This is a genomic window from Sphingopyxis sp. Root154, from assembly GCF_001427105.1.
Taxonomy (GTDB): Bacteria; Pseudomonadota; Alphaproteobacteria; order Sphingomonadales; family Sphingomonadaceae; genus Sphingopyxis.
Genome location: NZ_LMGI01000002.1, coordinates 1,103,064 through 1,157,706, shown reverse-complemented (window position 1 = coordinate 1,157,706; position 54,643 = coordinate 1,103,064). Strand labels below are relative to the sequence as shown.

57 protein-coding genes (2 of these 57 only partly in view) are annotated in these 54,643 nt (G+C 65.8%); 35 read left to right on the top strand and 22 right to left on the bottom strand.

Features of this window, described 5'->3' with window-relative positions:
• Window positions 1–97, bottom strand: the 5' portion of a protein-coding gene (gene msrA, locus ASD73_RS11210) for a peptide-methionine (S)-S-oxide reductase MsrA (RefSeq protein WP_056372330.1). Its footprint begins 440 nt before the window's first position; the window shows 97 of its 537 coding nt (coding positions 1–97); its start codon is at window positions 95–97; the stop codon falls past the left edge of the window.
• Window positions 98–153: 56 nt separating this feature from the next.
• On the bottom strand, window positions 154–1,146 hold the full coding sequence (locus ASD73_RS11205) for a M48 family metallopeptidase (protein ID WP_056373533.1): 993 nt from the start codon (window positions 1,144–1,146) through the stop codon (window positions 154–156).
• A 104-nt stretch (window positions 1,147–1,250) separates the two neighbouring features.
• On the opposite strand from ASD73_RS11205, the gene ASD73_RS11200 reads away from it, so the two are divergent.
• The 4 genes from ASD73_RS11200 (at window position 1,251) to rpsI (ending at window position 4,260) form a co-directional block, all read left to right on the top strand.
• Window positions 1,251–2,300 (top strand): COX15/CtaA family protein, encoded by a 1,050-nt coding sequence (locus ASD73_RS11200; protein WP_056372327.1) that lies wholly within the window; start codon window positions 1,251–1,253, stop codon window positions 2,298–2,300.
• Window positions 2,297–3,103, top strand: coding sequence for a hypothetical protein (locus ASD73_RS11195; protein ID WP_056372325.1), 807 nt, complete (start codon window positions 2,297–2,299; stop codon window positions 3,101–3,103). Before ASD73_RS11200 ends, ASD73_RS11195 begins: the two co-directional genes overlap by 4 nt.
• 180 nt (window positions 3,104–3,283) lie before the next feature.
• The gene (gene rplM, locus ASD73_RS11190) at window positions 3,284–3,763 is read left to right on the top strand and encodes a 50S ribosomal protein L13 (RefSeq protein WP_056373531.1); all 480 of its coding nucleotides are present in this window, start codon (window positions 3,284–3,286) and stop codon (window positions 3,761–3,763) included.
• Window positions 3,763–4,260 (top strand): 30S ribosomal protein S9, encoded by a 498-nt coding sequence (gene rpsI / locus ASD73_RS11185; protein WP_037517835.1) that lies wholly within the window; start codon window positions 3,763–3,765, stop codon window positions 4,258–4,260. The genes rplM and rpsI overlap by 1 nt, the downstream gene beginning before the upstream one ends.
• A 71-nt stretch (window positions 4,261–4,331) precedes the next feature.
• Here rpsI and ASD73_RS11180 read toward each other — a convergent pair whose 3' ends face one another.
• From ASD73_RS11180 to ASD73_RS11165, 4 genes are read right to left on the bottom strand one after another with little or no spacing between them, the layout of a single operon-like run.
• Window positions 4,332–5,375: a phosphotransferase family protein gene (locus tag ASD73_RS11180; RefSeq protein ID WP_056372323.1), complete on the bottom strand. Its 1,044-nt coding sequence runs from the start codon at window positions 5,373–5,375 to the stop codon at window positions 4,332–4,334.
• Window positions 5,372–6,472, bottom strand: coding sequence for a hypothetical protein (locus ASD73_RS11175; protein WP_056372321.1), 1,101 nt, complete (start codon window positions 6,470–6,472; stop codon window positions 5,372–5,374). Before ASD73_RS11175 ends, ASD73_RS11180 begins: the two co-directional genes overlap by 4 nt.
• Before the next feature lie 56 nt (window positions 6,473–6,528).
• Complete coding sequence (locus tag ASD73_RS11170; RefSeq protein WP_056372318.1) at window positions 6,529–7,377, bottom strand: metallophosphoesterase family protein; 849 nt, start codon at window positions 7,375–7,377, stop codon at window positions 6,529–6,531.
• Window positions 7,374–8,216, bottom strand: coding sequence for a diacylglycerol/lipid kinase family protein (locus ASD73_RS11165; RefSeq protein ID WP_056372316.1), 843 nt, complete (start codon window positions 8,214–8,216; stop codon window positions 7,374–7,376). Before ASD73_RS11165 ends, ASD73_RS11170 begins: the two co-directional genes overlap by 4 nt.
• Before the next feature lie 121 nt (window positions 8,217–8,337).
• Here ASD73_RS11165 and ASD73_RS11160 point away from each other — a divergent pair, with 121 nt between their 5' ends.
• Genes ASD73_RS11160 through ASD73_RS11150 form a run of 3 tightly spaced genes read left to right on the top strand, consistent with a single transcriptional unit; the run spans window position 8,338 to window position 10,816 of the window.
• Complete coding sequence (locus tag ASD73_RS11160) at window positions 8,338–9,264, top strand: alpha/beta hydrolase (RefSeq protein WP_056372314.1); 927 nt, start codon at window positions 8,338–8,340, stop codon at window positions 9,262–9,264.
• A complete protein-coding gene (locus ASD73_RS11155) occupies window positions 9,261–10,055 on the top strand; it encodes a nucleotidyltransferase family protein (RefSeq protein WP_056372312.1) in 795 nt (264 codons plus the stop codon). Before ASD73_RS11160 ends, ASD73_RS11155 begins: the two co-directional genes overlap by 4 nt.
• The gene (locus tag ASD73_RS11150; protein ID WP_056372310.1) at window positions 10,052–10,816 is read left to right on the top strand and encodes a phosphocholine cytidylyltransferase family protein; all 765 of its coding nucleotides are present in this window, start codon (window positions 10,052–10,054) and stop codon (window positions 10,814–10,816) included. Before ASD73_RS11155 ends, ASD73_RS11150 begins: the two co-directional genes overlap by 4 nt.
• Here ASD73_RS11150 and ASD73_RS11145 read toward each other — a convergent pair.
• The 5 genes from ASD73_RS11145 to ASD73_RS11125 are packed head-to-tail and all read right to left on the bottom strand — an operon-like array spanning window position 10,804 to window position 15,648.
• Window positions 10,804–11,232 (bottom strand): HIT family protein, encoded by a 429-nt coding sequence (locus tag ASD73_RS11145; protein ID WP_056372308.1) that lies wholly within the window; start codon window positions 11,230–11,232, stop codon window positions 10,804–10,806. The genes ASD73_RS11150 and ASD73_RS11145 overlap by 13 nt on opposite strands.
• Complete coding sequence (locus tag ASD73_RS11140) at window positions 11,229–12,287, bottom strand: CDP-alcohol phosphatidyltransferase family protein (RefSeq protein ID WP_056372305.1); 1,059 nt, start codon at window positions 12,285–12,287, stop codon at window positions 11,229–11,231. The genes ASD73_RS11145 and ASD73_RS11140 overlap by 4 nt, the downstream gene beginning before the upstream one ends.
• Window positions 12,284–13,360, bottom strand: coding sequence for a hypothetical protein (locus tag ASD73_RS11135; protein WP_056372303.1), 1,077 nt, complete (start codon window positions 13,358–13,360; stop codon window positions 12,284–12,286). The genes ASD73_RS11140 and ASD73_RS11135 overlap by 4 nt, the downstream gene beginning before the upstream one ends.
• Before the next feature lie 45 nt (window positions 13,361–13,405).
• Entirely contained in the window at window positions 13,406–14,107 is a 702-nt protein-coding gene (locus ASD73_RS11130; RefSeq protein ID WP_056372301.1) for an HAD-IB family phosphatase, read from the bottom strand.
• A complete protein-coding gene (locus ASD73_RS11125; RefSeq protein ID WP_056373529.1) occupies window positions 14,104–15,648 on the bottom strand; it encodes a lipopolysaccharide biosynthesis protein in 1,545 nt (514 codons plus the stop codon). Before ASD73_RS11125 ends, ASD73_RS11130 begins: the two co-directional genes overlap by 4 nt.
• Before the next feature lie 128 nt (window positions 15,649–15,776).
• On the opposite strand from ASD73_RS11125, the gene ASD73_RS11120 reads away from it, so the two are divergent.
• The 3 genes from ASD73_RS11120 to zapE are packed head-to-tail and all read left to right on the top strand — an operon-like array spanning window position 15,777 to window position 18,183.
• Window positions 15,777–16,559: a succinate dehydrogenase iron-sulfur subunit gene (locus ASD73_RS11120; RefSeq protein WP_056372300.1), complete on the top strand. Its 783-nt coding sequence runs from the start codon at window positions 15,777–15,779 to the stop codon at window positions 16,557–16,559.
• A complete protein-coding gene (locus ASD73_RS11115) occupies window positions 16,556–17,047 on the top strand; it encodes a PaaI family thioesterase (protein ID WP_156377359.1) in 492 nt (163 codons plus the stop codon). Before ASD73_RS11120 ends, ASD73_RS11115 begins: the two co-directional genes overlap by 4 nt.
• The gene (zapE, locus tag ASD73_RS11110; protein WP_056372297.1) at window positions 17,044–18,183 is read left to right on the top strand and encodes a cell division protein ZapE; all 1,140 of its coding nucleotides are present in this window, start codon (window positions 17,044–17,046) and stop codon (window positions 18,181–18,183) included. Before ASD73_RS11115 ends, zapE begins: the two co-directional genes overlap by 4 nt.
• On the opposite strand, the gene ASD73_RS11105 is transcribed toward zapE, so the two are convergent.
• Entirely contained in the window at window positions 18,136–19,179 is a 1,044-nt protein-coding gene (locus tag ASD73_RS11105; protein ID WP_056372295.1) for a polysaccharide deacetylase family protein, read from the bottom strand. The genes zapE and ASD73_RS11105 overlap by 48 nt on opposite strands.
• 320 nt (window positions 19,180–19,499) lie before the next feature.
• Between ASD73_RS11105 and mdh the strand changes: the two genes are divergently transcribed.
• The 8 genes from mdh (at window position 19,500) to ASD73_RS23205 (ending at window position 28,731) form a co-directional block, all read left to right on the top strand.
• The gene (gene mdh, locus ASD73_RS11100) at window positions 19,500–20,462 is read left to right on the top strand and encodes a malate dehydrogenase (RefSeq protein WP_056372293.1); all 963 of its coding nucleotides are present in this window, start codon (window positions 19,500–19,502) and stop codon (window positions 20,460–20,462) included.
• 64 nt (window positions 20,463–20,526) lie between these two features.
• Window positions 20,527–21,417: a succinate--CoA ligase subunit alpha gene (gene sucD / locus ASD73_RS11095; protein WP_037517798.1), complete on the top strand. Its 891-nt coding sequence runs from the start codon at window positions 20,527–20,529 to the stop codon at window positions 21,415–21,417.
• A gap of 82 nt (window positions 21,418–21,499) precedes the next feature.
• Window positions 21,500–24,322: a 2-oxoglutarate dehydrogenase E1 component gene (locus tag ASD73_RS11090; RefSeq protein ID WP_056373526.1), complete on the top strand. Its 2,823-nt coding sequence runs from the start codon at window positions 21,500–21,502 to the stop codon at window positions 24,320–24,322.
• Window positions 24,323–24,341: 19 nt separating this feature from the next.
• Window positions 24,342–25,601, top strand: coding sequence for a 2-oxoglutarate dehydrogenase complex dihydrolipoyllysine-residue succinyltransferase (odhB, locus tag ASD73_RS11085; protein ID WP_056372292.1), 1,260 nt, complete (start codon window positions 24,342–24,344; stop codon window positions 25,599–25,601).
• A gap of 85 nt (window positions 25,602–25,686) precedes the next feature.
• Window positions 25,687–25,923: a hypothetical protein gene (locus tag ASD73_RS11080; protein WP_056376035.1), complete on the top strand. Its 237-nt coding sequence runs from the start codon at window positions 25,687–25,689 to the stop codon at window positions 25,921–25,923.
• Between the two features lie 50 nt (window positions 25,924–25,973).
• Window positions 25,974–27,371 (top strand): dihydrolipoyl dehydrogenase, encoded by a 1,398-nt coding sequence (gene lpdA, locus ASD73_RS11075; RefSeq protein WP_056372288.1) that lies wholly within the window; start codon window positions 25,974–25,976, stop codon window positions 27,369–27,371.
• Window positions 27,372–27,394: 23 nt separating this feature from the next.
• Window positions 27,395–28,171 (top strand): amidohydrolase, encoded by a 777-nt coding sequence (locus tag ASD73_RS23210; RefSeq protein WP_235534341.1) that lies wholly within the window; start codon window positions 27,395–27,397, stop codon window positions 28,169–28,171.
• On the top strand, window positions 28,114–28,731 hold the full coding sequence (locus ASD73_RS23205; RefSeq protein ID WP_235534337.1) for a peptidase dimerization domain-containing protein: 618 nt from the start codon (window positions 28,114–28,116) through the stop codon (window positions 28,729–28,731). The genes ASD73_RS23210 and ASD73_RS23205 overlap by 58 nt, the downstream gene beginning before the upstream one ends.
• A gap of 5 nt (window positions 28,732–28,736) precedes the next feature.
• On the opposite strand, the gene ASD73_RS11065 is transcribed toward ASD73_RS23205, so the two are convergent.
• Window positions 28,737–29,198: a GFA family protein gene (locus ASD73_RS11065; protein WP_056372286.1), complete on the bottom strand. Its 462-nt coding sequence runs from the start codon at window positions 29,196–29,198 to the stop codon at window positions 28,737–28,739.
• A gap of 53 nt (window positions 29,199–29,251) precedes the next feature.
• On the opposite strand from ASD73_RS11065, the gene ASD73_RS11060 reads away from it, so the two are divergent.
• From ASD73_RS11060 to ASD73_RS11050, 3 genes are read left to right on the top strand one after another with little or no spacing between them, the layout of a single operon-like run.
• Entirely contained in the window at window positions 29,252–29,872 is a 621-nt protein-coding gene (locus ASD73_RS11060) for a trimeric intracellular cation channel family protein (protein ID WP_056372285.1), read from the top strand.
• Between the two features lie 36 nt (window positions 29,873–29,908).
• Window positions 29,909–31,237: an oxygenase MpaB family protein gene (locus tag ASD73_RS11055; protein WP_056372283.1), complete on the top strand. Its 1,329-nt coding sequence runs from the start codon at window positions 29,909–29,911 to the stop codon at window positions 31,235–31,237.
• A 25-nt stretch (window positions 31,238–31,262) separates the two neighbouring features.
• Complete coding sequence (locus ASD73_RS11050) at window positions 31,263–32,165, top strand: alpha/beta fold hydrolase (RefSeq protein WP_056372280.1); 903 nt, start codon at window positions 31,263–31,265, stop codon at window positions 32,163–32,165.
• A gap of 33 nt (window positions 32,166–32,198) precedes the next feature.
• Here ASD73_RS11050 and sppA read toward each other — a convergent pair whose 3' ends face one another.
• The 6 genes from sppA to ASD73_RS11020 all read right to left on the bottom strand — a co-directional run bounded on the left by sppA (window position 32,199) and on the right by ASD73_RS11020 (window position 38,992).
• The gene (gene sppA, locus ASD73_RS11045) at window positions 32,199–34,181 is read right to left on the bottom strand and encodes a signal peptide peptidase SppA (RefSeq protein ID WP_082521490.1); all 1,983 of its coding nucleotides are present in this window, start codon (window positions 34,179–34,181) and stop codon (window positions 32,199–32,201) included.
• A gap of 78 nt (window positions 34,182–34,259) precedes the next feature.
• Window positions 34,260–35,156, bottom strand: a complete 897-nt coding sequence (locus tag ASD73_RS11040; RefSeq protein WP_056373522.1) for an NAD-dependent epimerase/dehydratase family protein — start codon at window positions 35,154–35,156, stop codon at window positions 34,260–34,262.
• A 17-nt stretch (window positions 35,157–35,173) separates the two neighbouring features.
• Window positions 35,174–36,277 (bottom strand): glutamate 5-kinase, encoded by a 1,104-nt coding sequence (proB, locus tag ASD73_RS11035; RefSeq protein WP_056372278.1) that lies wholly within the window; start codon window positions 36,275–36,277, stop codon window positions 35,174–35,176.
• Window positions 36,278–36,323: 46 nt separating this feature from the next.
• On the bottom strand, window positions 36,324–37,118 hold the full coding sequence (locus ASD73_RS11030; protein ID WP_056372276.1) for a MipA/OmpV family protein: 795 nt from the start codon (window positions 37,116–37,118) through the stop codon (window positions 36,324–36,326).
• A 50-nt stretch (window positions 37,119–37,168) separates the two neighbouring features.
• Window positions 37,169–38,209: a GTPase ObgE gene (obgE, locus tag ASD73_RS11025; protein WP_056372274.1), complete on the bottom strand. Its 1,041-nt coding sequence runs from the start codon at window positions 38,207–38,209 to the stop codon at window positions 37,169–37,171.
• 174 nt (window positions 38,210–38,383) lie between these two features.
• Window positions 38,384–38,992 carry a TetR/AcrR family transcriptional regulator gene (locus ASD73_RS11020; protein ID WP_056372273.1) on the bottom strand — a complete coding sequence of 203 codons (609 nt, stop codon included), beginning with the start codon at window positions 38,990–38,992 and terminating at the stop codon, window positions 38,384–38,386.
• A 56-nt stretch (window positions 38,993–39,048) separates the two neighbouring features.
• On the opposite strand from ASD73_RS11020, the gene ASD73_RS11015 reads away from it, so the two are divergent.
• From ASD73_RS11015 to ASD73_RS11005, 3 genes are all read left to right on the top strand, one after another.
• Window positions 39,049–39,936 carry a metal-dependent hydrolase gene (locus ASD73_RS11015; protein WP_056373520.1) on the top strand — a complete coding sequence of 296 codons (888 nt, stop codon included), beginning with the start codon at window positions 39,049–39,051 and terminating at the stop codon, window positions 39,934–39,936.
• Window positions 39,937–40,073: 137 nt separating this feature from the next.
• On the top strand, window positions 40,074–40,634 hold the full coding sequence (locus tag ASD73_RS11010) for a hypothetical protein (protein ID WP_056372269.1): 561 nt from the start codon (window positions 40,074–40,076) through the stop codon (window positions 40,632–40,634).
• 32 nt (window positions 40,635–40,666) lie between these two features.
• Entirely contained in the window at window positions 40,667–41,209 is a 543-nt protein-coding gene (locus ASD73_RS11005; protein ID WP_056373519.1) for a GNAT family N-acetyltransferase, read from the top strand.
• Here the strand turns inward: ASD73_RS11005 and ASD73_RS11000 are convergent.
• Together ASD73_RS11000 and ASD73_RS10995 are read right to left on the bottom strand one after the other, a co-directional pair.
• A complete protein-coding gene (locus tag ASD73_RS11000) occupies window positions 41,206–41,652 on the bottom strand; it encodes an NfeD family protein (protein ID WP_056372267.1) in 447 nt (148 codons plus the stop codon). The genes ASD73_RS11005 and ASD73_RS11000 overlap by 4 nt on opposite strands.
• A 1-nt stretch (window position 41,653) precedes the next feature.
• Complete coding sequence (locus tag ASD73_RS10995) at window positions 41,654–42,568, bottom strand: SPFH domain-containing protein (RefSeq protein WP_056372266.1); 915 nt, start codon at window positions 42,566–42,568, stop codon at window positions 41,654–41,656.
• A gap of 79 nt (window positions 42,569–42,647) precedes the next feature.
• Between ASD73_RS10995 and ASD73_RS10990 the strand changes: the two genes are divergently transcribed.
• Together ASD73_RS10990 and ASD73_RS10985 are read left to right on the top strand one after the other, a co-directional pair.
• The gene (locus ASD73_RS10990) at window positions 42,648–43,457 is read left to right on the top strand and encodes an HpcH/HpaI aldolase/citrate lyase family protein (RefSeq protein ID WP_056372265.1); all 810 of its coding nucleotides are present in this window, start codon (window positions 42,648–42,650) and stop codon (window positions 43,455–43,457) included.
• A 102-nt stretch (window positions 43,458–43,559) separates the two neighbouring features.
• On the top strand, window positions 43,560–45,062 hold the full coding sequence (locus ASD73_RS10985; RefSeq protein WP_235534334.1) for a M28 family peptidase: 1,503 nt from the start codon (window positions 43,560–43,562) through the stop codon (window positions 45,060–45,062).
• 64 nt (window positions 45,063–45,126) lie between these two features.
• Here the strand turns inward: ASD73_RS10985 and ASD73_RS10980 are convergent, their stop codons facing one another.
• Complete coding sequence (locus ASD73_RS10980; RefSeq protein ID WP_056372258.1) at window positions 45,127–46,500, bottom strand: class II 3-deoxy-7-phosphoheptulonate synthase; 1,374 nt, start codon at window positions 46,498–46,500, stop codon at window positions 45,127–45,129.
• A gap of 258 nt (window positions 46,501–46,758) precedes the next feature.
• On the opposite strand from ASD73_RS10980, the gene ASD73_RS10975 reads away from it, so the two are divergent.
• From ASD73_RS10975 to ASD73_RS10935, 9 genes are all read left to right on the top strand, one after another.
• On the top strand, window positions 46,759–47,436 hold the full coding sequence (locus ASD73_RS10975) for a Crp/Fnr family transcriptional regulator (RefSeq protein WP_056372256.1): 678 nt from the start codon (window positions 46,759–46,761) through the stop codon (window positions 47,434–47,436).
• Window positions 47,437–47,508: 72 nt separating this feature from the next.
• A complete protein-coding gene (locus ASD73_RS10970; RefSeq protein WP_200934933.1) occupies window positions 47,509–47,859 on the top strand; it encodes an ArsC family reductase in 351 nt (116 codons plus the stop codon).
• The gene (locus ASD73_RS10965) at window positions 47,856–48,932 is read left to right on the top strand and encodes a glycerophosphodiester phosphodiesterase (protein ID WP_056372255.1); all 1,077 of its coding nucleotides are present in this window, start codon (window positions 47,856–47,858) and stop codon (window positions 48,930–48,932) included. Before ASD73_RS10970 ends, ASD73_RS10965 begins: the two co-directional genes overlap by 4 nt.
• A complete protein-coding gene (locus tag ASD73_RS10960; protein ID WP_056372250.1) occupies window positions 48,929–49,858 on the top strand; it encodes an aldo/keto reductase in 930 nt (309 codons plus the stop codon). The genes ASD73_RS10965 and ASD73_RS10960 overlap by 4 nt, the downstream gene beginning before the upstream one ends.
• 86 nt (window positions 49,859–49,944) lie before the next feature.
• Window positions 49,945–50,808: a 3-methyl-2-oxobutanoate hydroxymethyltransferase gene (gene panB, locus ASD73_RS10955; protein WP_056372249.1), complete on the top strand. Its 864-nt coding sequence runs from the start codon at window positions 49,945–49,947 to the stop codon at window positions 50,806–50,808.
• Window positions 50,809–50,922: 114 nt separating this feature from the next.
• Entirely contained in the window at window positions 50,923–51,732 is an 810-nt protein-coding gene (locus ASD73_RS10950; protein ID WP_056372248.1) for a tetratricopeptide repeat protein, read from the top strand.
• A gap of 1 nt (window position 51,733) precedes the next feature.
• On the top strand, window positions 51,734–53,068 hold the full coding sequence (locus tag ASD73_RS10945) for an outer membrane protein assembly factor BamB family protein (protein WP_082521487.1): 1,335 nt from the start codon (window positions 51,734–51,736) through the stop codon (window positions 53,066–53,068).
• A gap of 46 nt (window positions 53,069–53,114) precedes the next feature.
• Window positions 53,115–54,506 carry a ribosome biogenesis GTPase Der gene (gene der / locus ASD73_RS10940; protein ID WP_056372245.1) on the top strand — a complete coding sequence of 464 codons (1,392 nt, stop codon included), beginning with the start codon at window positions 53,115–53,117 and terminating at the stop codon, window positions 54,504–54,506.
• Window positions 54,503–54,643: the 5' portion of a sulfurtransferase TusA family protein gene (locus ASD73_RS10935; RefSeq protein WP_056372243.1), read on the top strand. Its footprint extends 90 nt past the window's final position; 141 of the gene's 231 nt are visible here — the first part of the coding sequence; it begins with the start codon at window positions 54,503–54,505; its stop codon lies off the right edge, out of view. Before der ends, ASD73_RS10935 begins: the two co-directional genes overlap by 4 nt.

Here is a 54,643-nt window from a genome sequence, read left to right as displayed (position 1 = left end):
AGCCGCTCTCGACGCCCTCGACTCCGCTGAGCGACTGGAACACGGCTTCGGTGCACCAGAAGCAGCCTCCGGCGAAAATGGCGGTCTCACGGGTCATGGCGTCGATCCTTGCTGGGGGAAATGGAATGCTCCCAAAATAGGATGCGTGCCAGGCTATTCCAAGGGCGGCGGGGCGTCGACCAGCGGCGGGTGCAGCGGCCGGCCGGCCCTCTGCAGCGAAGCGATCGCCGCCGCCTCTGCTTCGAGCGACGCAACGCGGTCGCGCCAGTTCGGATGCGTGCTGGCCTGGAACATCGGCCGCCCCTGTCGCTGGCCGAAGCGCGACCAGAAGCGCGCCGCCACGGCCGGATCATAGCCCGCCCCGGCGAGCAGCCACACCGACAGCCGATCGGCTTCGACCTCGGTCTGCTTGAACAGGCGCGCGTTGCGGCCGAATTGTTTGCCGACGCCGCGATCGACCCCAGCGGCGTCGAGCCGCGCGCGGTGACGCAGGATATTATGCGCCAGCTCGTGCGCGATCGCGGCCGCCAGTTCCTCGTCATCGGCGGCGAAATCGCCAAGGCCCTGATTGACGAGGACCATCCGCCCGTCCGCGACGGCGCCCGGCTTTTCGTTGGCCTCGACCCGAAAGTCGCTGACGCAACCAGCCACCGGCGTCAGGGTGACGACATGTCCGGCGCCGATATGCAATGCAATCGCGGTGTCGACCGGCCGTGCCGCCATGTTGCCTTCGATCGCGGTGATGCGTGCAAAGGGATGGTCCCCGGTTCCGTCGGGGACGGGCGCGCCGGCTATCGCTGTGACGGGTGTGCCGACCCTCATCCCCGTCGATGCGGCGGGTGAGTGCGGGGCCAGCGCCGCGATGAAGGCGTGCACCTGGTCCTCGGCGCCATAAGCCGCGAGCGCCTCTGTGCGCCGGTCGGCGGTGTAGAGACGCGGGTCGCCCCATATCCACCCGAATTGCGCCTGGCGCACTGGACACCAGGCGGCGTTGGCGGTCGTCAACCGGAAGCCGATGGTCGCGACGCGCGCCTCGGTCAACGCCAATGCGGCATAGGGCGATTGTCCGGTGGGCGCCGCCGCCAGGGCGGGCGCTGCCATCGACGCCAGCAGAGCGGCAAGGATCATCGGGGCGCGGCGCGGCATCGGCACCTCCTAACAAGTCGCACCTGTCGGGGCCATGAATTTCCCCCGGATGCGGGCGTCCGGACCTCTTGCCTATCGCCCGGCAAGCGCCGATAGGGCGGGCAATGACGCACGCCTCTGTCTTGCCGGCGCCCGCCGCCCGCCAACCCCGCCCCGCGGCGCTCGTGCGCTGGCTCTGGGCGGTCGCACTGCTCGTGATCATCGTGGTCGGGGTCGGCGGTATCACCCGCCTCACCGAATCCGGGCTTTCGATCACCGAATGGCGTCCCGTTTCCGGCGTGCTGCCGCCGCTGAGCGAGGCCGGATGGATCGCGGAATTCGAGAAGTATAAGCAGATCCCCGAATATAAGGAGATCAACCTCGGCATGACGCTGGCGGGGTTCAAGGCGATCTTCTTCTGGGAGTGGCTGCACCGTATCCTCGGCCGCCTTGTCGGCATGGCGCTGGTCGTGCCGCTGATCTGGTACGCGTGGCGCCGTGCGATCCCCGCCGGTTACGGTTGGCGCTTGCTTGCGCTTGCCGCGCTCGTCGGGTTGCAGGGCGCGATCGGCTGGTGGATGGTTGCCTCGGGCCTCGAATATCGCGTCGACGTCAGCCATTTCCGCCTCGCCACCCATTTGCTGACGGCGCTCTTCCTGCTCGCGGGGCTGGTGTGGACGGCGCGCGACCTGGACAGGCTGGCGCGCGATCCCGCCGCGCGGCCGGCGCGCCTGACCGGACCCGCGATCGGCGTCATCGCGATCCTCTTTGTCCAGCTGCTGCTCGGCGCGTGGGTCGCGGGGCTCAATGCCGGCTATGTCGCGAGCAGCTGGCCGCTGATGAACGATCATTTCGTGCCCGAGGGTATCGACTGGGCGGGCGGCGCCTGGCTTGCGCTGACCAACGATCCCTTCCTGATCCATTTCCTCCATCGCTGGTGGTCGTGGATTGCGGCGCTCGCGCTGCTTCTCCTCGCGCGCAGCTTGTCGCGGCAGGGCGCGCGTATCGAGGCGCGGCTGCTCGTCGCGGTTGTTGCGGCGCAGATGCTGCTCGGCATCTGGACCGTCGTCTCGGGCGTTTCGATGTGGGTTGCCGTGTGGCATCAGGTGACCGGCGCGATCCTCGTCGCCATCGCCGCGGCGGGGCTTCACCGGCTCGGCCGCCGCTCCGCATGATCGCGGCGGGCAGCCTCGGCGCGCTATTGCTGCTGGCGGCCCAGCCTCTTCCGCCCCCTGCGCCGGACGATGTTCCAGCCGCAGCGACCACGCGTTTCCAGTTCGCTCCCCCGGTGGGCCGCCCGATGACCTATCGCGTGACCACGCGCCGGATCGGCCGCGAGGGGTCGTTGATCAACTTCTCGCTCGTCTATGCGCTGCAATGGCAGCGTGTCGGGCGCGGTTACCGCCTCGAAGCGGTGCTGCAGCGGATCGATTCGGATGCCCGGCCGGAAGTGACCCGCGCGCTGTCTTTGATGCTGGAGCCGCTGGTCGGCGAAGCGATGGCGTATCTTGTCGCACCCGACGGCGGCCGTATCGATCTTGTCGATCCGGAAGGATTGTGGGCGCGAGTAACCGCGCGGATAGAAGCGGTGGGCGCCAAGGCGGGACGGCCCGAAGCCCGGCAACTGGCGCAGTTGATTGCCGTGCTGCCCGCCGCCGAGCGCGACCGGCTGGCGACCGCCGATATTCGGGCGCTGGTTGCGCCTGCCAATGGCGCCATTCCGGTCTCGGCGCAGGCGGACGGTGCGAGCGTGTCGATCATGCACGACGGCGCGTTGCAGACGATCGCCAAGGTCGAGCGCGATTCGGCACCCGTCTCCGGCACCGCCAAGCCGTTGGAAATCGACAATCTGTGGGCCGTCGACACCGTCACCGGGCTGGTGATGCGCGAGCAGCGACAGAGCTGGATCGTCGAGGTGGACAGCGATGGGCGAACGCTCGTCGAAGAGCGCGTCCGCGCGCTGGAGTTAGTTCCGTAAAGGCAAAGGTATTATAATACCTGTCAGCAAAGCCGCGATCTGCTTGACTTTCCGCCCGGTTGGCGCCATTGGCCCGCTCCGAAGCGCCGCTGCGCCCCTTCCAGGGTCAGGCGGCGCGGTTTGTTTCGGGCGGCGGCATGGCTGCTGTCCTGGTCCATATCTGTCAAGGAGGTCGCCATGATGAAGGCGCTGACCAAGACGACTGTATCGGCGAACGCCGCGACGGTCGAAAAGAAATGGGTGCTGATCGACGCCGAGGGTCTCGTTGTGGGCCGCGTTGCTTCGATTATCGCCAACATCCTGCGCGGCAAGCACAAGCCGTCGTTCACCCCCCACGTCGATTGCGGTGACAATGTCATCGTCATCAACGCGGAGAAGGTGGCGTTCACCGGCAAGAAGCTGCAGGACAAGCGTTACTACAAGCACACCGGCTATGCCGGCGGCATCAAGGAAACGAGCCCCGCGAAGATTCTCGAAGGCCGTTTCCCCGAGCGCGTGCTCGAAAAGGCTGTCGAACGCATGATCCCGCGTGGCCCGCTCGGCCGCCAGCAGATGCGCAACCTGCGCATCTTCGCCGGCACCGAACATCCGCATGAAGGGCAGAGCCCCGAAGTGATCGACGTCGCGTCGATGAACCGCAAGAACAAGGTGGGTGCATAATGGCTGACGAACAGACCATGACCGATCTCAAGGATCTCGCCGGCGCCGTCGAAGGCACCGTCGCCGCTCCGGTTTCGACCACGCCGCTGCGTGAAAAGATCGTCGACAAGCAGGGCCGCGCCTATGCGACCGGCCGCCGCAAGGACGCCGTTGCCCGCGTGTGGGTCAAGCCCGGCACGGGCAAGATCACCGTCAACGGCCGCGACCAGGAAGTCTATTTCGCACGTCCGACGCTGCGTCTCGTCATCAACCAGCCCTTCGGCCTGACCGAGCGCGTTGGCCAGTATGACGTGATCGCAACCGTCAAGGGCGGTGGCCTCTCGGGCCAGGCGGGCGCCGTGCTGCACGGCATCGCACAGGCGCTGACCCGTTTCGAACCCGCGCTGCGCGGCGTTGTGAAGACGGCCGGCTTCCTGACCCGCGACAGCCGCGCCGTCGAGCGTAAGAAGTACGGTAAGGCCAAGGCCCGTCGCAGCTTCCAGTTCTCGAAGCGCTAATCAGTTTCTTCCGTCGACGGACGGAGAAAGGAAGGGCGGTCCGGCAACGGGCCGCCCTTTTCCGTTGCAGATTAGCCAAGAAGGTCGAGGCTCCCGAGCGCGAGTGCCTGCCGCGCCGGCCGTTCGGCCATCACCGCGAACATCTCGTCGCCGCGTGCTGTGCGTTCGACGCTCATCGATGCGAAGACTGCCATGAAATAGCCGCTCAAGGCGCCGACGCGGTAATCGGTCCACAGCGCTTCGGCATCGGGCTGAACGCCCGCGGCGGCCAATGCCGCGATCCAATGGTCGAAGGCGGGCCGGTCGGCGGCGGCGCGCTCGAACGGGTCGGCGATGCTGGTGCCGACCAGATAGGCGAGGTCGGCGGCGCCGCTGCCGCGCCCCAGCGTCTGCCAGTCGACGATCCAGCAGGCTTCGCCTTCCGGCGCGAATAGGATATTGTCGACACGCAGGTCGCCATGGACGATCGTCCGGACCGAAGGCTCGCGCGCCAGATAGGCGTCGAGTTTCGTGACGAGCCCGGCGCCGAGGTCGAGCACCTCGGGCGCGAGCCTTGCCGCATAGCGTTCGCGAAAGCCGATATAGAGCTGGGGGAACAGCGTGCGGATCAGCCCGGCATTGTCGCGTGCAAGCAAGGGCATCTGCGCGAGCCGGGCGTCGTTCCACAAATATCCATGAAGCTTTGCCGCCGCTTCGATGCAAGGGATCAGTCCGGAGAGGCCGAGACCGGCAAGCTGGTCGCCCGCCCGTGCCGGAGCGAGGTCCGACAGGATCAGGACAAAATCGACGTCGTCGTCGGCGATGTCGCAATAATGGCATATCGGCGCGGGGACGCCGCTGGCGGCGGCAAGCTCCCGATACCAGCTGATTTCCTTGACATAGGTGCCGGTAAGCTTGGCAATATTGCGGCTCGCCTCGTCATGGCTGGGACATTTGGCGATCACCGTCGCGGGGGCCTCGACACCAGCGTCCCAGTCGAGCGTCAGGCGATAGCTGTCGCACATCTGCCCGGTGCCGACCTTCGCCGCGACGAAACCTTTCAGTTTTTCCGGGTGTCCGAGCACCGCACCAAGCCATTCTGGCTGCATCGCCTCGGGCGAGGTCGGAAACCTCACGGCGCGGGATCCATCAGGCCGGTGAGCCCCGTTGGCGCGTGCGGCCCGACGAACAATTGTTCGAGTACGCCGATGCCGCTCTCGCTGCGGTCGCCGTCGGCGAGGTCGGCGCGGACGAGCGCCTGTACATGCATCGCGAGCGGATTGCCCCACGTCCGTTCGGCTTCGGACAGGCTGTCGTGCGCGACCTCGAGCTCGCCATGATCGAAACCGTGACCCCAGACCGGGTGGGTATAACCTAGCCCGCTCATCGCGAACACGGGCCCGCTCGGGCTGAGCGTCAGGCGCGTGCTGTCATTGAAATCGGCGGTCAGCTTGCCCAAGCGCCGCGTGCCCGGCTGCCATTCGGCTGCAAATGCGGGGTCGGCATAATGGCGCTCGCTGCCCCCCCTGCTTGACGCGCCGCCGACCAGCACCGCGCGGCGGTTCCACGGGCTTCCTTCGCCGTCGTCGTTGCTGTGAAAGAAGAGCGAGCGACCCTCAAAATTGCACGGCGTCCACAGCCAGAAGAATTGGTGAAAATTGCCCTGCGGCGGCGGCTGTGGTTCGGCAGCCCCGACGGGACGGATGCCCCAGCTGCGGTCGCGCGTTCCGGCCCAGTCGGCGCCGACATCGACGCGCGCGCCATCGACAGAAAGCCATCCCGACCAATGGCCGTTCTGCGTCATGCGCGTATAGTCCATGAACAGGCGCGTACCGTTGCGGCGGGTGAAGCGCGGTTCCTCGATCGGGAAATGCCGCGCAGTGAAATGGAGTTCGCCCGCGAGCGGCCCGTCGTTCGCGGCGATGCGTAGCGTCAGCCGTTCGAGGGGTACGTCGATGGCGATCGCGATCGGACCCACCGACAGGTCGAGCCGCTCGCCCCCCGACCGGCGGCTCGCGCGCAGATTATGCTGCATCCCGTCGACCAGCACGCAAAAGGCCGCGTCGACGATACCGAGCTGTGGATAAAAACCCATCGCGGCAGCGAAAAAAACCGATCCGTCGGGCGAATAGCCGTTGAAGAAATAGCGATCATAGAAATTGCGGTCGGTGCCGGCGAAGGCAATCGGCTCGGCGCTCTGGTGCAGCGGGAAATCGTCGCCCTTGGTCAGCATCGTCTCTCATCCCATTTTGCGTTTTTTCTTGCAACGTAACGGGATACGGCGCGGCGTCAATGCACCGGCGGATCGACTGGCGGTACGGCGTCGATCGGTGCGACGGGTTCGCCCGGTTCGCGCGGCGGCAATGCATCGGGCGGCACGTCGTCGATCTGCATGTCGGGGGTCGGAACCGCCTCGACGTTGCGAACACGGACTGCGATGTCGCCGTCCTTGATCCGCAGCTCGTTGAAGCTCGGCGGGGTCGAGCGGATGCGCTGCGACAGCGTGCCCGCGCCGATCATGCGGATCGGGCCTGCTTCGGTTTGCGCGACGAGATCGAAGGCGTCGTGGACATGGCCGGTGAGCACCGCCGCGACGCCGCGCTTGGCCAGTTCGCGCAGCGCGCGCGCGCCGCCACGCGTTAGCGCGCGGCCGCGCGTGCCCGCTTCGACGAGCGGATGGTGTGCGGTGACGAGTAGCGTCGCGCCACGCGGTAGCGCGTCGATTGCAGCGAGCGTCTTGGCGAGCGCTTTGGGCGTCACCCAACCCTTCGACCAGTCGAGTCGCCATTGTGCGCGCGCGGTGGTCTTCAGCGGCACCACGGCGACGCCGGGCAGGTCGAGTTCGCGCTCGACGAGCGCCTCGATTCCGCGGATGCGGCGATAGGGGTCGAAGAAGCGCTCCAGGGGGTTGAAATAGGGGAGGTCGTGATTGCCGACCTCGACCGTCACCGGCACGTCGAGCGCGCCGATCCAGTCGCAAGCGGCGGTGAATTCGCGGCTGCGCGCGCGCATCGTGAGGTCGCCGGTGATCAGCACCGCATCGGGTTGTTCACGGCGCACGCATTCGCGGAACCAGGCGAGCGCGGCGCGATCCTCGAGCCCGAAATGGAGGTCGCTGATATGGAAGAGCCGCGTCATGGCTTGACAGGCGCGGTAGCGAGGAATGCGAGCGGGCTGCGTTCGAGGCGATAGGTTGATCCTGACGGCAATTCGGCGGGTTCGCCGTCGAGGAGCAGGCCGATCGCGCCCGTACTTTCGATGACGACCGCGCTGCGCTCGGACAGGTCGACGCTCGGACCCTCGCGAAAATCGCCGCCGAGCCACGCGATCCCGTGGCTGAGGATCGACCCCGCGCTGTCGGTGATCAGCCCCTCTGCAAGAATGCGATCGGGCTTTGGCGTCAGGTTGATCGCCTGGAACGACTGGTCCGAACCGCGGATGCGGACGCCATCGCCATGAAGTGTCGCATCGATCGCTTCGGGGATGGTTTCGGCAAGGCCGCTGAAGCTGAGCGAGCGGAACTGTTCGCGAACCTCGGCCCATGCGGTGGTCGGCCCGGCAATCACGCCGATATAGGCGCGCCCTGCGTCGCAGAGGATTGTCGGCGGATGGACGCTCTGCGCCTTGCCGGTGAGCGCGTCCTGTAAGACATCTTCGGGATTGCGATCGCCGTGCAGCGTCTTGTGGAACAGGTTGAGCGTACCACCGGGGAGCGGGAGCATCGCGCCGCCCCATGCTTCAAGCTTGCTCGCGGCGGCGTTGAGCGTGCCGTCGCCGCTGAGGACGAGTAGCAGGTCGACGCCGTCGTTCTGTAGCGTGGCCGCAGACGGCAGCTCGTCGTCGGGGAGGACGGCCGTGCGGACTAGCGGGGCGCCCGTCGCGCGGCATATCTCGGTCAAACGGCCGACGAGCGCCTCGTCGGAACTGCCGCTACGCAGATTGCAGACAAGGGCGGGGCGCGAGAAATTGCTGGTCATCGCCCTGTCCTACGCGCGAGCGCCGAAAAGGTGGCGGCCTATATCGCGCCGCCGCTTGTTCGCCGCACCGCCGCCCTGTAGGGCGCGAAAGATGGCGGGGCCGGTTTCCAAAGGACGACGGTTGATCAAATTCCTTTTCGTGCTGTTGCTGCTCGTGCTGCTGTTCGGCGGCGGCGCCAAGATGATCGTCGCGGGCGGCGCTAAGTCGCTGAACATGGCCGACCGGTTGCTCGGGCAGGGCGATGGCGCGCGATTGCTGCTGGGCGATCAGCCCTATGGCAACGGCCCGCGCCAGTCGCTCGACATCTGGATTCCCGAAAATGCCAAGGCGGACGACCGCCTGCCCGTGGTCGTCTTCTTCTATGGCGGTGGCTGGGACAGCGGCGAGCGGGGCAGCTATGGTTTCGCCGGCCGCGCGCTGGCGCGGCAGGGCTTCGTCGTGGTGATCCCCGACTATCGCCTCGCACCCAAAGCATATTGGCCCGACTTTATCGAGGACAGCGCGGCGGCGGTCGCGTGGACGCACGAGCATATCGCCAAACTTGGCGGCGACCCCGACCGGATCGCGCTGATGGGCCATTCGGCGGGTGCCTATAATGCCGCGATGCTAGCGCTCGACCCGCAATGGCTGCGCGCGGTGAAGAGCGACCCGTCGATCATCCGCGGCGTCGCGGGGCTCGCCGGACCCTATGACTTCCTGCCGCTCGAAAAGGGCGGCCGCGGCGACCGGGCGATGGGCAAGGTCAAGCCGATCGAGAAGACCCAGCCGATCCACTTCGCGCGCGGCGACGCGCCGCCGCTGTGGCTCGCGACCGGCGACGAGGATGACACCGTGCGTCCGCGCAACAGCCAGAACCTCGCCGCCGCGATCGAGAAGGCGGGCGGCCCGGTTACGCTCCGCGTCTACCCCGGCATGGGCCATACCGGCATCGTGATGGCGCTTGCCGCACCGTTCCAGAACAAGGGGCCGGTACTCGAAGAGGCGACCGACTTCCTGCGCGGCGTGACCGGCCGCCGCATTGCGCCCGCGTCGGAAGCGGCACAGTGAGCGCCCCGATCCCGGCGATCGTGCTCGCAGGCAGCCGGCCGGGCCCCGATCCGCTACTGACCGGTAGCGGCGTGTCGACCAAGGCGCTGCTGCCGATCGCGGGACAGGCGATGCTCGTCCATGTCGTGCGGGCGCTGCGCGCTTCGCCCGAAGTCGGTCCGATCACGATCCTCGCGCAGAACAGCGCCGAGCTCGCCGCCGAGCCGGGACTGGTGGGGCTCGCCGACCTGCATTTCGCCGATTCCGGGCAGGGGATCAGCAGCTCGCTTGCCGCCGCGCTGCCACCCGGGGACGACCCGTTGCTGGTGACGACGGCCGACAATGTCCTGCTCACGCCGACGATGATCGCCGAGTTTCTGGGCGCCGCCGAGGATAGCGACGTCGCGGTCGCGATGGTCGAACGCGACACTCTGCTCGCGCGCTATCCGCAGTCGAAGCGCACCTGGCTGAAATTTCGTGGCGGCTGGTGGTCGGGTGCGAACATGTTCCGCCTGCGTGGGCGCCGCGTGCTGCCGTTGCTCGATTTCTGGGGGCGCATCGAGCGCGACCGCAAGAAGGGGCTGAAGATCGTCGCCGCTTTCGGCCCGTGGCTCCTGATCGGCGCGCTGCTCCGCCTCTTCACGATTCAGCAGGGCGTCGCGCGCGCCGGGCTGCGTTTCGGCCTCAAGGCGAAGGTTGTGCCGATGTCCCAACCCGAGGCGTGCATCGATGCCGACAAGCCCGCCGACATCGAACTGATCGAAGCGATATTTGCCGCGCGGCGGCAAGGCGCTATAGGGCAGCCCCTATGACCATCGACAAAGCCATCATCCTGTCGGCCGGGCAGGGCTCGCGCCTGCTGCCGCTGACCCGCGACATCCCCAAATGCCTGATCGAGCTCAACGGCCGCAGCCTCATCAGCTGGCAGGTCGCGGCGCTCGTCGCGAACGGGATCAAGGATATCGTCGTCGTCACGGGCTTTCGCACCGAACGCGTCGAGGATCATGCGCTGCAGTTGTACCGTGACACCGGCGCGCGCATCCGCACCCTGTTCAATCCCTTCTTTCAGGTCGCCGACAATCTCGGCACCTGCTGGATCGCGCGCGAAGAGATGGACCGCGATTTCATCATCCTCAACGGCGACACCATCATCTCGGACGAGATCGTCGCGAAGCTGATCGCGGGCGCGAACGAGCCGATCAACGTCACCGTCGACGTCAAGGCCGACTATGACGATGACGACATGAAGGTGAACCGCGACGCCGAAGGCCGCCTGCATCACATCGGCAAGCGGCTGCTGCCCCCCGATACCAACGCCGAATCGATCGGCATGCTCGCCTTCGTCGGCGATGGCCCGTCGATCTTTCGCAATCAGGTCGACCAGATGATGCGCACCCCCGACGGGGTCGAGCGCTGGTATCTGCGCGCGATCGACATTATCGCCAAGGGCAACCGCGTCGGCACCGTGTCGATCGAGGGGCTCGAGTGGCAGGAAGTCGACTTCCCGCAGGACGTCGAAGCCGCCGACGTGCTTACTGCGAAATGGGCCGAAGAAGGCCGCTACGCAAAATAGGGTTTGAGCCAGCCGGTGAGCGCGGCGATCTGTGCGTCGTCGAGCTTCATCGCTTGCCCGAGATCGGGCTGCGCCGGCCAGCCCGCGTCGACGACTGTCAACCCCGCGCCCGAGCGTTCGCCGTCATAGCGCGGCAGGACGTGGAAATGAACGTGCGGGTCGACCATCATCAGCATCAGATAGTTGATCTTCGCATAGCCGACGGCCTGGCTGAGCGCGACTTCAATCGCTGCGGCGGCGATCTTGAGTTCGGTGTGCGCTTCGGCCGGCAAATCGCCGAACGCGGTCGCGTCCGATTTCGCCGCCAGCACCAGCGCGCCGAGCGTCGGCTGCGCGGGGCGGAGCAGCACGACCCAATGCTCATATTCGGCGATTAGTGTTGCGGGATAGCCGAATTTTGCGATCGTCTCGTTCATGCTTCTTCCATCCAGCTGACGATTGGGCGGCCCGACCGCTTCACGGCATAGGCCTGCACCAGCCGCACCGCATGGACGACCAGCGAGATGACGGTCCACCACGCCAGTGCGATCAGCCCGATGTCGGGGCGTCCCGCGAGCGTCGCGAAAAAGAGGATCGCGAAGTTCGGGTTGCGCCGCGCGGTGACGAGGCGGAAATCGCTGTCGAATTTCTGCCAGACATGGATGTCCATGCCGAAGTCCTTGATGAACAATCCCTCAATCACGCGCTGGAGGATGTAGCCCGCAACGACCGCGATCATGACCAGCAGGAAGGTCTGGTTCGACAGAGCGAGGCCCCAGCTGCCGAGCCCGACGCCCCAGAAATACCACCAGAAGGGCGGGTGGATCAGGTCGACACCATGGTCTGCGACATTGCCCCATTTCGACGAAGTGATCGTGCAGCGCGCAAGCTTTCCGTCGACGGTGTCGAGAACCATGAAGATGAAGCCCGCGAGCATGCCGGTCCAGTAATGGCCGTAGGCGAAGAGATAGGTCGCATAGATGCACAGCGCCGCGCCGATTGCGGTCACCATATTGGGCGTCATGCCGATGCTCGCGGCGCCGCGCGTCAGCCATAGCGCGAGTTCGGGCCACAGATATTTGGTGAGCGCATCGGTGACGCCCTTATAGGCGCCGAAATAGCTCTTCCGCTCGATCTCTCGTCGCGTCGCGGGCGTGAGTTCCCTGACGAAGGGCTGCTCGAGCTTGCGAAGCTGGCGATTATAGAGTTTGCGCCCGTCCGACAGATCGATGGCGGTGGCCGCCATCGGGTCGCTGCCGGCCGGGACCTGTCCGATCACGGGGGCGCCGCCCCAGGCGAAAACCGTACCTGGCTGTTCGATCACCCAGCGCAGCAGCATCGGGTCGAAGACATAAGCGAGGTTGAAGACCAGTTCATGGCCCGGCGCTATCGGCTTGCCGTCTTTTTCCGCCATGCGGCGGCAGCGCTCGGCGTTGGTCATCCCCCAGATCGAGGTGCTGTTTTCGCCGAGCAGGCGGATCGCCGCGCTCATCGTGGCGTCCTTGCGAAATCAAGGATGATGTCGGCCTGCCGTATCGAGGCGGGGATCGGGAATTGATCGATGGAATCGTGCATGGCGGCTTCCTGAGCATCAACAAAGGTCGGTTGCAAGTCCGCAGCCCGGGCGAGCGCGGCGGGGAGTTCGGCGATATCTTCGATGACCTGACCCAAATGCCAGTGCGCAAAGGCTGGATCGTCGCGCCACGCTAACCGGTCGAGGTTGAGGAAAATGCAGGGACGCGGGCGCAGGAGAAACTCGTAAACCTGGCTCGACACGTCGCCCAGATAGACGTCGGAGCTCAGCGTATAGCTCATGTCGATCGAACGGTGGCTGCCCATATCGACCCGGATATGCGCCGCCGGCGTCGTGATCGGCGGCATGCGCTGCGCCAGCTTCGTATGCGGCGCGATGATGACATTCCACCCCTCGAGCGCCTCGAGGGTGGCGAGCACTTCGGACCCGTGCGTCGGCCACGACGACAGCTTCGCATCGAAATGCGGATTGTAGAATAAGGTCGGCAGATCGTTGTCGAAATAACGCTGCCGCTCTGCGCATATTTCGAACTTAGCGTAGCCGCCCACGACGACATTGCCCGGTTCGGACAGCTTGTGTTCGATCATGCGCCGCCGATCCTTTTCGCCCGCGACGAGGGTCAGATCGATCAGCGCATGCCGCCCGCGATAGCCGCCCTCGCGGTCGCCCGCGCCATGCTTGATGACGACGATGCGCGATGAAAAACCCGGGACGCGTTTCAGCCACGCGCTGGAAATTTCGGTCGTGACCAGCACGGGAAAGCGGCGGATGGCGGAATAATTGAGCAGCAAGGTCGCAAGCCGCGACGGTTGGCGGAACAGCGAGTCGGGACCAAAGGGTGGCCGGCGCAGCAGCACGGATTCGAACCGGCCTTGTGTATCATAGCTGAGCACGAGATCGAGGATCTGGCGCGATGGTGACAAGATCGAAACCCTTACATCGTCGCGCCGCGCGAGCTCGAGCGCCGTCGGCAGCCAATGATAAAGCTGTTGCGCTTCGGCAATGGCAAGGAAGGCGATGGGGGTTGGCAAGCGAAACTCCGGTAGGGCGGATCGGGCGAAGGGAGGCGGCCGCATTCAGCCGGGTCCGGTGGTTGTTTCGAAATCCAGCGTCCGCCAGCCTTGCTGCGCGGCAAGACGGGCCAGATTGCGGCCGCGTCCCACCAGCCAGGATTCATTCGCCAGTGCAAAGGTCGGCGCGTCGCTCGGGTGGTCCGAATAAGCGCGGATATGCACCGCGCCGCCCGCGGCGTTCGCATCGAGCCACTCGGTGACGCGCCGCGCCTTTTCGGCGCCATAGCAATTTTCGCCATCTAGCAGCGGCAGCCAGCTGCCGTCGGAACCGCGCCGGTGGCGGGTCGCCACGATCGCGTCGAAGCCTAGCGCTTCGGCAATCGCACCGGCGTAGAATTCGGGCGCCGCGGTAGCCATTAGCAGGCGGTATCCCTCGGCGCGGTCGCGCGCGATACACGCCTGCGCCCCCGGCGGCACGTCGCGCGGTACCCGCCATTCGGCAAAGCGCGCCGCGAGGTCCGCCGCGCGCGTCGGCGAAATCTGTGGCCCCAACATCAGGCGAATCGCCGCCGGCTTGAACCGGTCGCGGCCATAGAGGCGCAGCGCATAGCCGATCATCAGCGCTGCGAGCGCCGGAAGCAACAGCATGCGCCACCGCGCCTCGCGCCACGCCGCCCACAGCAGGAACAGCGTGAAGGTCGGCTTGCGTAGCACCGTGCGGTCGAGGTCGTAGATCGCGACGCGGATGGGAACCACCTCGCTCATCGCTCGGCGGGTCCGATCAGGCGCAGCTTGCGCGCCGTCTTGCCGAGCGAAGCGCGGTCGGCAAGTGGCAGGGCAAAGCGCAGCGCAAGCCAGATGGCCGCGACGGCGATCAGCGCGAGCAGCGGCAGCGATATGGCATCGGGCAGCAGGTCCACGAATACAGCCGCTATACCTGCAACAAGGGTGATCGCAATTCCGCGCAAGGCCACCGCCGGAAATTGGGCGTCGAAGGGATGAAGCTTTTCGACGATTGCGAGCTGGAGCGTCGGGATGGCGGCCATGACGACAAGCCCGATCGCCGTCGCGAGCGTCACTCCGGTCAGTGGATCGAGATGCCCGACGATCAGCCATCCGGCACCCACGGCCACGGCGACGCCGAAGATGCTGGCGGTAAGTTGCTGGCGGAACGCGGCGACCACCTGCAGTACCGGGGCTGAAATGCCGAGCACCGCTTCTGCCGCGCGCGCGAGCAGCAGGATGACAAGTGCGGCTTGGGCCGCCTGCGCCTGATGTCCGAACAGGCCGAGCAACGACGCGCTGCCCGCAGCGAGCACGGCGGCGAGCGGAAGTGCGATCGCCGAGATCAGTCGCGTCGCATAAGCATAGATGTCGGCGACCTGCCGCCGGTCCTCGCGTTCGGCGCTCGCCGCCAATGGTGCCATCACATAGGTGAAGGCGATGCGCACAAGCTGGACCACGCTCGACAATTTTCGCGCGATCGTGAACAGGCCCGCCGCCGCCGCGCCCGCCGCGCCGGGGAGCAGCATGTTGAGGATGAGCGCGGGCGCATCGCCGAACAGCCGCGTGATGATGTTCGACGGCAGGATCGAAAGCCCCGCCCAGAAGGTGTCGCGCGTCGTGTGGGTGACCCAAGGCCCGCGCCACAGGTCGGCGAAGCTATAGTGGCGCGCGAGCAGCCGCACGCTGAGCGCCGCGGTTATCGCGAGCGAGCAAAGATGCGCAATAAACAGCCCCTTGAGGCCAAGCCCGCCGGCGAAAAACAGCCCCGCGAACACCAGCCGCAACATCTGTTCCCAGACGATCCGCAGCCGGATTTCGGCCCCGAATACCATACGTGCGCGCAGCGCCGACGTCGCGATCTCGACAAAGGCCCACAGCGGGAGCGCCCAGACGAAGATGCGGATCGCGGGGGTGACGAGTTCGCGGTCATGGTCCGCGACATTGAGTAGCGGCCCGAGGTCGGCGGCAAAGAGCGCAACGATGGCCGCGACGATGATACATGGACCGACACCGAAGATCATCGCGGTGCGCAGCGCCGCCGCAGCCTCGGCCTTGCCTGCCGATTGCGGCACGGTGCGCTGCATCGCGCTCGTCATGCCGAGATCGAAGATATTCTCGAGCAGGTTTACCGCAGCCCAAAGCACGGCATAGAGACCATAGCCGGCAAGGCCGAACATCAGGACGTAAAGCGGCTGCGCGACGATCTCGACCACGGCGCCTAGTCGCGCCAGCACGGTCGTGCCAAGCCCGCGTGCGACGCTGCGGCTGGTTACGGCGGGTTTGGCGACGTCTTCGCTCATCGTTGCCGCACCTAGCGGCTCGTCCGCCGTGCCGCCAGCGGCTTTCGTGCGCTCGCCCCCCTTCACCCCCTTGTCGACTCTGCCTTTCGGGTCTAGGCAGCGCCCAATTGCATAGGGAACCCCGCGATATGGCCCAATTTGTCCTGCCCAAGAACAGCCGCCCGCAAAAGACGGGCAAGGTCCACAAGGCCGATGGCGCCGCGGCGGTGAAGAAATTCAAAGTCTATCGCTACGACCCCGATAGCGGCCAGAACCCGCGTTTCGATACGTTCGAGATCGACACCGAAAAATGCGGCCCGATGGTGCTCGACGCGCTCATCAAGATGAAGAGCGAGCAGGATTCGTCGCTGACCTTCCGCCGTTCGTGCCGCGAGGGCATTTGCGGCAGCTGTTCGATGAACATGAACGGCAAGAACGGCCTCGCCTGCACGACCGCGATCGAAGATCTGAAGGGCGATATCACGATCACTCCGCTGCCCGCGATGGACGTGATCAAGGATCTCGTCCCCGACTTCACGCATTTCTATGCGCAATATGCGTCGATCGAACCTTGGCTGAAGACCAAGACGACGACGCCGAGCGGCAAGGAACGGCTGCAGTCGCCCGAAGAGCGCGAGAAGCTCGACGGGCTTTACGAGTGCATCCTGTGCGCCTGCTGCTCGACCAGCTGCCCCAGCTATTGGTGGAACAGCGACAAGTTCCTCGGCCCCGCGATCCTGCTCCAGGCGTATCGCTGGCTCGCTGACAGCCGCGACGAGATGACCGGCGAGCGGCTCGACGAGCTCGAAGATCCCTTCCGCCTCTATCGCTGCCACACGATCATGAACTGCGCCAATGCGTGCCCCAAGGGCCTCAGCCCCGCACGCGCGATCGCCGAGATCAAGAAGCTCGAGGCCGAGCGGCAGGTGTGAACGACGGGATCGAGGAGCCGAAGCGCCGGGACCATTTCAGCGCGGAGACGCTGAAGGATGGTTGGGTCAGCTGGAACCTCAAGGACCCCAGCCGCTTCAATGCCTTCATCGAACCGCTGACGGTCCGCGTCGAATCGCCAACCGCCGACGGCCGTCCGTGCGCAAGGGTGCGGATGCTGCCCGAGCGCAGGCACAGCAACCTCGGCGACAACGTCCACGGCGCGGTGACGCTCGCGCTTGTCGACATAGCGCTGTTCGCGGCCTCGCATCAGTTTGGCTCGCTCAATGCCGGCCATTCGGTGACGCTCGACCTGTCGACGCAATTTGTCGGCGCGGGCCGCGTCGGCGAGCCGCTCGATGCCGTGGTCGAGCTGGTGCGCGAGACCGGCCGGCTGATCTTCCTGCGCGGGCTCGTCGTACAGGGCGAGGGCGACAGCCATATCGTGCTGAGCTTCGCCGGGACGATCCGCAAGGCGAGCGCCAAGTGACCACCGTTCTTGCGGCCTATGACGCGCTTGTCGCGGCGGGCGAGCTTCGCCCCGATCCCGAGCAGCGCGCCGCCGCCGGGCGGCTGAACCGGCTGCAGGCCGAACTCGAAGCCGTGCCCAAGCGCGGCAGCCTGCTCTGGCGTCTTGCCGGCCGCAAGCCCGAGGCGCTGCGCGGCGTCTATCTGTGCGGCGCGGTCGGGCGCGGCAAGTCGATGCTAATGGACTTGTTCTACGACCAGCTCACCATCCAGCGGAAGCGGCGCGTCCATTTTCATGCGTTCATGCTCGACGTCCATGCGCGGATGCGCGAGGTCAGGAAGAGCGAGAGCGGCGATCCGATCCCGCTCGTCGCCGATGCTCTCGCCGAAAATACGCGCTGCCTCGCGTTCGACGAAATGGTGGTTAACAACAGCGCCGACGCGATGATCCTCTCGCGCCTGTTCACCGCGCTGATCGACCGAGGGGTGACGATGGTCGCAACGTCGAACCGGCCGCCGAAGGACCTCTACAAGGACGGGCTCAACCGCGAACATTTCCTCCCCTTCATCGCGCTCGTCGAGGAAAGGCTCGATGTGATGGGCCTCAACGGCCCGACCGATTATCGTCGCGACCGGCTGGGCGACGGCGCGCGCTGGTTCGTTCCTGCCGACGATGCGGCGAGCGCGGCGCTGTCGGCCGCCTTCTTCCGGCTCACCGACTATCCGCCCGAGGACCGCGCGCATGTCCCGACGCTCGAGCTCGACGTCGGCGGCGGGCGGTTGCTGCACGTGCCGAAAGCCTTGAAGGGAGTCGCGGTTTTTTCGTTCAAGCGGCTATGCGGCGAGGCGCGGGGGGCATCGGACTATCTCGCAGTCGCGCGGCATTTCCACAGCGTGATCATCGTCGGCATCCCGCGCATGGGGCCCGAAAACCGCAATGAGGCGGCTCGCTTCGTCACGCTAATCGACGCGCTCTACGAATATAAGGTCAAGCTGCTCGCGAGCGCGGCGGCGATGCCCGATCAGCTCTATATCGCGGGCGACGGCGCGTTCGAATTCGAGCGGACAGCGAGCCGCCTCGCCGAAATGCAGTCGGACGATTATCTCGACCTAGGCCACGGCCAGGACGACACCGCTGGCAATCTTTCCCCATCGTGACGAATTGACCGTCACAGAAATGAGGTCGCGCACATAACGCACCTCGTGCGCGAGATGGCCGATACCCTGCTCGATCGTGCGGCGCAGCGTCCGCAGCGGCTTGGGTGCGGCGAGTCCGATCCGCGCGGGGCGTTCGGGTGGTCCGGGCAGCGTCGCGAAGCCGCCGCTCGTCACCCGCGCATCGTCCGCGACCGCGCGGCACAGCGCCTCCATCCGCGAAATCGCCAGGCCGTTGGGAACCTCGCGGTCGCGGCTCAGCAGTTCGAAGCTGTGGCTGAACGCCGAAAACTGGATCGCGCCGCTCGCTGCGCTATGATCCAGCGCGTCGCGCATTTCCTCTTCGGACATCGCGCAAAGCTGGGCAGGGCGGAAGCGGCTGGCGCGGTCCATCAGCCCGCTGACCGGCACTTCGCAGACGCCATGGTGGATGCGCATGCCGAGGTTGCCGGGGTCGAGCGAGATGTCGCAGCCATGGCCCTGATACGCGCCGTTGAAGCTGCTGTCGAAGCGGAAGCCGAGGGCGGCGAGCGCGCGCAACGTGTTGTCGTTCGCGCCGAAATTGCCCGCGCGAAAGGCGGTTGGTTTCGGTGCGCCTGCCCCCACGAGAATGTCGCGGGCGAGCGCGATCAGCTTCTTTTGCGCAGCGAGCGGGAAATCGCCGATATTGCGTCCGGTCAGCCGCCCGACCGGGTTGAAGCGCGCGAAGGCGAGCCATTCGGTGTGGATATGAACCTGAACCTCGTGCCCGCGCGTGACGACCGGCCGGACGATCGCGTCGATCACCTCGGGGCCATAGACCAGCGCGGGCATCGGATCGATGAAGAACACGCCGGTCAGGCCGTGGCGTTCGAGCATGTCCATCTGGAAATGGATGCCAAAGTCGCCATCGCGGCAGCGGCCGAGGATCGAGCTTTCGAAATTGGCGCGCGCGTCGGCGCCGCGCTGGTAAAGGCCGGCCGACAATTCGGTGTCGAAGCTGATGATTGCCCGGGTCATTGTTCCCGCGCGTAGCATGGCAGCGATAAGGGAGAGTTAACCGATTCCTGCGCGATCGCCGCGAAGGCGGGGCCGCGGCCGCTTCGCGCTTGTCACATCGCGCGCTTATTCGCATCTGGAGACCATCGCGCAAGGCGACTTATAGTTATTGCGAACTATTAGCAAAGAAAGCCTGTTTTTCGTCCTTTTCGCGGTTGTTTCGTTAAGGGAATCGGCGTAGGGGCGTCGCCAGTCTTGGGACCGGAGCGGAGCTTTAGCCCGTGCTCCCGCCGGTCTGTGAACCAATTGCCGGGCTTGCCAGGAAGGGAGTGCCGCGCGCCATGGGACGCAAGAAGATCGCTTTGATCGGAGCCGGGAATATCGGCGGAACGTTGGCGCTGCTCGCCGCGCAAAAGGAACTCGGCGACGTCGTCCTGTTCGACGTCGTGGAAGGCGTGCCGCAGGGCAAGGCGCTCGACCTGTCGCAGGTTGGCCCGATCGCGGGCTTTGACACGAAGATCACCGGCACGAACGACTATGCCGACATCGCCGGCGCCGACGTCATCATCGTCACCGCCGGTGTCGCCCGCAAGCCGGGCATGAGCCGCGACGACCTGCTCGGCATCAATCTGAAGGTCATGAAGGCCGTCGGCGAAGGCATCAAGGCCAACGCCCCCGACGCGTTCGTCATCTGCATCACCAACCCGCTCGACGCGATGGTGTGGGCGCTGCGTGAATTCTCGGGTCTGCCGCATAACAAGGTCGTCGGCATGGCCGGCGTGCTCGATTCGGCGCGCTTCAGCCACTTCATTGCCGACGAATTCGACGTGTCGGTGAAGGATGTGAACACCTTCGTGCTCGGCGGCCACGGCGACACGATGGTTCCCGTCGTGCGTTACTCGACGATCAACGGCATCCCCGTCCCCGACCTTGTCAAGATGGGCCTGTCGAGCCAGGACAAGATCGACGCGATCGTCAAGCGCACGCGCGGCGGCGGCGGCGAGATCGTCGCGCTGCTCGGCACCGGCTCGGCTTTCTATGCGCCGGCAGCCTCGGGCATCGCGATGGCCGAAGCCTATCTGGGTGACCAGAAGCGCATCCTGCCCTGCGCCGCCTATGTCGACGGCCAGTACGGCCTCGATGGCCTGTATGTTGGCGTGCCGGTGCTGATCGGCGCGAACGGCGTCGAAAAGATCGTCGAAATCGAACTCGACGATGAAGACAAGTCGGGCCTGCAGGTCTCGGTCGACGCGGTCAAGGAACTGCTCGACGCGTGCAAGGCGCTGGATCCCAGCCTCGCGTGATCCCTTTTGGCTACGCCCGGCGCTTGGCGTCGGGCGGGCGGGCTCTCCCCAGGAGAATTAGAATATGTCCATCCTCATCGACAAGAATACCAAGGTCATCACGCAAGGGATGACCGGTGCCACCGGCACCTTCCACACCGAACAGGCGCTCGCCTATGGCACGCAGATGGTCGGCGGCGTGACGCCGGGCAAAGGCGGTACGACGCATATCGGCCTGCCGAACTTCAACACCGTTGAAGAAGCCAAGGCCGCGACCGGCGCGACCGCGAGCTGCATTTACGTGCCGCCGCCGTTCGCCGCGGACTCGATCCTCGAGGCGATCGACGCCGAGATGGAACTGATCGTGTGCATCACCGAGGGCATCCCGGTGCTCGACATGGTCAAGGTGAAGCGCGCGCTTTCGGGTTCGAAGTCGCGCCTGATCGGCCCGAACTGCCCCGGGGTGCTGACGCCCGGCGAATGCAAGATCGGCATCATGCCCGGCAGCATCTTCTCGAAGGGCAGCGTCGGCGTCGTCTCGCGCTCGGGTACGCTCACCTATGAAGCCGTGTTCCAGACGACGAACGTCGGCCTCGGCCAGACGACCGCGGTCGGCATCGGCGGCGACCCCGTCAACGGCACCAACTTTATCGACGTGCTCGAACTCTTCCTCGCCGACGAAGCGACCAAGTCGATCATCATGATCGGCGAAATCGGCGGCGACGCCGAGGAGCAGGCGGCGCAGTTCCTGATCGACGAAGCCAAGCGCGGCCGCAAGAAGCCGATGGCCGGCTTCATCGCGGGCCGCACGGCGCCTCCGGGCCGCCGCATGGGCCACGCCGGCGCGATCGTGTCGGGCGGCAAGGGCGACGCCGAGAGCAAGATCGCCGCGATGGAAGCTGCGGGCATCAAGGTGTCGGCGAGCCCGTCGGAACTCGGCTCGACCCTCGCCGAAGTGCTGAAGGAACGCGTCTGACCGGACGGCCCGCCGGCGCCCTTTGCCGGCGGGCCTCCGCTCCCCATATAAAACCCACCCCTACCTCCCCGTGGAAAAGCAGATGAACCTCGAACGACAAAGCTTCGACATCGACGAGCCGCAGGCCGGCCCGAGCTGGGCGCCGAAGAACTGGCCCCAGATCGACAGCGACGACCTGACCGCCGCGCTCGACCCGCAGCAGATGCAGGTCGCGGTGAAGGCCGCCGCCGCCAAGGCGGGCGCCCCCTTGTCGAACGCCGAAGTCGAACGCGCCGCCGACGATTCGATCCGCGCGATGATGCTGATCCGCACCTATCGTGTGCGCGGTCATCTTGCTGCGAACCTCGACCCGCTCGGCCTCAGCCAGCGCGAGCTGCCCGCCGACCTCACGCCCGAATATCACGGCTTCGTTGGCGCCGATCTCGACCGGCCGGTCTGGCTCGGCGGCGCGCTCGGCCTCGAACGCGCGACGGTGCGCGAGATCGTTGGGATCCTGCGCGCCAATTATTGCGGCAATGTCGGCCTCGAATATATGCACATCGCCGACATCGAGGAGCGGCAGTTCCTGCAGGAACGGATGGAAGGCGCCGACAAGATCATCGAATTTTCGGTCGAGGGCAAACGCGCCATCCTGAGCAAGGTGATCCAGGCCGAGGAGTGGGAGAAATTCCTCGCGCGCAAATATGTCGGCACCAAGCGCTTCGGCCTCGACGGCGGCGAAAGCATGATCCCCGCGATGGAAGCGATCATCAAATATGGTGCGCAGTATGGCGTGCGCGAGATCGTCTATGGCATGGCGCACCGCGGGCGTCTCAACATGCTCGCGAACGTCATGGCGAAGCCATACAAGGTGATCTTCCACGAATTTTCGGGCGGCAGCGCCAACCCCGACGATGTCGGCGGTTCGGGCGACGTCAAATATCACCTCGGCACCTCGACCGACCGCGAATTCGGCGGCGCGTCGGTGCATATGTCGCTCGTTCCGAACCCGTCGCACCTCGAAGCCGCCGATCCGGTCGTGCTCGGCAAGGTGCGCGCGCAGCAGGTTGTGCGCGACGACCTTGAAAAGCATGAGCAGGTGCTGCCGGTGCTGATCCACGGCGACGCGGCCTTCGCGGGGCAGGGGATCGTCTGGGAATGCCTCGGCTTCTCGGGCATCCGCGGTTATAACACCGGCGGCTGCATCCACTTCATCGTCAACAACCAGATCGGTTTTACGACCAGCCCGCAGTTCGCGCGCTCGTCGCCCTATCCGTCGGACGTCGCAAAGGGTGTGATGGCGCCGATCCTGCACGTCAACGGCGACGATCCCGAAGCCGTGACCTTCGCCTGCAAGCTCGCGATCGATTTCCGCCAGCAGTTCAAGCGCGACGTCGTGATCGACATGTGGTGCTATCGCCGCTTCGGCCACAACGAGGGCGACGAACCGTCGTTCACCCAGCCGCTCATGTACGGCGTCATTCGCCAGCATCCGCCGGTGTCGCAGCTTTGCGCCGCGAAGCTGGAAGCCGAAGGCGTGGTCGATGCGGGCTGGGCTGATGCCCGGCGCGCCGAATTCGTGGCGCGGCTCGAAGAGGATTTCGAAGCGGCGAAGAGCTACAAGCCGAACAAGGCCGACTGGTTCGCGGGCCGCTGGTCGGGGCTCCACGCCCCCGCCGATCCCGAAAATGCGCGCCGCAATATCGCGACCGGCGTTTCGGACAAATTGTTCGATTCGATCGGGCGCACGCTGACGACGATCCCCGCCGACGTCGAAGTTCACAAGACGCTCCGCCGCGTGATCGACGCGCGCGGTGCGATGTTCGCCGACAAGGGCGACGGCGAAGTGTTCGACTGGGCAACCGCCGAGAGCCTCGCTTTCGGTACGCTGCTCAGCGAAGGCTATCAGGTCCGCCTGTCGGGTCAGGATTCGGGGCGCGGCACCTTCAGTCAGCGCCACGCCGTCTGGGTCGACCAGAAGACCGAGGACAAATATGTCCCGCTCACGACCGTGCCGCACGGCCGGTTCGAGGTGCTCGACAGCCCGCTCTCCGAATATGGCGTGCTCGGCTTCGAATATGGCTATGCGATGGCCGATCCGAAGAGCCTCGTGCTCTGGGAAGCGCAGTTCGGCGATTTCGCCAACGGCGCACAGATCATGATCGATCAGTTCATCGCATCGGGCGAAGCCAAGTGGCTGCGCGCCAACGGTCTCGTGCTGCTGTTGCCGCATGGCTATGAAGGACAGGGGCCGGAACATAGCTCGGCGCGCCTCGAACGCTTCCTTCAGCTCTGCGCGGGCGACAATATCCAGGTGTGCAATATTTCGACGCCGTCGAACTATTTCCACGTCCTGCGCCGCCAGATGCTGCGCCCGTTCCGCAAGCCGCTGGTCATCATGACGCCGAAGTCGCTGCTCCGCCACAAGCTCGCGGTGTCACAGCGTTCGGACTTCATCGGCGACGCGCATTTCCGCCGCCTGATGTCCGACCGCACGCCGCCCGCGGACAAGGACGTCAAGCGCGTCGTCCTCTGTTCGGGCAAGGTCGGGTACGACCTGATGGAAGCGCGCGATGCCGCGGGCCTCACCGACACGACGGTCGTCCGCCTCGAGCAGATCTATCCCTTCCCCGGTGAACCGCTCGCGGTTCGTCTGAAGCGGATGCCGAACCTCGAAGAGGTGGTCTGGGCGCAGGAAGAGCCGCGCAACAATGGCGCTTGGTTCTTCGTCAACGAGCTGATCGAGGACGCGCTGACCGAGGCGGGCAAGAAGGGCATGCGGCCGCGCTATGCCGGCCGCGCCGCCGCGGCGTCGCCCGCGACGGGCCTGATGAGCCGTCACCAGACCGAACAGTCGGCGCTCGTCGCCGACGCGCTCGGCCTTTCGGTTCGCGCCGAAATCCGCCGTGCGAAGAACAAAGCTTAAGCCCCAAGGAACTGCACCTATGAGCACCGAAGTCAAAGTCCCCACGCTGGGCGAAAGCGTCACCGAAGCGACGATCGGCGAATGGCTGAAAAAGCCTGGCGAAGCCGTTGCGCTCGACGAGCCGATTGCGAGCCTCGAGACCGATAAGGTCGCGGTCGAAGTGCCGTCGCCCGTCGCAGGCGTGATGGGCCAGCAGCTCGCCGCGGTCGGCGATACGGTCAATGTCGGCGCGGCAATCGCGACGATCGAAGCGGGCGGTGCCGCTGCCCCGGCGCCTGCCGCTGCCGCTGCCGCTCCTGCTCCTGCTCCGGCACCGGCTGCCAAGGCCGAAGCTGCTGCTCCCGCGCCCGCCGCAACCGCAGCTCCGGCCGCCGATGGCGTCGACACCGTCACGACCATGTCGCCCGCGGTGCGCCGCCTCGTGCTCGAGCATGGCGTGGACCCGACGAAGATCCAGGGCAGCGGAAAGGATGGCCGTCTGACCAAGGAAGATGTGCTTGCCGCCGCCAACAACGCGCCGGCTGCCGCTCCCGCTCCGGCGGCTGCTGCCGCCGCGCCCGTCGCCAGCGGTGCGCCGGGCCGCCATGAAGAGCGCGTGAAGATGACGCGCATGCGCCAGACGATCGCGAAGCGGCTGAAGGCGGCGCAGGACACCGCCGCGATGCTGACGACGTTCAACGATGTCGACATGTCGGCGGTGATGGCGACGCGCGACAAATATCGCGAAAGCTTTGAAAAGAAGCATGGCGTCCGCCTCGGCTTCATGAGCTTCTTTACCAAGGCAGTGGCGCTCGCCGCGCATGATATCCCCGCGGTGAACGCGCGGATCGACGGCGACGAAATCGTCTATCACGACTATCTCGACGTGTCGGTCGCGGTCAGCGCGCCGAACGGCCTCGTCGTTCCCGTCGTGCGCAACGCCGACAGCCTGTCGTTCGCCGACATCGAAAAGGCGATCGCTGACCTCGGCAAGCGCGCCAAGGACGGCACGCTGACGATCGACGACATGACCGGTGGCACTTTCACCATCTCGAATGGCGGCGTGTTCGGCGGTCTGATGTCCACCCCGATCATCAACCCGCCGCAGTCGGCGGTGCTTGGCCTCCATCGCATCGAGGATCGCCCGGTCGTCCGCAACGGCGAGATCGTGATCCGTCCGATGATGTATCTCGCGATGAGCTATGACCACCGCCTGATCGACGGCCGCGAAGCGGTGACTTTCCTCAAGACGATCAAGGAAGCGATCGAGGATCCGACGCGTCTGCTGATCGATCTTTGATCCGATGATCCTCCTCTCTGCCCGACCGATTCTGGCCTTCGCCGTCGCCGCTGCCCTTACGGGTTGCAGCGAGGGCGAAAGCCGCATGCAGAAAGGGTTCGAGGACGGGCTCAAGGCCAGCTTCGTCGAAAGCTTCGGCGAGACGTGCCGCACGGCGGCCGAGGGTAGCGGGGCGCCGGCTGACCTGACCGCCAAGGTGTGCAAATGCACGGCCGACGAATTGATCAAGAAATATAGCGCATCGGACCTGATCGGCCTGTCGCCCGAAATGGCGGCGCCGGTTATGAAACAATGCGCCGCGAAATCCGGGCTGCCCGTTTGAGCGGATTCGCTCGTTGACGGTGCCAGGCAGAAAATTGAGGTAGATTGAACATGGCTGATTACGACTACGACGTCCTTGTCATCGGTTCGGGCCCCGGCGGTTATGTCGCGGCGATCCGCGCGGCGCAGCTCGGCCTGAAGACCGCGTGCGCCGAAGGGCGCGAGACGCTGGGCGGCACCTGCCTCAACGTCGGCTGCATCCCGTCGAAGGCGATGCTGCACGCGTCGGAATATTTCGACGCCGCCGCCAATGGTTCGATGGCGAAGATGGGCATCAAGGTGAAGCCCGAGCTCGACCTGCCGACGATGCACGGCCAGCGCATCGACGCGGTCAAGGGCCTGACCGGCGGCATCGAATTCCTGTTCAAGAAGAACAAGGTCGACTGGCTGAAGGGCTATGCGCAGTTCACCTCGAAAGACAGCGTCGAGGTCGCGGGCAAGACCTATCGCGCCAAGAATATCATCATCGCGACCGGCTCGTCGGTGACCCCGCTTCCGGGCGTCGAAGTCGATAACGACAAGCAGGTGATCGTCGATTCGACCGGCGCGCTCGAACTCGCCAAAGTGCCGAACCATCTGGTCGTCATTGGCGGCGGCGTGATCGGGCTCGAACTCGGCAGCGTGTGGCGCCGCCTCGGCGCCAAGGTCACCGTCGTCGAATATCTCGACCAGATCCTGCCCGGCATGGACGGCGACGTCCGCAAGGAAGCGAACAAGATCCTCAAGAAGCAGGGCATGGAATTCAAGCTCAAGACCAAGGTCACCAAGGCCGACGTCAAGGGCAAGAAGGCCGTGCTGACGCTCGAACCCGCGGCGGGTGGTGACGCCGAAACGCTCGAAGCCGACGTCGTGCTAGTGTCGATCGGCCGCCGTCCGAACACCGACGGCCTCGGCCTCGACAAGGCGGGCCTCGCGGTCAACCAGCGCGGCCAGATCGAAACCGACCATGATTTCAGCACGCAGGTCCCCGGCATCTGGGCGATTGGCGACGTCATCCCCGGCCCGATGCTCGCGCACAAGGCCGAGGACGAAGGCATCGCCTGCGCCGAGAATATCGCCGGGCTGACCGGCATCGTGAACCACGACGTCATCCCGTCGGTCGTCTATACCTGGCCCGAAATCGCTGGCGTAGGCCTGACCGAAGAGCAGGCGAAGGAAAAGGGCGAGGTCAAGGTCGGCAAATTCCCGATGATGGCGAACAGCCGTGCCAAGACCAACCACGAGCCCGACGGCTTCGTGAAGGTGATCGCTGATGCCAAGAGCGACCGCGTGCTCGGCGTGTGGTGTATCGCCAGCGTCGCCGGCACGATGATCGCGCAGGCCGCGCAGGCGATGGAATTCGGCGCGACGTCCGAAGATATCGCCTACACCTGCCATGCACATCCGACGCATAGCGAAGCGATCAAGGAAGCTGCGATGGCGGTGACGGGCAAACCGATCCACATCTGAGACGGATAAATGGGGGAGAGAACATGGCGAAGCATTGGCTCTGGGCAGGGGCTTTGCTGGCTCTCTCCCTCACTGCGACCGGCGCGCAGGCGGCACCCGATCTTGTCGCGGCGAACGCGCGGCTGACCGCGCTGCTCGACAAGAATTATCCGGCGCTCGACGCGCTGTACAAGGATCTGCATCAGAATCCCGAACTCGGGCTGCAGGAGGTGCGCACCGCGGGCATCCTCGCGCAGCATCTCCGCAAGGCGGGTTTCACCGTGACCGAGAAGGTTGGCGGCACCGGCGTCGTCGGCGTGCTCAAGAATGGCGAGGGCCCGACGATCCTCATTCGCGCCGACATGGACGCGCTGCCGATGGAGGAAAAGACAGGGCTCGCCTGGTCGAGCAAGGCGCGCGCGACCTATGAGGGCAAGGATGTGCCCGTCATGCACGCGTGCGGGCACGACACGCATGTCGCCTATCTCGTTGGCGTCGCGCAGGGGCTTGCCGCGATGCGCGACAGCTGGTCGGGCACGGTGGTGCTGATCGGCCAGCCCGCCGAAGAGATTTTGAAGGGCGCGAAAGCGATGCTCGACGACGGGCTGCTGACGCGCTTTCCGAAGCCCGATTACGGCTTCGCGGCGCATGTGCTGAACGGCCCGACGGGGACGGTCGCGATCAAGGCGGGAACCGCCTTCTCGGCGTCGGACAGCTACTCGATCACCTTCCACGGCCGGGGCGGGCACGGTTCGATGCCTCGATGGCGCTCGACCCGATCCCGATCGCGGCGCGCTTCGTTACCGACGTGCAGACGGTGATCAGCCGCGAGAAGGATCCCAATGCCTTTGGCGTGCTGACGATCGGCGCGATCAATGCGGGCAGTGCGCCCAACATCATTCCCGACAGCGCCGAGGTGAAGGTCAACATCCGCTCGCTGACCCCCGAGGTGCGCCAGCTGCTGCGGTCGGGCGCCGAGCGTTCCGCGAAGGCGGCGGCGATGATGGGCAACGCGCCCGAACCGACGATCACCTATCTGACCGGCACCGCGAGCCTCGTGAACAATGAATCGATGGCGGCGAACGGCTTTGCAACATTGAAGCCGGTGTTCGGCGAACGCCTGTTCTTCGCGCCGGCGAGCGCCGCGCCGGTATCGGCGAGCGAGGATTATTCGGAGTTCGTCGATGCGGGCATCCCGTCGCTCTATTTCGCGATTGGCGGTTACGATCCGGCGGTGCTCGCCGACCTGAAGGCGAAGGGCCAGCCGGTGCCGACGAACCATTCGCCCTTTTTCGCGCCCAAGGCCGAGCCGGTGATCCGGAACGCCGTCGCCGCGATCGTCTTATCGGTCATCGGCGGCGTGCGCCCCGACGCCAAATAGGGCTTTCAGCTGGCCATCATCGCCTGCCATCGGCGCTGTGCTTCTTTGCTCCACACGCCGCCGGGTGACGGGTAGAAATCCGTAAAGACCTTTGCGTCGTTGGGCAGGACGACCCATGGCTGTTTGCTGCGTGTGAAGATATGAACATCGGGCGGACATCGGTCCGGTTCGTCGAGCGTGCCGACACGGACGAAGGAAGAGCGACGGCCCGCGCTGGGATAATGGCTCCACAGCGCAATCCGGCAGGTCGGACAGCGGACGATCTCCTGCCCCCGGCCGCTTTCCGACGGTGTCATTATGTAATCGAGCGTCCCTTTGGCTTCGACGCGGTCGCTTTCGATCACGGCGTTGATCACGAAGGCGCTGCCGGTCTCGCGCTGGCACCAGCGGCAATGGCAGCAATGGACGATCATCGGTGCCGATGTCAGCCGGTAGCGAACTGCGCCGCAAGTGCATCTGCCTTCCATGGCCGCCTCCTCTCCATTGTGCCGTATCGCGCGCGATGATAGCCCGGCGCGCGATGGATACACAAACCCTCGTCCGCCTGCTCGACCTCGTCGGTATCGGTGTCTTCGCGCTGTCGGGTGCGCTGATGGCGGTACGGCTGCGCCAGACGCTGGTGACCGCCGCCTTCTTTGCGCTGGTCACGGGTGTCGGCGGGGGCAGCGTGCGCGACCTGCTGATCGGCGCACCGGTGTTCTGGGTGCAGGATGGCGCGATCGCGGCGGTGTGTATCGCGATTGCGATGGTCGTCTGGCTCACCCCCGAACGCTGGTGGCAAGGGCAGTTGCTCGAATGGGCCGATGCGGTGGGGCTCGCCGCCTATGCGGTGTTCGGCACGGCCAAGGCGCTGGCGTGGGGCGTGCCGCCCGTGCCCGCGCTGATGATGGGGGTGATCACCGGCTGCGTCGGCGGTACGATCCGCGACATCCTGGCGGGTGTGCCGTCGATCATCATGCGGCCCGAAGTCTATGTGACCGCGGCGGCGCTGGCGTCGGGATTGTTCCTGCTCCTGCAATGGCTGGGGACGGGGACGCCCATTGCGGCCGTTGCGGGCGCGGTCGCGGGCTTCATCCTGCGCGGCGCGGCGATCCACTGGTCGCTCGCGCTCCCCACCTACCGCGGTCCCAAAAGCGGATAGGCTTGCCAAATCGCGAAACTCTGTCAGTTTCGCCTTATGAACAGTGATGTCAGCACCATTGCCCGCCGCGTGCGGGACCAGGCCGACGCCTTGCCCGACCTGTTCGGCCGTTTCGATTTCGACAAGGCGCCCGAGCGCTGGGCGCCTGAGGCCGACGCGGTGAGCGAACTCAGTCGCGTCCGCAGCATCGACCGGGCCGCCTATCTCGATGACCCCGACCTGCTCGGCCGCATTCGCGAATATACGATGCTCGGCGACCGCACGGGCGACGCCTATGCCGCGCTGATGCCGCGCCTTGGGTTCCAGCAGACCGTCGCGATGCTGATCGAGGCATGCGACAGGGGCATCGATGCGGTGGAAGACGCGCCGCCCGAGCTCGCGGCGCTGATCCGCGAGATGGAGCAGAAGCCCGACTGGCTCGACATGACATTGGTCGAAGAAGGCGCTGCCTATGAACGCAACGCCACCGCGAACCTGTCGCCCTTCCTGATCCGCGGGGCGTTCATCGCGACTTTCCTCAACAAATATTCGGCGCTGCCGATGGCGCTGACCGGAACGCTCGGTCAGGCGACCGCGGCGCGGCGGGTGAAGGAAACCGCGACCTTCTTTGCCACCACCGCGCTCCCCGGCGCGCTCGATCGCTTCGGGCCCGGCTTCAAGGCCGCGGCGATGGTGCGGCTGATGCACTCGATGGTGCGCGTCAACGTGCTGTCGCGGCCGGGCATGTGGGACACCGAAACCTATGGCATGCCGATCCCGCAGCTCGACCAGATGCCCGCGGGGCTGATCCCCGTCTATTTTCTGTCGCAGGAGGTGCTTGCGAAGGGCCGCACGAGTTTCACCCGGCTCGAACGCGCGCGCGTCGAGCTGGCGCGCTATCGCTGCTACCTGCTCGGGCTGCCCGAGGATCTGCTCGCCGACACGCCGCAGGAGATCGTCCGCATCTGGCGCACGCGCAGCGCGACGCTCCGCTACGAATATGACGACGTGGTCTGTGGCGGGCTGCTCCGCGCGACGATGGACGCCGAACTGTCGAAAGACATGTCGCCCAAGGGGCAGGTCAAACGCCGCCTCGAATATTCGGTCAGCCGCGTCTTCTTCGTGAAGGCCTTCCTTGCCGGCGACGAGGAACGCGCGGCGAATGTCGGCGTGCCCGTAAACCGCCGCGATCATCTCATCTATGGTGCGACGATGCTCGGGATTGCGGGGCGCATGGCGGCGTACCGCGTCGCCTCGCGCCTGCCCGTGATCCGTCATCTTGCCGACCACCGCCTCGTGCGCCGGATCGAGCGCCAGCTCGACGATTATGGGCGCGCCGAATTCACCTCGAACGCCGCCAATTACAAACCCGCCACGGCGGGTTGATCCGTTCTCCAGCCAAGGGATTTTCATGCAGACAGAACAGGCGGCCGTTAACGGCATCAGCATCACTTATGAGGACAAGGGGCCGAAGAACGCACCGGTCGTATTGCTGGTGATGGGGCTGGGCGGGCAATTGACGCTGTGGCCCGACGAGTTCGTCGATGCGCTGAACGAACGGGGTTTTCGCACGATCCGTTACGACAATCGCGACGTTGGCCTGTCGACTCGCTTCGAGGCGGCAGGGGTGCCGAACGTCAAATGGATGATCGTCAAATCGGTGATCGGGCTGCCGATCCGGCCAGCATACACGCTTGCCGATATGGCAGCCGACGGCATCGGCCTGCTCGACCATCTGGGCATCGAACGCGCGCATGTCGTCGGTGTGTCGATGGGCGGGATGATCGCGCAGCATATCGCCGCGCGCTATCCCGAACATGTACTGTCGCTGACGTCGGTGATGTCGACGACGGGCAACCGCCGCCTGCCGCGCGCGCGGAAGGAGGCGATGCAGGTGCTCGCGAACCGCCCGATGAACGGCGACAAGGAGGCGCTGATCGCTTATTCGGTCAATGCCGCGCGCGTGATCGGCAGTCCCGGCTATCCGTCCGCCGAAGATCGGCTGCAGCGCCGTGTTCGCGCCGACTTCGAACGCGGCTGGTATCCGCAGGGTGTCGCGCGCCAGATGGCGGCCATCGTTGCCGATGGCGACCGGCGGGAATTGCTTAAATCGGTGAAGGCGCCGACGCTCGTCATCCATGGCGAGGACGACCCTCTGGTGCCGCTCCCCGGCGGGCGCGATACGGCCGAGAATATCGCGGGCGCGCAACTGCTGACGATTCCCGGTATGGGCCACGACCTGCCGCTCGGGCTGGTCGACACGATGGCCGATGCAATTGCCGAGCACGCAAAACAGGTTGCCGTCCCGGCGTAAGCTCTCCTCTCCCGCTTGCGGGAGAGAGGATCCTTATTTCAACAACAGCGCGATCGTCGCAAAGAAGCCCTTAGCTTCGGCCTGGCCCGGCCGTGGCACCGCGGGCAGATAGGCGCGGCAGTCGAGACACGACGCCTGCACCGACCCGGCCTGCGTCAGCATCGTCAGATCCTGTATCAGCCGCCGTTCGGTCAGCTGGCGGTTCATCGCCGCGATGCCGAACCAGCCGCGCGGCAATGCCGCACTTTCCTTTTCGGCGCCCGACCAGCTTGCAAGCATCTTCGAAAACTCGCTCGGCTCGTCCTCGAAATATTTGGCGTGGAAATCCCCGTCGACCTTCGCGAGCTTCGCCGCAGCTTTCAGCGCGTCGGGCAGGCCGCCGAACTGGTCGACGAGGCCGATCTGGCGCGCAGTGCCGCCCGCCCACACGCGCCCTTCGGCGATCGTGCGGACTTTCTCGATCGGTTGTTTGCGGCTTTTCGCGACAAGGCCGGTGAAGCGGCCATAGATGTCCTCGACGCTCGCCTGCGCCAGCGCGTTGAACTCGTCGTTCACCCCGCCGAACACGTCGGGCTGGCCCGACAGCGGCGTCGTCGCGATGCCGTCGGCGTTGACCCCGATCTTCGCGAGCGCCTGATCGAAGCTCGGCAGAATGCCGAACACACCGATCGATCCGGTGATCGTCTCGGGCTCGGCAAAGATGCGGTCGGCAGGGGTCGATACCCAATAGCCGCCCGACGCCGCGACATTCGCCATCGAGACGACGATCGGCAGCTTCTTCGCCTTCGCGGCGAGCAGCGCCTGCCGGATTTCTTCAGACGCCAGCACCGACCCGCCGGGCGAATCGACGCGGAGGACGATCGCCTTCACGCTGCTGTCGGTCGCGGCGTCGAGGATATGCTTCGCGATGGTTTCGCCGCCCGCGACGCCGCTCGGCGCTTCGCCATCGACGATTTCGCCGACGACGGGAACGACCGCGATCACGCTGCCGTTCGTTGCGGGCGGATTGGCGGCGACCCAGTTTTCGAGCGGGATTGCGTTATATTCCCACGGCTTGCTGTCGTCGGCCGCGCCGCTGAGCTCGGCGACGCGGCGGTTGAACGCCATGCGGCTGCCGACCTTATCAACAAGACCCGCATCGACCGACGCCTTCGACAGATCGTTGCCCGCCGCGCGCACCGCACCTGCGGTATCGGCGATAAAGGCGTCGAGATTCGCCGCCGGGCGCGCCTTTTTGACGTCGGTCAGCCAGTTTTCCCACAGCACGCTGGCATAAGCGAGGTCGGCTTCCTTCGCTTCGGGCGACTGGTCAGTGCGCAGGAAGGGTTCGACCGCGCTTTTGAAGGTGCCGACGCGGTAGATATGCGCGGTAACGCCGAGCCGGTCCATCAACCCCTTGTAATAGAGGCGCGATCCGCCCGGTCCGGCGATCGCGACGCCGCCGATGCCGTCGGCCCAGATTTCGCTCGCGTGCGCCGCGACCTGATAGCTGTCGGTCGTGTAGGCGGTGGCGAAGGCGAGCACGGGCTTTTCCTTCGCGCGCACCTTGTCGACCGCGGCGCCGATTTCGGCGAGCGACACCTGTCCGCCGCCGAGGAAGCGGTCGAGGTCGAGCACGACCGAGGTCACCCGCTTGTCGTCGGCGGCGACCTCCAGCGCGTGGACGACGTCGCGCACGCGGATTTCCTTGAGCTGCGCGCCGCCCGACAGCGCGGCGAGCGGGTCGACTTCCGAAGGCTGTTCGCTAACGATGCCGTCGAGTTCGATCAGCAGGGCGCCCTGGCTGACCGGCAGCCCGGTATTGGGGCGGCCCGAAAGCAGGCCGAACAAGGCAACGAAGAAGAGCAGCAGGAAGATCAGCGCGAGCGCGTCCTTGATCCCGACGAGCAGGTGCCAGACCTTACGCGGAAAGCTGGTGGTCGATTTGGGCTTTTCCTCGCCCGGCAGCGGCCGGCGCACGGGGATTGCCCAGGGGCCGGCGGGATCGTTGGGTGTGTTCGCGGTGGTATCGGTCATGCCCGCAAACCTAGGGATGCGGCTCGCCCTTGGCAATGCACGCTTCGACAGCCGAACGCCGACGCCATACGGGCGACGTCAGAGCCAGCCTTCGCGGCGATACCAGCGCACGGTCTCGGCCAGCGCGTCGTCGGTGTCGCGCTCGGGGCGCCACAGCGCGGCGGGCGGGCACGCGCCTTCGGTCGCGACCCAGTCGGGATGCGCGATATAGCGCGCGCGGTCGGGGGTCAGCTTGGCACGGCTGCGCCGGACGAGCGTGTCGAGCCGCCCGCCCGCCTTGAGCAGCAGGGCGGGGGTCGCGACCGTCGACAGGCGCTGCCGCCCGACGGCGCGCGCGACCGCGCGGGCAAAGCCGCGATGCGACCAGCCGGTTGGCTTGCCGTCGTCGGGCTCGTAAATCTGGCCGATGCTCGCGCCGCGGTCGGCGGCGAGCGTCACGAGCAGCCGTGCGAGTTCGTCGACATAGATCGCCGACATGCGCCCGCTCGGCACCAGCGCGATGCCGCGCCGCGCCATGCGGAACAGGTCGAGCATTTCGGTGTCACCGGGGCCGAATACCGCGGGTGGGCGCACGATCGTCCAGTCCAGCCCGCTCGCCATAACGATGGCCTCGGCCCGTTCCTTCGACCAGCCATAGTTGGAGATGCCGGGCTCGCGCGCGGCGAGCGACGACACATGGACGAAGCGCGTTACCCCGGCACCGCGCGCGGCATCGACGACATTCGCCGTGGCGGTTGCGTTGCCTGCCTCGAACGCCGCGCGCGTCGGCACATTCACCACGCCGGCGATATGCATGACGACATCGGCGCCAGCCGCCATCTCGGCAAGGCTGTCTTTGTCATCGAGCGCGCCGGCGATCCATGTCACGCCGTCGCGCTCGGGCTGCAGCCGGCGGGTGAGGGCGCGGACGTGCCAGCCCGCCGCGACCGCATCGCGCATCGTCGCGCCGCCCACGAAGCCGGTCGCGCCGGTCATCGCGAGCACGCGTTCGCTCACAGCAGTACCATATGGTCGCGGTGGACCATTGCGCTGCGCGGTGCATAGCCGAGCGCGGCTTCCTGTGCATCGCGGCCGAGGCCGACGATATTCGCGGCGTCGGCGCCGGGATATTCGGAGAGGCCGCGCGCGATGACGCGCCCGTCGGGGCCCGCGATGTCGAGGATGTCGCCGCGCGCGAAGCTGCCGCTGACCGCGGTCACCCCCGCGGCGAGCAAGCTTGCGCCGCCTTGCAGCGCCTTTGCGGCGCCGGCATCGATCTCGATCCGGCCCTTGGCGGTGAGCCCGCCCGCGAGCCACGCCTTGCGCGCGCTCGCGCCCTTGTCGGCGACGAACAGGCTATGCCGCGCCGCGGTCGACAGCGGGCGGTCGATGCGGCCCGACGCGATCGCAAGATGCGCGCCCGCGGCATTGGCGATGCGCGCCGCCGCGATCTTCGACACCATGCCGCCCGATCCCATGCCCGACGCCGATCCGGTGTCGGCCATCGCCTCTATACTCGCGTCGATGCGCTCGATGCGCGCGATATGCACGGCGCCGTCCTGCGCGGGGTTGCGGTCGTAAAGCCCGTCGATATCGGAGAGCAGGATGACGCCGCCCGCCGCTGCCGCCTGGGCAACGCGCGCGGCAAGACGATCATTGTCGCCGAAGCGGATTTCCTCGGTCGCGACGCTGTCATTCTCGTTGATGATCGGCACGACGCTGAGGCTGAGCAGGCGGTCGAGCGTCGCCGCGGCGTTGAGATAGCGGCGGCGATGTTCGAGGTCGTCGAGCGTGACGAGCATCTGCGCCGCGGTCAGCCCCTCGGCGCCGAGCACCTCGGCCCACACCTGCGACAGCGCAATCTGCCCGGTCGCGGCGGCCGCCTGCGCATCTTCCAGCGTCCCGCGCCCGCCCTTGGCGAGACCGAGTCGCCGCGCGCCAAGCGCGATCGCGCCCGAAGATACAACTGCAACCTGCTGGCCCGCGCGCGTCCGTTCGGCAATGTCGGCAGCGATGCCGGCAAGCCAGTCACGTCTTACCGCACCGTCCGGATCGACGAGCAAGGCCGATCCGATCTTGACGATCAGCCGGGGGCAGGAGGCGGGTGCGAACAACATCCCGCCGCCGATAGCGTGCGGGCGCCGTCACGCCAATGCTATTACGTCAACGCGATCCGCCGAAAGTATAGCTGAGCGCGACACCGCCCGACGGCTGGCTCCGCGATCCCAGTTGGCGCGTGATCGGCGAGTCCGCTGCATCGCCGACGAGGCGGTCGTAACGGCCATAGACCGCGATACCCCAGCGCTTGCCGAGCATGCGGTGATAACCGGCGGCGACGCCGACCGACTGGATGCCGCCGCCCGGATCATAGGCGGGCAGGCCCGATGTCGCGGCGGCCGCCGGCGTAACGCCGAAATAGGCGCGGGTATATTTGGCGTCGCCGAGCGTCACGCGCGGGCCGATCGAGAAGAGCCAGTCGTCGCCTTGCCGTGCGACATAATCGGCACTGACTTCACCGGTCCAGCCCTTGTGACCGCTCAACCCCTTGCGCCCTTCAAGGCGGACACGGAGTTCGGGGGTCAGATGAACCTGCCCGAAAGCGCCGGCCTCGATCGACAAACCGACTTTGGGCAGGTCGGCGCCGATATCGGACGCCTTGCGCTTGCCGATAAAGCCGAAAGCCGGACCAAAGGCGAAATTGCCCGAACGGATCAGCGGCGATCCGAAGCTCTCGTCAGGCGCCTCGAACGTGAATTCGGCGTCCCGCGTTCGCGATACGTCGACATAGGGGCCGACGCTGAACTTGTCCGCGCCCGGCCAGGAGGGCGACAGCTGCGGGCCGAGGATGATGCGCGTGCGCTTTTCTCCGCCCTCATTGCCCTCCTGAGCGTGCGCCGGGACGGACGCCAGCGCGAATGCGGTGAGAAACAGGGCGGGAAACTTGTTGCGATCGGTCATGCGAAATCCTTGTTGTTCCGCATGAAAGTCCCAGCGGCGGTGTTTCGTTCCTAGACCGGCGACCAGCCGGGGGCTTCGTCGCTTTCGTCCTCGCCGGGCTCGGGGTGGCCGATCGCCTCGAGCAGCTTGTCGAGCACCGCGGGGACGCCCGCGCCGCTCGCGCCCGAGAGCGCCATCACCGGATGCCCGCTTTCCTCTGCCAGTTCGGCCGACAGCGCCGCGATCAGCTCGTCGTCGAGCGTGTCGATCTTGTTCAACGCGACGATCACCGGCTTGTCATTGAGATCGGCGCCATAGGCTTCGAGTTCGTCGCGCACGATGCGATAGCTCGTCGCGACATCTTCGTCGTTCGCGTCAACAAGATGGAGCAGCACGCGGCAGCGTTCGATATGGCCCAGGAAGCGGTCGCCGACCCCGGCGCCTTCAGCGGCGCCCTCGATCAGCCCGGGGATGTCGGCCACGACGAATTCATTGCCCTTGTGGCTGACGACGCCGAGCTGCGGACGCAGCGTCGTGAAGGCATAGGCGCCGACCTTGGCCTGCGCATTGGTGACACCGTTGATGAAGGTCGACTTACCCGCATTGGGCAGGCCGACGAGGCCGGCATCGGCGAGCAGTTTCAGCCGCAGCCACACCCACATTTCTTCGCCGGGCCAGCCCGGGCCGTGCTGGCGCGGCGCGCGGTTGGTCGAGGTCTTGTAGCTCGCGTTACCGCGCCCGCCATCGCCGCCGCGCAGGAAGACGAGCTGTTCGCCCTCCTTCGTCAGGTCGGCGAGCAGGCTGCGCTCCTCGTCATCGTCGAGGATCTGGGTACCGATCGGGACCTGGATGACGAGATCGGGACCGCCCGCGCCGGTGCGGTCGCGCCCCGCGCCGGGGGTGCCGCGCTTCGCCTTGAAATGCTGCGTATAGCGAAAGTCGATCAGCGTGTTGAGGCCCGCGACTGCTTCGAAGATCACGTCGCCGCCCTTGCCGCCATTGCCGCCGTCGGGGCCGCCATATTCGACATATTTCTCGCGCCGGAAGCTGACGGCGCCGGGGCCGCCGTCGCCGGACTTGATGAAGATCTTGGCTTGGTCGAGGAAATGCATGGTGGGGCCTTCAGGGCGGAAGCGGGAGACTAAACATTCAATCCCGTTCGTGTCGAGCGAAGTCGAGACACCCCGCAACATGGCGCCAAGCCGAGGGGCATCTCGACTTCGCTCGATGCGAACGGGGATGGGGAAGGCGGCCCCTTAGCGTGCGCGCAACAAAATTGCTAGCCTTCAGGCGGCAGGCTTGCCGCCATGCTCGGCCCAGAATTTGGCGATCCGCCCGGTGATGAGTTCGGTCGCGAGCACGCGCGAGGTGTCGCGCGGCAGGTCGAGCGCTTCGGCCATGGGGCCCCCGAGCTGCGCATCGCCCAACGCCATCAGCACCAGCGCGAGCGTATCCTCGTGCATCAGCCGCTTTTCGTGCGCGTCGGGCGACATGCCGTCGATCAGCTTGTGGATCGCATCGACGATCGGGTCGAGCGCATCGTCATTGCCCGTCGCCGCCATCCATGTCGCGAGCGCGCCCGCGCCGCCCTCGTTAAAGGCATCGAAGGCGAGATCGACGATTTCGCGCACATTGCGTTCGCCGGGTGGCGATTCGGCCATTTTTCTGCCGATCGTCGCGCACACCGTTTCGGCCTGATAGGCAGCGAGCGCCTTTTGCAGCCCCGCGGCGCTGCCGAAATGGTGGAGCAGGTTCGCGTGCGTGCGGTCGATGCGCGCCGCAACGGCCTTCAGCGTCACCGCCGCCGGTCCCGTTTCGACCAAAATCTGGCGCGCAGCCTCGAGCGCCGCCGAACGGCTTTCCTCTGGACTCAGACGCTTCTTCACTATTGACATATATGTAAGTAAACCCTATTGCTGGCCCGTCTCCCCTTTTCGACGGTATGAGCCATATGTCCAGTCTTTCCCAGTCGCCGACGCCCGTCGATCTTTCGATTACACCGCGCGACATGCGCTTTGGCCGCGATGACAAACAGGGCCGCTGGTGGTTGAATGGCGACCCGATCGCCTCGGCATTCCACACCGCGCTGTCGGTGACCTTTCCGCGCGGCGAGGCGATGTTCATCGAAGCGGTGAAGGCGCACCGCGACGGCGTTCCCGACAAGCTGGCGCGCGAAATCCGCGCCTTCACGCAGCAGGAAGTGATCCACAGCCGCGAGCATGTCGTCTTCAACAAAAAGGCGGCGGAGGCGGGTTACGATCTTTCGGAGCTCGAGGATGACGTGAATCAGGTTCTCGACCTGATCAAGACGCGCCCTCAGATCGTCAACCTGATGGCGACGATTGCGCTCGAACATTATACCGCGATGATGGCGGCGGTGATGCTGCGCGAGGACAAGATGTACGCGGGTGCCGAGCCCGAGTGGGCCGCCTTGTGGAAATGGCATGCGATCGAGGAAATCGAGCATAAGGGCGTCGCGTACGACACGTGGCTGCACGCGACGAAGGACTGGAGCCGATTCCGCCGCTGGCGTGCCAAGTCGCTGATGATGATCCTCGTCACCACGCGTTTCTGGCCGAAGCGCGTCAAGGGGATGAAGGCGCTGCTCCGGCAGGACGGCCTGACCGGCTGGCGCGTCACCGCGCGCATCTGGTGGTATCTGCTCGGCACGCCCGGCGTGCTGCGCAAGAGCTTCGTACCCTGGCTTTCCTATTTCATGCCCGGCTTCCATCCGTGGAACCACGACGATCGGTCGCTGATCAAGAAATATGAGAGCGATTATGCCGACGCGATCATGCCGGCGCATTCGTCAGGGCCCGAACTGGCAGCCGCCGCCTGATTTTCTTCTCCGCGGTTGCGGGGGTCCAGAGCGGTTCTCTCTCCCTGTCTCTGGGCCTCCTCATCCGCGGAGCGGCGGCGTCGATGCCGCTGGACGCCGCGGATGCGTTCCCATACCATTTGTGGGTGGAGGGGACCATGCAACCACAAATGACCGCGGCCGAAGTCACGCAGTTCGAACTGCAACTGGCGGGGCTCGGTTCCTTGCTCGAATTCGGCTGCGGCGGCAGCACGGTCGTCGCGGCGCGGCAGGTACGCCGGATTGTCAGCGTCGACAGCGACTCCGCCTGGCTGGCCAAGGTCCAGGCCGACGTCGCGCGCGAAGTCGTCGAATTCACACCCTTTCACGTCGACATCGGCCCCGTGGCTGAATGGGGTTATCCGGCGGACGAAAGCCGGATCCGCGACTGGCCGCATTACCACACCGATATATGGCGAAACGTGCAGGGCAGCCCCGATGCGGTGCTGATCGACGGACGCTTTCGGGTCGCCTGTCTGTTGCAGGCGATCATCCACTGCAAACCCGAGTGCATCTTTCTGTTCCATGATTTTCAGGACCGCCCGCACTATCACGCCGTGCTCCGCCATGTCGACGTGCTGGCGCGCGTCGACACGCTTGCGGTGATGCGGGCGAAGCAGCAGGTCGACGGCACGGCGGTGCTGCACGACCTGTTCGACCATTATCTGATCCCCGATTGACCGCCCGCGCCGGCTTCGGCACACCCGCGCCCATGTCCTTCAAAGCTTTTACCGCACCGCCCGTCATCGAGACCGAACGTCTGCGCCTGCGGCCGGGGCGCCTGTCCGACAAGGATGTCCATATCGAGATGTGGGCCGACGAACGCGTCACGCGCTTCATCGGCGGCGAACCGCGCGCACCCGACGTCAGCTGGGGCAAGTTCCTGAGCTCGGCCGGACTATGGCCGGTGATGGGCTTCGGTTACTGGCTCTTCGCCGACCGGTCGAGCGATGCGCTCGTCGGCATGGGGGGGCTCAGCTATTTCTGCCGCGGTATGCCCGAACTCGAAGGAGTGCCCGAGGCGGGCTGGGCGTTCGATGCCGATCATTGGGGTGCCGGCTATGCGACCGAAGCGATGACCGCCGCGCTCGGCTGGGCCGATGCGAACCTCGACGCCGCCGAAGTGCGCTGCATCATCGACCTCGGTAACGACGCCTCGGAACGCGTGTCGGCGAAGCTCGGTTTCCGCCGCATCGGCGAAAGCGATGCGTTGGGGCATATCGTCGCAATCTATTCGCGGCCAAAGGGCGGTTAAACCGCCTCGACCACCAGCACGCCGCCGTCGGCGCTGACGACGCGGACCTTGCTGCCTTCGGCCGCGTCAGGGCCGCGCACCGGCCATTCGCCGTCGCCGACTTTCGCGCGGCCGCGTCCGTCCTCGATCGCCTTGGTCACCGTCAGTACCTCGCCGATCAGCCGACCGCCGCGCTGGTTGAGGTGAGGGTCGGCCGACGTGATCGGGTTCGCTTTCAGCCAGCGGCGCGCACCATAGAGCGCGATGAACGACAGAACGGCAAAGACGCCGAGCTGCAAGGGAATGCTCAGCGGGACGATCCACGCGATCGCCCCGGTGACGATCGCCGCGGCGCCCAGCCAGATCAGGAAGAAGCCCGGCGCGACGATCTCCGCGGCGGCGAGCAGGACACCGAGCGATAGCCACGCCCAATGCGGTTCCATATTCGTCAGCCATTCGGGCATGTCAGGCTCCCGTCTTGCGTTCGAGCGCGTCGCGCGCGAGCTCACCTATGCCGCCCAATGTGCCGATCAGCTGCGTCGCCTCAACCGGGAACAGGATCGTCTTCGCGTTCGGGCTGGTCGCGAACTGGCTCACCGCCTCGACATATTTTTGCGCGATGAAGTAATTGATCGCCTGCGCATTTCCGCCCGCGATCGCGTCCGACACCATTTGCGTCGCTTTCGCCTCTGCTTCCGCCTCGCGCTCGCGCGCTTCGGCGTCGCGGAAGGCGGCTTCGCGGCGCCCTTCGGCCTGCAGGATCTGGCCCTGCTTCTCGCCCTCGGCGCGCAGGATTTCCGACGCGCGCATGCCTTCGGCCTCGAGGATGTTGGCGCGCTTTTCGCGCTCCGCTTTCATCTGCCGCGCCATCGCGTTCGAAATATCGGCGGGCGGGCGAATGTCCTTGATCTCGACGCGGGTGATCTTGACCCCCCAGGGCGAGGTTGCTTCGTCGACCACGACGAGCAGCCGCGCGTTAATATGGTCGCGCTTCGACAGCGTCTCGTCGAGGTCCATCGACCCCATCACGGTGCGCAGGTTCGTCGTCGTCAGGTTCATGATCGCAAGATAGAGGTCGCTGACCTCATAAGCGGCCCGCGCGGCATCGAGCACCTGGAAGAAGACAACGCCGTCGACCGCGACCATCGCATTGTCCTTGGTGATGATTTCCTGCCCGGGAATGTCGAGCACCTGCTCCATCATGTTTACCTTGCGACCGACGCGGTCGAAGATCGGCATGATGAAGTTCAGGCCCGGCTGCGCGGTGTGCGTGTAGCGGCCGAAGCGTTCGATCGTATAGGCAAAGCCCTGCCGGACCGGGGTCAGCGCCCAGATCAGGAACACCAGTGCCAGAACTACCAGTGCAAGTGCGAAATACATCGAATACCCCCTCAGCAATTTCCGTCTGCAATCGCCTTCCTTATTGCGGCAATGGTCCGGCTGCGCCACAGAAAAGCATATGACGCCAAGTGACTATCCGCCGCGCTCCCTGCTCTATGTCCCCGGATCGAACGCGCGCGCGCTCGAAAAGGCGGGCGGGCTCGCCGCCGACCTGCTGATCATCGACCTCGAGGATGCGGTGCCTGCGGACCGCAAGGCCGAAGCGCGCGCCGCGATGCGCGCCGCGGTGGCGGCAGGCTTCCCGGGCAAGCGCGTTGCGGTGCGCGTGAATGCGACGGGCACCGCCGAACAGGTGGACGATATTGCCGCAATTGCCGGGCTGAAGCTCAACGCCGTGGTGCTTCCGAAAGTCGATGTACCGTCCGATCTCGACCCGCTGCGCGGCCTCGGCCTGACGGTCTTCGCGATGATCGAGACGCCGGCGGCGATCTATGCCGCGCGCGACATTGCCGCCGATCCGGTCGTCAGCGGCCTGATCGCTGGGCTCAACGATCTTGCGCATGAACTCAAACTGCCCGACGGGATGGACCGCGGCGCGATGAGCCATGCGATCCAGTCGATCGTCCTTGCCGCGCGCGCGGGCGGCGTATGGGGTTTTGACGGCGTCTATAACGCGATCGACGACGCCCGGGGCTTCGCGGCCGAGGCGGCAGAAGGACGGCGGCTCGGTTTCGATGGCAAAACGCTGATCCACCCGTCGCAGGTCGATCCGTGCAACACCGCCTTTGCCCCGTCCGAACGCGAGATTGCGGCCGCCGAGGCGCTCGTCGCCGCGGCAACGGGCGGGGCGCAGCGCCACAACGGGCGGATGATCGAGGATATGCATGTCGCGGCGGCGCGGGCATTGCTGGAACGGGCCGGGCGGTAGTGGTTCTCCCCTCCCGCAAGCGGGCGGGGAGGATATGTTGCCGTTCGTCTTTCGACGAACGCGCCTTGCCGGGCGGCGGCGGAAATGCCATGCGGCGGCGCCATGAAAACCACCCGTTTCCACGCCGCCGCCGCGGCCATCGCTCTTCTCGCCATTGCTCCCGCCGTTTTGGCCGCGCCCGCCAAGGGCGACGCGCCGATCACCGAGGCCCAGCTCGCCGATCATATCAAGGTGCTGGCGAGTGATGCGTTCGAAGGCCGCGCGCCGGGGACCGAGGGTGAGGATCGCACGATCGCCTATATCGTCGGCGAATGGGCGAAGGCAGGGCTCGAAGCCGTTCCGGGCAGCACAACCCCCTGGCTCCAGCCGGTGCCTTTCGTCGAAACGCAGGCGCTCGGCGGCAGTGCGAAGTTCAAGGTCAACGGCCGCGATTTCGCGCTGGAGGATGACGGGATCATCCTGAGCAGCCGCGATGCGTCGGTCGCGCTCGCCGACCTTCCCGCCATCTTCGTCGGCTATGGCCTCGACGGCGCGGGCAAGGTCAATGCCGACGTCAGGGGCAAGCTGGCGATCATGCTGTTCGACAATACGCCCTTCGGCGACAAGCTGCCGCGTTATCGCGAGCGGCGCCAGATGCTTGCCGATGCCGGCGCATCGGCGGTGCTCGTCATCGCGACCGATGCCGTGCCCTGGACGGCGCTGCGCGAAAGCGCGGGCGCCAAGTCGATGCGCCTTGCGGGCGCCAAGCCGGGCGCGCCGGTCAGCGGCTTCCTATCGCTCGAGGCGGCCGATGCGCTGCTCAAACGGGCGGGGCAGGATGGCGGCGCGCTCCGCGAAGCCGCAAAATCGCCCGACTACAAGGGCGCGGTGCTGCCGGTGACCGCCGACATCACGGCGAAATCGACCACGCGGCCCTTCGCCAGCAACAATATCATCGCCAAGCTTCCCGGCGCCAAGCCCGACGGCAAGGCGGTGCTGTTCCTCGGTCATTGGGATCATCTCGGCATTTGCGAGCCCGAAGGTGCGGCCGACCGCATCTGCAATGGCGCGGTCGACAATGCGAGCGGCATAGCGGTGCTGATCGAGGTCGCGAAGCGGCTGGGGACGGGCGCGCGTCCCGACCGCGACATCTATTTCATGGCGACGACGGCGGAGGAAAAGGGCCTGCTCGGCGCGCATTATTTCGCCGATCATCCGGTCGTGCCGCTGTCGGACATCACCGTTGCGCTCAACATCGACACCATCGCGATTTCGCCGCGCGGCACCCCGGTCGCGACGATCGGACGCGGCAAGCCCGCCTATGACGCGGTGGTGCGCGAGGCGGCGACGAAACTCGGCCGCAAGCTCGACGAGGATCGCGAGGCCGATGCCTTCATCCAGCGGCAGGACGGCTGGGCGCTCGGCGCCAAGGGCGTGACGTCGTTGATGGTCGGCGGCAGCTTTTCTGACATGAAGCTGCTCGAGGCCTTCCTCGGCAGCGATTATCACAGCGCGGCGGATAATTTCTCGGACAAGATTCCGCTCGGCGGCGCGGCCGAGGATGCCGATCTGCATGTCGCGATCGGCCGGGCGTTCGCCGATACGAAGCGGTGGTCGGGCAAGTAATTATCGTTGAATGATAACGTCGCCCGCCCGAAGGCGGGGGCGACGTTATTTTATCTGGCGGGCGTCAAGCCGCCTGCTTGGCGCGGTCCGCCATTTCCTGATTGAGCATCTCTGCCAGCAGGAACGCGAGCTCAAGGCTCTGCCCGGCATTCAACCGCGGATCGCAATGCGTGTGATAGCGATCAGCGAGGTCCATCTGGGTCACGTCCATCGCGCCGCCGGTGCATTCGGTGACATTCTGGCCGGTCATCTCGATGTGGATGCCGCCGCCATGCGTACCCTCGGCGCGGTGGACGGCGAAGAAGCCGCGCACCTCGGCGAGGATGCGCTCGAACGGACGCGTCTTGTATCCGTTGGGCGTCTTGATGACATTGCCGTGCATCGGGTCGCACGACCAGACGACGGGATGGCCCGATTCCTTCACCGCGCGCACCAGCTTGGGCAGATGCGCCTCGATCTTGTCGTGGCCGTAACGCGTGATCAGCGTCATGCGGCCCGCGACATGGTTCGGATTGAGCGTGTCGAGCAGGCGCAGCAGCACGTCGGGCTCAAGGCTGGGGCCGCACTTCATCCCGACCGGATTGCCGATGCCGCGCAGATATTCGATGTGCGCCGAGCCTTCGAAGCGCGTGCGGTCGCCGACCCACAGGAAATGGCCCGAGGTGTCGTACCAGCCGCCGGTCAGGCTATCCTGACGGGTGAGGGCCTGCTCATAGGGGAGCAGCAGCGCCTCGTGGCTGGTGTAGAAGCTGGTGCCCTTGATCTGCGGGACAGTTTCGGGGGTCACGCCGCATGCTTCCATGAAGGCGAGCGCTTCGGAAATCCGCGCGGCGGTCTCCTGATATTTCTTCGCCCACGGGCTGCGGTCCATGAAGTCGTGCGTCCAGGCGTTGACCTGATGCAGGTTCGCATAGCCGCCATTCGCGAAGGCGCGCAGCAGGTTCAGCGTCGCCGCCGACTGGTTATACGCCTTGACCATGCGCTGCGGGTCGGGCTCGCGGCCCGCTTCCTCGAACGCGATGTCGTTAATGATGTCGCCGCGATAGCTCGGCAGCGACACGCCGTCGATGTCTTCGAGATCGGCCGAGCGCGGCTTGGCGAACTGGCCGGCCATGCGGCCGAGCTTCACCACGGGCATCTTCGACGCGAAGGTCAGCACGACCGCCATCTGAAGCAGTACGCGGAAGGTGTCGCGGATGTTGTTCGGATGGAATTCGGCAAAGCTTTCGGCGCAATCGCCACCCTGCAGCAGGAACGCCTTGCCCTCGGCCACGCGGCCAAGGTCGGCGGTCAGGTCGCGCGCCTCGCCGGCAAACACCAACGGCGGATAATTGCTGAGCTCGCGCTCGGCGGCCGCCAGCGCATCGGCGTCGCGATAGGTGGGAAGCTGGCGGGCCTCGTGCGAGCGCCAGCTATGCGGTTGCCAGTTTTTTGTCATCTGCCTGTCTTTTCGCGTTCGAATCGAGCGCCACATGGCGCCTATGCCGCGCGGAAGCAATGTTTCCGGCACGATCAAACCTGAAAATTAGCATTATCGTGACATTTGCGCACCTATGCTTTTCTTGAGAGACCAAAAATGGTAGTTTATTACGCGCTGCGGAAATGCGATTAGCCTCGCGCGACCAAGGCTTTTGGCTATCGACAACGTTATACACCCGGTGACCTGAGGTTGGGTCTCGACGCGAAGCGATTGGCTATGGCGAGTTTCAATTCCGCATGGTTTCTCTACGGGGCGCTGCTGCTCCTTCTGGCGACGAGTTTTGTCGTGCGGATTGACTATGCCCGCATCGGCCTCGCCGCGGCGGCCCTAGTCGCCTTGCCGCTGACATTATTTCGTGGGCCGGATCTCGGTTACGGCCTGCTCGTGCTTGCGATCCTCGTCGTCAACATCGGTATATTGGGGCGGCTGTGGCTGCGCGACGCCAAAGTGCAGTTTTCTCCCGAAGAAGAGGAATTGCGCCGCCAGCATTTTTCCGGCCTCGGGGCTACGGCTGCGCGCGATCTGATCGATCAGGGGCACTGGATTTCGGCAAAGCGCGGCGAGGTGCTGATCCGCGAGAATCAGGCGGCGCCCAGCCTCTTCTATCTGGCCGAGGGACAAGCCGCGATCCTGCGCGATGGGGTCGAGATCGCCAAACTCGGGGGCGGCGCGCTGATCGGCGAAGCGACGGTGCTCGACGGCGCGCATGCGACCGGGACGGTGACGCTCGGCAGCAACGCCCGGCTGTGGTTCGTTCCCGCCGCGGCGCTGCGCGCCTATCTGGCCGCCAATCCCGGGATTGCGGGCGCGCTTCACGAAGGTTTCGCGCGCGCCCTTCGCGGCAAGCTTGCAAGCGCGAACACGCGTATCGCCGAGCGGTCGGCAGTTTTTTGAGCCCAGCTTTTTCTTGAGTCCAGCCTTTCCCGGCCTCGAAACTGCAACCCGCGCCTGCTAAGTCCTCGGTCCATGACGATGATTCTCTATGGCATTTCGAACTGCGACACGGTGAAGAAGGCGCGGCGCTGGCTCGACGAGCAGGGCGTCGCCTATCACTTTCACGACGTGCGCAAGGATGGGCTCGACGCCCCGCGACTCCAGAGCTGGATCGACGCGCTCGGCTGGGAAAAATTGCTCAACAAGGCGGGGACGACGTTTCGCAAACTGCCCGACGCGCAAAAGGACGGGCTCGACGCCGCCGCGGCAAAGGCGTTGATGCTCGACCAGCCGGCGATGATCCGCCGTCCGGTCGTCGAGGCCGCGAGCGGGGTCAGCGTTGGCTTTTCGGCCGAGGACTGGCAGGCGCGTTTTGCGGCATGATCCGGTCGCTCGCGGCGCTGCTGGCCTTGGCATTGTCCGCCGGCTGCACGGCTGATGTCGTGACCGCGCAGCCGACGCTCAATGGCCAGCCGCCGATCGTGATCGCCCATCGCGGCGCGTCGGGCGAGCGCCCCGAACATACGCTGGCGGGTTACAAGCTCGCGATCGACCTTGGCGCCGACTATATCGAGCCCGATCTCGTGCTCACGAAGGACGGCGTGCTTGTCGCGCGGCACGAGAACGAGATTTCGGAAACGACCGATGTCGCAGCGCATGCCGAATTCGCAGGCCGCAAGGCCACGAAGACGATCGACGGGCAAAAGGTCACCGGCTGGTTCACCGAAGATTTCACGCTGGCTGAACTCAAGACGCTGCGCGCGCGCGAGCGGCTCCCGAAGCTGCGCAGCACCGATTATGACGGGCAGTTCGAAATCCCAACCTTCGAGGAAATCCTGACCTTGCTGGCGGAGGTCAACAAGGGCCGCGACAAACCCGTCGGCGTCTATCCCGAAACCAAGCACCCGAGTTATTTCGTCGCGATCGGCCTGCCGCACGAGGCGCCTTTGCTCAGCGTGCTTGATCGCTTCGGTTATCGCGGCCGCACCGCGTCGGTGTTCATCCAGAGCTTCGAGGTCGGCAATCTGATGGACCTGCGCGCGAAGAGCGACCTTCCGCTAATCCAGCTGATGGATGCCGAGGGCGGCCCCGCCGACCGGCCGGGCGCCAGCTATGCCGCCATGACGTCGCCCGCCGGGCTGAAAATGATCGCCGGCTATGCCGACGGCATCGGGCCGAACAAGGCGATGGTGATCCCGCGCCGCGCGCTCGGCCGGCTCGGCAAGCCGACCAGCCTTGTGCGCGATGCGCATGCTGCGGGGCTCAAGGTCCATCCCTGGACGTTCCGCCGCGAAAATTATTTCCTGCCGCTGGGCGACAAAGGCGGGGTCAATCCGGCCGGGCACGGCGACCTGGCCGGTGAAATCACCTCCTATCTGAAGACCGGCATCGACGGCCTGTTCAGCGACAATCCGCGCGAGGCGGTGGCGACGGTAAGGAGGGAAAGCGGACAATGACCGAAAGAGCCCTGGGCCGGAGCGGCCTGTCGATCCGGCCCTTCGTTCTCGGCGGAAATGTCTTTGGGATGACCGCGGGGCGCGATGCGAGCTTCGCGGTTCTCGACCGCTTCGTCGAACTGGGCGGCGGTATGATCGACACCGCTGACGTCTATTCGGCCTGGGTTCCGGGCCACAAGGGCGGCGAATCCGAAAGCATGATGGGCGCGTGGCTGAAAGAAAGCGGCGCGCGGGACAGCGTGCTGATCGCGACCAAGGTCGGCATGATGCCCGGCGGGCTGAAGCCCGACCGCATCCGCGATGCCGTGCAAGGCTCGCTCGACCGGCTCGGCACCGACGTCATCGACCTTTATTTCGCGCATAAGGACGATCCCGACGTGCCGCTCGATGAAGTGCTGGGCGCTTTTGCGGAACTCGTCGATGCGGGTATCTTGCGCGCGATCGGCGCGTCCAACTATTCGGCCGACCGGCTCGCGGAAGCGCTCCGCGTGGCGGACGAAAACGGCCTCCCACGCTTCACCGCGATGCAGCCCGAGCTCAACCTGCTCGACCGCGACCAATATGAAGGCGCGCTGCAACAGCTTTGCATCGACGAGGGGCTGGGGGTCGTCACTTATATCAGCCTCGCCTCGGGTTATCTGTCGGGCAAATATCGTAAGCCCGAAGATCTTGGCAAAAGTCCGCGTGGCGCGCGCGTCAAACCCTATCTCGACGGCAGGGGCCCGGCGATGCTCGCCGTGATGGACCGCATCGCAGCAGAAACGGGAGCCACCCTCTCGCAAATCGCGCTGGCATGGGTCGCGGCGCAACCGGGCGTGACCGCGCCGATTGCCAGCGCGACGACGGTGGACCAGCTGGACGAACTGATAGGCAGCATGGGCCTCAGCCTGAGCGACGAACAGCGCGCGGCGCTCAGCGCGGCCTGACCCGGCGGGCGACCGCTTTCGCTGCGCCGCAACAAAAGGGGCTTTGCCGCTTTCACCTCGCGGTTTTAGCGGCTAAACCCCGCCCCATGTCCACACTCCCGAAAACGCTCACCTTCGACACGTCGACCAGCCGCGCCAATCCGACGCCGCAGCCGATGAAACGCCTCACCGTGCCGCGCATTCGCCAGCGCAAGGGCGGCGAACCGCTCGTGATGCTCACCGCCTATACCGTCCGCATGGCGCAGCTGCTCGACCCGCATTGCGACATGCTGCTCGTCGGCGATTCGCTCGCGCAGGTGATCTACGGCCTGCCGCACACCGTCGGGGTGACGATGGACATGATGGCGCTGCACGGCGCCGCCGTCGTGCGCGGCAGCTATCATGCCGCGGTGATCGTCGACATGCCGTTCGGCAGCTATGAAGGCAGCCCGCAGCAGGCGTTCGATAATGCCGCGCGGCTGCTCAAGGAAACCGGCGCGGCGGCGGTGAAGGTCGAAGGCGGCAAGGTGCTCGCCCCGACGATCGAATTCCTCACCCAGCGCGGCATTCCGGTGATGGGCCATGTCGGGCTGACCCCGCAGGCGGTGAACATCCTCGGCGGCTATGGCGTGCGCGGCAAGAGCGCGGAAGAAGCGCGCTCGATCGTCGAAGATGCCGTCGCGGTCGCACAGGCCGGCGCCTTTTCGATCGTGATCGAGGGCGTGCTCGAATCGATCGCGATCGAGATTACGAACAAGGTCGATTGCCCGACGATCGGTATCGGCGCTTCGGCAGAGTGCGATGGTCAGGTGCTCGTCACCGACGACATGCTCGGCATGTTCGAACGCGTTCCCAAGTTCGTGAAGCGTTATGGAAATATGGCAAGCGTCGTCGAAGGCGCGGTCAAGGACTATGCCGACGAAGTCAGGTCCCGTTCATTCCCGACCGAGGATCAGACATACGCAGGTTAAGAGTCCGGCGAGCCGTGCAGAGTGAAACGCTTGGCGTTTTTGGGCGCCGTCGCTAAGGAAGCCGCCGGCGCGATGCTGAATGCCCGGGCCAATATTGAGTTTATGGAGGTTTGATTGGCGCTGAGCCCGACGAATGATGCCGCGCTGTTGCAGGAAGTCGACGAGGCCGTCCGCAAGGACCGGCTCGATACGATCATGCAACGCTATGGCCGCTGGATCATCGGCGGCGTCATCGCCGCGCTGCTGGCGTTCGGCGGTTATCTCTTTTGGAGCCACCAGCAGGATGCCGCCCGCGGTGAGCAGGCCGAAGAGCTGATCGCGGCGTTCGAAAAACTCGGCACCAACCAGCCGCGCGCCGCGGCGACCGATCTTCAGAAGCTGGCAGCCGAAGGCGATCCCGCCTATCGCGCAGTCGCGCAGATGCAGGAAGCGAACATCAAGGCGCAGAGCGGCGATCTGAAGGCGGCCGCTGCCCTGATGGCGAAAGTCGCGGCCGATACCAAGCTCGATCAGGCGCTGCGCGATCTTGCGCTGATCCGCCAGACGGCGTTCGAATATGACACGCTGAAGCCCGAAATGGTGATCGCGCGGATGAAGCCGATGGTCGACGCCAAGGATCCGGCCTCGAGCTGGTTCGCGAGCGCAGCCGAACTTTCGGCGACCGCGCATTACCAGCTTGGCCAGTTCGACCAGGCCGGCGCGCTTTATGGCCGCATCGCCAAATTGCCCAATGTGAGCAAATCGCTGCAATCGCGCTCGGTGCAGATGGCGGGGATGCTCGGCGTCGATGCGGTCGCGGACCGGGCGGACGAAAGCGCCGCAGCCGAAAAGAAAGGCGCGGCGCAAGCCGCCGCCGTCGGGGACCAGAAAGGCAATGCCGCGCCAAAGGCCGCGGCAGCCGCAAAGACTGAGGAAGCCAATTAATATGCGGAAAGCGCGTTTCGGAATCTATGCGGCGCTGCTCGCGCTGCCGCTGACGGCATGTGGGGTGCTGAAAGGCGACGGTCCGCCGAAGACCCCGACGGTCGGTGACCGCGTGTCGATCCTGTCGAACGACAACAGTGTCAAGGTCGACCCGGCCACCGCGTCGATCGCGGTCGTGCTGCCCGAACCGGCGGTCAACGCCGCGTGGGCGCAGTCGGGTGGCAACGCATCGAAATCGATGGGTCATCCGGCGCTCGCCGCGACGCGGACCAAGCTGTGGGAAGCCAATATCGCGGGCAGTACCAACAAGCAGCGGATCGCCGCCTCGCCGGTGATCGCCGATAATCGCCTGTTCGTGGTCGATACCGACGCCGTGGTCACCGCCTTCGCTGCCGACACGGGCGCGAAACTGTGGAGCGTGGCGATCGGCAGCACGGGCAAGGATTTCAAGGCGTCGCTGTTCGGCGGCGGTGCGGGGGTCGACGGCAATGTCGTTTATGCGACCAGCGGCGTCGGCGACGTCGCGGCGCTCAACGTCGCCGACGGATCGGTGATCTGGAAGGTGCGGCCCGCAGGTCCGCTGCGCGGCGCGCCGACGATTGCGTTTGGCGGCGTCTATGTCATCAGCCAGGACAACCAGATCTTCGCGCTCAACGCCGCCGATGGCGCGGTACAGTGGCAGGCGACGGCGTCGGCAGAGGCGGGCAGCGTGTTCGGCGCCGCGTCGCCCGCGGCGGGGCAGGGGACTATCGTCGCCGGCTTCTCGTCGGGCGAGGTTCAGGCTTATCGTTACGAAAACGGCCGCGACCTGTGGGAAGACGCGCTCGCGCGCACGTCGATGGCGCTGTCGGTGTCGACGCTCACCGACGTCGACGCCGATCCGGTCGTCGATCGCGGCCGCGTCTTCGCGCTCGGCCAGGGCGGCCGCATGGCAAGCTATGAACTCGTCACCGGCCAGCGCAGCTGGGAAATCTCGATCGCCGGCATCTCGACGCCTTATGTCGTCGGCGAGTGGGTCTATGCGATGACCGACGACGCCAAGCTGCTGGCCGTCGCGCGTGCGAACGGCAAGGTTCGCTGGCTGCAACAGCTCGCGCGTTTCCGCGTCGAAACCGAAAAGAAGAAAAAGGACCCGATCCGCTGGACTGGACCAATCCTCGCCGGCGGCCGTCTGATCGCGGTCAACAGCGAAGGCGTGTTGTCGGAATTCTCGCCGACCGACGGTTCGCTCCTGGGCTCGACCGAATTCAAATCGCCGCTGTCGCAGGCCCCCGTGGTTGCGAATAATATTTTGTACGTCCTCGCGGACGACGGGCAGATCACGGCCTGGCGCTGACAAGCTCCGGGCCGGGGCGGCCCGGTAGGATACAGGGAATAGTCTCATGTCGCGATTCGCGACGATTGCCATTGTCGGCCGGCCCAATGTGGGCAAATCGACGCTGTTCAACCGCCTGGTCGGCAAGCGCCTTGCGCTCGTCGACGACCAGCCCGGGGTGACGCGCGACCGCCGCGAAGGCGACGGCCATCTGCTCGGCCTCGATTTTCGTATCGTCGATACCGCCGGTTTCGAGGATTATGACGCAGCGACGCTGCCCGGCCGGATGCGCGTGCAGACCGAAAAGGCGGTGCGCGAGGCCGATGCGGCGCTGTTCATGATCGACGGCCGCGCCGGCGTGACTCCGCTCGACGAGGAAATCGCGCGCTGGCTGCGCAGCGAAGACACGCCGATCATCCTTGTCGTCAACAAGGCCGAAGGAAAACAGGGCGAAAACGGCCTGATGGAGAGCTATTCGCTCGGCTTCGACAATCCGATCGCGCTCAGCGCCGAGCATGGCGAAGGCATCGTCGACCTGTTTGACGCGCTGCGCCCGATCGTCGACGGCTTCGATGCTGCCGCGTTCGAAGCGGTGCCGCCGCGCGCCGAGGGCGACGAAGACGACGAAGACGCGCCGCTCGGTCCGATGAAGCTCGCGATCGTCGGCCGCCCCAACGCGGGCAAGTCGACGCTGATCAACCGCATGATCGGCGAGGACCGCCTGATCACCGGGCCCGAAGCCGGGATCACCCGCGATTCGATCCGCGTCGACTGGCAGTGGGAGAAGGACGGCGAGGTCCACGAGATTCAGCTGTTCGACACCGCGGGCATGCGCAAGCGCGCCAAGGTGGTCGAAAAGCTGGAGAAACTGTCGGTGGCCGACGCGCTCCACGCGGTCGATTTCGCCGAGGTTGTCGTTCTCCTGCTCGACGCCACCAAAGGCCTGGAGGCGCAGGATCTTCACATCGCCGACCGGGTGCTGCAGGAAGGCCGCGCGCTGATTGTCGCGCTCAACAAATGGGATGTTGCCGAAGACCCGTCGGCACTGTTCAACGGGGTGCGCACTGCGCTCGAGGACGGGCTCAGCCAGGTCAAGGGCGTTCCCGTGCTCAGCATTTCGGGCGCGACGGGCAAGGGCATCGACACACTGGTTCGCGTCGCGTTCGAACAGCGTGCGATCTGGACCAACCGCGTCTCGACCGCGAAGCTCAACCGCTGGTTCGAGAACGCGGTCGAAAACAACCCGCCGCCGGCGCCCGGCGGCAAGCGGATCAAGCTGCGCTATATCACACAGGCGCGCACCCGGCCGCCGACGTTCGTCGTTTTCGGCACGCGAACCGACAGCCTGCCCGGAAGCTACACGCGCTATCTGGTCAACGGCATGCGCAAGGAACTGGGCTTTCAGGGCGTTCCGGTGCGGCTGAACTTCCGCAATTCGCGCAACCCCTATGATGAATGACGGCGCCTAAGATATTGGGGGCGCTGGTCGTCGATGCGCGCGGGATGCGCTGCCCCTGGCCCGCGCTGCGGCTCGCCCGCGCGATGCGCGATGCGTCCGACGTGCTGCTGATCGCGGACGATCCGCAGGCGGGGCGG

Excerpts from the sequence above, each read along its gene's own strand:
- ASD73_RS11205 (WP_056373533.1), bottom strand. The coding sequence starts at position 1,146 with ATGCCGCGCCGCGCCCCGATGATCCTTGCCGCTCTGCTGGCGTCGATG.
- ASD73_RS11200 (WP_056372327.1), top strand. The coding sequence starts at position 1,251 with ATGACGCACGCCTCTGTCTTGCCGGCGCCCGCCGCCCGCCAACCCCGC.
- ASD73_RS11195 (WP_056372325.1), top strand. The coding sequence starts at position 2,297 with ATGATCGCGGCGGGCAGCCTCGGCGCGCTATTGCTGCTGGCGGCCCAG.
- rplM (WP_056373531.1), top strand. The coding sequence starts at position 3,284 with ATGAAGGCGCTGACCAAGACGACTGTATCGGCGAACGCCGCGACGGTC.
- rpsI (WP_037517835.1), top strand. The coding sequence starts at position 3,763 with ATGGCTGACGAACAGACCATGACCGATCTCAAGGATCTCGCCGGCGCC.
- ASD73_RS11175 (WP_056372321.1), bottom strand. The coding sequence starts at position 6,472 with ATGCTGACCAAGGGCGACGATTTCCCGCTGCACCAGAGCGCCGAGCCG.
- ASD73_RS11170 (WP_056372318.1), bottom strand. The coding sequence starts at position 7,377 with ATGACGCGGCTCTTCCATATCAGCGACCTCCATTTCGGGCTCGAGGAT.
- ASD73_RS11165 (WP_056372316.1), bottom strand. The coding sequence starts at position 8,216 with ATGACCAGCAATTTCTCGCGCCCCGCCCTTGTCTGCAATCTGCGTAGC.
- ASD73_RS11150 (WP_056372310.1), top strand. The coding sequence starts at position 10,052 with ATGACCATCGACAAAGCCATCATCCTGTCGGCCGGGCAGGGCTCGCGC.
- ASD73_RS11145 (WP_056372308.1), bottom strand. The coding sequence starts at position 11,232 with ATGAACGAGACGATCGCAAAATTCGGCTATCCCGCAACACTAATCGCC.
- ASD73_RS11140 (WP_056372305.1), bottom strand. The coding sequence starts at position 12,287 with ATGAGCGCGGCGATCCGCCTGCTCGGCGAAAACAGCACCTCGATCTGG.
- ASD73_RS11130 (WP_056372301.1), bottom strand. The coding sequence starts at position 14,107 with ATGAGCGAGGTGGTTCCCATCCGCGTCGCGATCTACGACCTCGACCGC.
- ASD73_RS11125 (WP_056373529.1), bottom strand. The coding sequence starts at position 15,648 with ATGAGCGAAGACGTCGCCAAACCCGCCGTAACCAGCCGCAGCGTCGCA.
- ASD73_RS11120 (WP_056372300.1), top strand. The coding sequence starts at position 15,777 with ATGGCCCAATTTGTCCTGCCCAAGAACAGCCGCCCGCAAAAGACGGGC.
- ASD73_RS11105 (WP_056372295.1), bottom strand. The coding sequence starts at position 19,179 with ATGACCCGGGCAATCATCAGCTTCGACACCGAATTGTCGGCCGGCCTT.
- mdh (WP_056372293.1), top strand. The coding sequence starts at position 19,500 with ATGGGACGCAAGAAGATCGCTTTGATCGGAGCCGGGAATATCGGCGGA.
- sucD (WP_037517798.1), top strand. The coding sequence starts at position 20,527 with ATGTCCATCCTCATCGACAAGAATACCAAGGTCATCACGCAAGGGATG.
- ASD73_RS11090 (WP_056373526.1), top strand. The coding sequence starts at position 21,500 with ATGAACCTCGAACGACAAAGCTTCGACATCGACGAGCCGCAGGCCGGC.
- odhB (WP_056372292.1), top strand. The coding sequence starts at position 24,342 with ATGAGCACCGAAGTCAAAGTCCCCACGCTGGGCGAAAGCGTCACCGAA.
- ASD73_RS11080 (WP_056376035.1), top strand. The coding sequence starts at position 25,687 with ATGCAGAAAGGGTTCGAGGACGGGCTCAAGGCCAGCTTCGTCGAAAGC.
- lpdA (WP_056372288.1), top strand. The coding sequence starts at position 25,974 with ATGGCTGATTACGACTACGACGTCCTTGTCATCGGTTCGGGCCCCGGC.
- ASD73_RS23210 (WP_235534341.1), top strand. The coding sequence starts at position 27,395 with ATGGCGAAGCATTGGCTCTGGGCAGGGGCTTTGCTGGCTCTCTCCCTC.
- ASD73_RS23205 (WP_235534337.1), top strand. The coding sequence starts at position 28,114 with ATGGCGCTCGACCCGATCCCGATCGCGGCGCGCTTCGTTACCGACGTG.
- ASD73_RS11065 (WP_056372286.1), bottom strand. The coding sequence starts at position 29,198 with ATGGAAGGCAGATGCACTTGCGGCGCAGTTCGCTACCGGCTGACATCG.
- ASD73_RS11060 (WP_056372285.1), top strand. The coding sequence starts at position 29,252 with ATGGATACACAAACCCTCGTCCGCCTGCTCGACCTCGTCGGTATCGGT.
- ASD73_RS11055 (WP_056372283.1), top strand. The coding sequence starts at position 29,909 with ATGAACAGTGATGTCAGCACCATTGCCCGCCGCGTGCGGGACCAGGCC.
- ASD73_RS11050 (WP_056372280.1), top strand. The coding sequence starts at position 31,263 with ATGCAGACAGAACAGGCGGCCGTTAACGGCATCAGCATCACTTATGAG.
- sppA (WP_082521490.1), bottom strand. The coding sequence starts at position 34,181 with ATGACCGATACCACCGCGAACACACCCAACGATCCCGCCGGCCCCTGG.
- ASD73_RS11040 (WP_056373522.1), bottom strand. The coding sequence starts at position 35,156 with ATGACCGGCGCGACCGGCTTCGTGGGCGGCGCGACGATGCGCGATGCG.
- proB (WP_056372278.1), bottom strand. The coding sequence starts at position 36,277 with ATGTTGTTCGCACCCGCCTCCTGCCCCCGGCTGATCGTCAAGATCGGA.
- ASD73_RS11030 (WP_056372276.1), bottom strand. The coding sequence starts at position 37,118 with ATGACCGATCGCAACAAGTTTCCCGCCCTGTTTCTCACCGCATTCGCG.
- obgE (WP_056372274.1), bottom strand. The coding sequence starts at position 38,209 with ATGCATTTCCTCGACCAAGCCAAGATCTTCATCAAGTCCGGCGACGGC.
- ASD73_RS11020 (WP_056372273.1), bottom strand. The coding sequence starts at position 38,992 with ATGTCAATAGTGAAGAAGCGTCTGAGTCCAGAGGAAAGCCGTTCGGCG.
- ASD73_RS11015 (WP_056373520.1), top strand. The coding sequence starts at position 39,049 with ATGTCCAGTCTTTCCCAGTCGCCGACGCCCGTCGATCTTTCGATTACA.
- ASD73_RS11010 (WP_056372269.1), top strand. The coding sequence starts at position 40,074 with ATGCAACCACAAATGACCGCGGCCGAAGTCACGCAGTTCGAACTGCAA.
- ASD73_RS11005 (WP_056373519.1), top strand. The coding sequence starts at position 40,667 with ATGTCCTTCAAAGCTTTTACCGCACCGCCCGTCATCGAGACCGAACGT.
- ASD73_RS11000 (WP_056372267.1), bottom strand. The coding sequence starts at position 41,652 with ATGCCCGAATGGCTGACGAATATGGAACCGCATTGGGCGTGGCTATCG.
- ASD73_RS10995 (WP_056372266.1), bottom strand. The coding sequence starts at position 42,568 with ATGTATTTCGCACTTGCACTGGTAGTTCTGGCACTGGTGTTCCTGATC.
- ASD73_RS10990 (WP_056372265.1), top strand. The coding sequence starts at position 42,648 with ATGACGCCAAGTGACTATCCGCCGCGCTCCCTGCTCTATGTCCCCGGA.
- ASD73_RS10985 (WP_235534334.1), top strand. The coding sequence starts at position 43,560 with ATGAAAACCACCCGTTTCCACGCCGCCGCCGCGGCCATCGCTCTTCTC.
- ASD73_RS10980 (WP_056372258.1), bottom strand. The coding sequence starts at position 46,500 with ATGACAAAAAACTGGCAACCGCATAGCTGGCGCTCGCACGAGGCCCGC.
- ASD73_RS10975 (WP_056372256.1), top strand. The coding sequence starts at position 46,759 with ATGGCGAGTTTCAATTCCGCATGGTTTCTCTACGGGGCGCTGCTGCTC.
- ASD73_RS10970 (WP_200934933.1), top strand. The coding sequence starts at position 47,509 with ATGACGATGATTCTCTATGGCATTTCGAACTGCGACACGGTGAAGAAG.
- ASD73_RS10965 (WP_056372255.1), top strand. The coding sequence starts at position 47,856 with ATGATCCGGTCGCTCGCGGCGCTGCTGGCCTTGGCATTGTCCGCCGGC.
- ASD73_RS10960 (WP_056372250.1), top strand. The coding sequence starts at position 48,929 with ATGACCGAAAGAGCCCTGGGCCGGAGCGGCCTGTCGATCCGGCCCTTC.
- panB (WP_056372249.1), top strand. The coding sequence starts at position 49,945 with ATGTCCACACTCCCGAAAACGCTCACCTTCGACACGTCGACCAGCCGC.
- ASD73_RS10945 (WP_082521487.1), top strand. The coding sequence starts at position 51,734 with ATGCGGAAAGCGCGTTTCGGAATCTATGCGGCGCTGCTCGCGCTGCCG.
- der (WP_056372245.1), top strand. The coding sequence starts at position 53,115 with ATGTCGCGATTCGCGACGATTGCCATTGTCGGCCGGCCCAATGTGGGC.